Raw genomic sequence first — 57,671 nt, forward strand, 5'->3', positions numbered from 1 at the left:
ATTTTGCACTCTGACCAAGGAATGCACTATACACACCCCAAATTCCGTCTTCTCGTCCGTAAAGCAGGATTTACACAGTCCATGTCCCGTAAAGGTAACTGCTGGGATAACGCCTCCATGGAGACATTCTTCGGCCATATGAAGGATGATTTAGAGTATAGGTCATGTATGACCCTCACGGAGTTACGAGCACAAGTCGATGACTATATCACTTACTATAACTCTGAACGATATCAATGGGCATTAAAAAAGATGACTCCTGATGAATTCAGAAGTCATCTGCTCACTGCCTAAGGAAGGTCTTCTTTTTCAAACTTTCCACAAATACGGTCACAGTTCAAAATGCGAATGAACGTCGTCTTTTTTTACTTTTCAGGGCTAGTTCTCATTACCAGACTTCTATATTGTTGTCTAGTAATGAGTCAGTAGGCCCTCTAACAGGACAACGAACGATAAAATTTATCCACGACATGCTGAATGACATCTACGATATCGAGCTTGTCTGCTTTGAACAGCTGTATTTTTTGAGGTAGTAGTAATCATAAAGTACCTGCTCAATGGACATTTGATTTTGCAGCAGATACTTCATATTAATGATTTCTCGCAGAAGCAGATCATCTTGGAGAAGGATCAGCCACTCATTAATGGGATTAAAGATGCCTTTTTCTTTTCCTTCGCGATAGAAGATGAGGACCTGCTGCTCCCGTCTGCTCAGAACCGCTTTATTTCAGTCTCATTTATCATCGTGCTTCTGTTACTGCGACCAGGTAGCAACAAAGCAGCTAGAAACGAGGGCGGGGATGCGCATGACAGTGCAAAAATCAACGTTACTGAAAAAGATACATCGTTCAGTGATCTGACAACATGACGAAGCGACTTTCCCCTGAGCAGAGATTTCTGTAAAGGGGAGATCCGTTTTTTTCTTTAGAATTTTACCAATGAGTTCAAGTGAAGATGAGGCATTTTTATATGAAGACAAGCAATTAATTAGGGTTCAGGGTTCAGGTATTTCTGTATTATTGTATAATAATACCATATGTCATAAGAACAATACATAAAATGAATATTGTATACTGCTTTGATTTCTGGGGATGCGAGTAGCTTCGAAAGCAATTTACGTTGAATCTTGTGAGCAGTGATTAATTCGGCGATGGGAGGCATTATGTTGCGAAAATTACTTATTGTTTTGATATTGAATCTGATTAGTATTTTAGCTGTAGACAGAATGACTTTTAAATATAGTTCTGGGGGGAGTATTTCAGGGAATGGTAATCCAGGTGTTATCACATTGGTTGTAGGATTATTATTGTTCATCATTTTATTATTCTATGTAGGTGTTTTAATTAGGGGGTTCAATAGTAAGAGCAGAAGCAAACTCGTTAATATCACACTCCCATTAACCTCCATACTTATTTTAGGAATAATGATAATGGGAGAAACATCTGAAATTCGTTCGTTATCTAAAAATCTCAATGGATTTACTAACAATAAAGACTCTGTAGTGTATCGTTTCGGTTGGATTAACCAATATACAAATAACCTGTTTTTTAATGGGTACATTTTTTTCGCCGGTGTGGCACTAACGGTTTTCATCGTTTGGGTAGTGACTAGGGGTTTCAGTTCTAAGTTATAAAATGATGTTTAAATGCCCCATGACAATTTAAAAAGTGCCCAATAGATTAGCTAAGGAAAAGTCGCTGTATCTACTGCAAAATGTTCATAATACGATGAATTGATTTCCTTGGTCGGAAGAAGCTTTTGAAATCGCAAATGCGACAACAAACCTGTCTTCCTTTCTATTGGGGATAGCTAGTTGTTGACCCACACGTACCTGTCATTGACGGGTGTTCGTGTGAATCAGTTGTAAAGTATTTCCAGATTATAGTATGAAGCTGAAACTGCTGCGTACTTTATACATTTATACCTTTGGGAAATCTGCTGAAATACTTAAACAAGTCGGAGCGCGTACTCGTACAAAATAATATAAAAATACAAGTCGGAGCGTATGTTGGGCAGCGCTCTGGCTTGTTTTTATTTGTGAAGTTTCATCCTACTCATAAGTAAGTTGAATTCACACTTGCAATAATTCGTAATTAAAGATATATTATTAATTAAATGATCAATCATTTAATTAATTACAATTAAATCTACAGGGAGTGGGAATGAATTTGGCAAGACCAATCAATGAAGAAAAAAGACAGGAGCGGCGTAGTCGTATCCTAGAAGAAGCCGTTGTCCTGTTCGCAGAAAATGGATATTCTAATACCACAACGGCTCTCATTGCGCAGAGTGTGGGAGTGACTGCTGGAACCATTTTTCAATATTTCCCAAGTAAAGAAGCCTTATTCTACGCCGCTGTCCTTGAGCCGCTTGCTGATATTCAGGAGAAGTCGCTTGCTTGTCTAAAACAAGAGGGGACGCCGGGCGTATTAATTAAGAACATGGTAGAAGAACAATTCAATCATATCTATTGCTATACAAATGAATTGCGGCTTGTTCAATATGTCTTAGGACAACGGATAAGATTCCCTGAACTTACACAGAAGGTCCTTGAAAGTACAAAAGTAATGACAGATACTATCGAATGCGTCTATGCCAAGGGACAGTTAATGGGAGAATTCAACAAAAACTTTTCGCCAGCTATGATCTCTCGTGCCTATATCTCTTTCTTAAATGGGATAGGCTTAACTCTTGGAGAAAGTATTATTCATCACCCCGAGTGGGGAAATTTGAAGGAGCACGCCTTATATTTGTTCGCACCACAACCTAAAGAAAAAGCGAGGGAATCTGAATGAGTGAAACATCATTACAACCAAATTTGACATTAAACGTTCGTTCGAAAAAACGGAGGAGAATAATATTGATCCTAGGGATCGTGCTATTGCTTGTGGTGGGTTTAGTATTTTTTATATCCTATAAAGTAATGGATACCTTGCTGCACCATCCTAGAGACACGAATGTCAGCTACGACTTGAATATCGATAAAACTCCTTACCAAGAGGTTGAGTTCAAGAGCTTGAAAAATGATAATACGATTAGAGGTTCCTTCTTTTATGCAAATGGTCTTTCCAATAAGGCAAGTGATAAGACGATTATTGTCGTCCATGGATATACAAGCAATCGTTTAGTCAAAGGGCGGACCAATAAATTAGTAGAGCATTTCGTTCCGAAAGGCTATAATATATTGGCATTTGACCTCAGTTCGCAAGGTAAATCCGATGGTAATATGATTACACTTGGCCTCAATGAAAAATATGATCTACTTGGAGCTGTAAGCTATTTAAAATCCAGAGACCATGCTGGTGATAACATTGGAGTTATTGGCTTTTCAATGGGTGCTGCTACTTCTTTGCTAGCCGCAAGTGAAAGTGCTGACATCAAAGCTGTAGTTGCGGATAGTCCTTTTCGTAATGCTGGTCTATTTCTGAGAGAGGGTTTGCCCTTCTTTTCAGGTTTACCTGCGTTTCCATTCAGTTATACATCGACATGGATGGCAAATTGGGTCTTTGAGGTTGATCTTGATTCCATATCGCCTATGGATGCGGTAAAAAAGATGCAAGACAAGCCAGTTATGCTCATTCATGGTACTGGAGATCAGCAAATTAGTTATAAAAATACAGAAATTATTTACGAGTCCTTAAAAGATAACCCAAGTGCAGAAGTATGGTACCCGCAAAATACGGAGCACATCGATGCCATCAACCATTACCCCACTGAATATTTCCAAAGAGTAGATCGCTTTATCGATAAGTATATAGGAAAAGAGTAGAAACGACATGAAAGTCGGTGTTCCTTATAGTAGGGAAAAACCGGCTTTTCTGCTATCACTTGACAATATGATTTAGTAATTCGTTTATATTGGGTATATCTAGTTGTTGATTCACACGTACCTGTCATTGACGAGATGTTCGTGTGAATCAATAATTAGAAGTTCTCGTGGCTAATGCGTGCTGATAGAAAGGCATTGCGTAGCCGCAGTTTGAGGACCTCGTGAACATAGTGTCAGGAAGCTGGAATTATGGACGGGACTCATATCGTCATGAAACGAGATTTTTATTAAATCGTCTCTTTTACTGGGAATTTTGCCATCAACCTTGTGCCCCAGAAAATTGCAGCAGAAAAAGCTAAACTACAAGTTAGAAAGAGAGGTATAATACTTCCGCCGGAATACAACATGGTACCAATCATCGGCCCTGCCGCCATGCCAAGATAACGGATGAAATTGTACACTCCAATAGCCGTAGCCCTCTCCTCTGGAAATAGCTCCGTAAGAAGGGTGGTAGGTATAGAGCCTGTCAATCCCATAAAAAATCCAAAAAGACAAACATCTATAATAAGGAATGAAAGAGAGATGTGAGCAGTAAAAGCAAATAAAATAACGGATAATGCATGAAGTGAAAATCCGTAAATCAGGCTTTTTCGAGCGCCAAATTGATTTAACATCCACCCCCCAAGCTTAATGCTGATAATGGTAGAGAGGGACATTGCGAGCAGTATTATACCGGTCTTTGTAGGTTGAAAAGAATAAGTATTGCTCAATATTTGCGGTACAAAGGTTAAATAAATAAAATAGACCATAAATTGAAAAAATCCAAAGATTAAAATGGTTACACTCATCGGATTCTTAAAGATTAAAGAAAAATTCTGAGCGCTGTTATGTTTCGAGCCGGAGAATTCTGGTTTTGTCTCAGGCAATAGGATAAGGTTAGCTATTAGAAGTAAAATGCTGATTGCTGCCAAAAACAAAAAGGTTGCTCCATAACCTAATCGCTCCCCAATTACACCTCCAATTAATGGCCCGATCGCAGGAGCAAGCATTAATAATAATTGGTAAGTAGCCATGCCTTGTGAAAGTGCTTTTCCACGAAATATATCACCTATTATAGCAGCCGCTACAACTGGAACAGCGGCAGCACCAATTCCCTGAAGAACACGAAAGAATAGCAAAAAACCAATGGATGGCGAGTAAGCACAACCGATAGAAGAGACAATATACACAATAATGGAGGGAATGAGAACGGCTTTTCTCCCTCTTTTATCAGCCAAGGGTCCGAATACCATCTGCATGATTGCTAAGGCTAATGTAAACAAAGAAACGGATAGACTAACCAAATAGCTCGTTGTGTGCAGCTCTTCTTGAACTTGTAGAAGCAATGGATTGTATAAGTTTTGTCCCAATGAGGCAACAAAAGCGCTAAAACCTATTAAATACAAAATAACACGTAATTTCATAATAACCCTCCTTAATATATGACTGACTACAAGTCAGTAAAACGTATATTACAACATTGACTTTGAGTCAGTCAACAATTAAAATTAAATTTGAATGATGACAATAGCGAAAGAAGGATATAAATGACCAGAATATCCAAAAATCCTGAGGTGCGAAAAGCGGAAATTATGGATGCTTCTTTAGAACTGTTTGCTAATAAAGGATTTGAAGATACAGCAGTAAGTGATATCGTCAAAAAAATTGGCGTAGCGCAAGGAACATTTTATTATTATTTTAAGACTAAAGAAGAGATTATGATCGCGCTTATTGATCGTTTTATGGTCGAACATGAGGAGTATATTAAAACCATTGATGAGGATTTACATATGTCGCCTGCTGAAAAGGTAAATGCCATCTTATTTGTAAAGCCTTTTCACCAAAAAGTTTCAGATTTTCTTCACCATGAAAATAATGCTTGGATTCATCAAAAATTTCTCGTTAAAAAAATTAATGAAATAACTCCATACTTGTCCCGAATATTGGCTAAGGGAACTAAAGAAGGATTTTTTAAAGTTGAACATGCAGAAGAAACTGCTGAATTTTTACTAACCGCAGTTAATTTCATGTTAGATCCAGGTATCTTCGAGTTGGAGGATAGTAAGCTGGAAGAAAAAAAGAATGTGGCGAAAAATATAGTTAAAAATTTAGTGATAAAAGACTGATTACATCAAAGTCGGGTAAATAAACAATACAATCCGTCAAGGGATTAATACTACGGTAGTGTTTGGAGGTTCTACAGAGGAATGAATATAACTACACAATTAATTAGGCCTTTCCCTTCTTATGAAGAAGTATTTTATGATGATCTTGAAAATCACTGAAAGCATTTTTTACCTATTTGTTCAATCAATCTGTAATGTATCTATCCTGATCAGGATGAGTGGTTACATATTGTATCTGTAAATGAAATACATGAAGGGTGCGTAGGAGAGAATACTCAGCAATTCCATACATCTTTTACTAAAGAAGATATGGTAGGTTTTAATGTTATTGACTATTGCTCTATTAAACAGACATCAGGCACCTACTATAGCGAGGAAGCAAACTTCTTGATATAAAAGCAGTCACATAAATCTATACATGCTATATAGGGAGGGTTTTAAAATGAGAATTCTTATAATAGGCGCAACGGGTACAATTGGAAGTGCTGTTCGTAGTGAATTGGCATCGCGGCATGAAATTATTTCAGCAGGACGAAATGGAGCGGATATTTCTGTTGACATTACATCCTCCGAAAGCATCACAACAATGTATCAGGCAGTAGGCAAAGTGGATGCAGTTATTAGTACAACAGGGAGTGCCTACTTTGGCTCTCTTCTTGAACTGACTCCAGAAAACAATGAAATTGCTATTCAAAGCAAATTAAAAGGACAAATAAATCTCGTCTTACTTGGACTTAATCATGTAAATGATCAAGGTAGCTTTACTTTGACAACAGGGATTATTATGGATGATCCAATAGTGGGTGGGGTATCATCCGCGATGGCTGGTGGAGCTATTAGAGGTTTCGTTCAGTCGGCGGCGATTGAGATGCCTCGTGGGATACGTATAAACAATGTGAGCCCTAATGTTTTAGTGGAATCAATGAAAAAGTATGGTCCATATTTTCCTGGCTTTGAGCCTGTGCCTGCCAGCAGGGTAGCACAAGCTTTCCGAAAAAGCGTCGAAGGTGCTCAAACAGGGCAAACTTATACGGTTTATTGAGAGGTTCAGCAACACTTTTATCCTTTTGGTGTTTAGCCATTTTACTTCGTTGCACAGTTGAACTAATGGATAACAATAGTGGAGGAGCTTGCTACGCGGCAGCTCCTCTTTTGTTTCTTGAAATAACGAGCAGCGCCTAATTTTCGTATGTTCTTAAAAAAAATTATCTTTTTGCATGAACGAATAGCCCGGGTAGTCAGTTCCCTATTATACGATTTACGGTTTGAAGTTTACCTATTTAATCGAATAATAAATGAGGGATTAGTTACTTGGAAATATGTCAAAATTCTAGAAACCTGATGATAATGTTAAAACGAAACGGAGGTTTATTATGAAGATTAAACTAACTAATGTATTTGTAGAACTATACGGAGGTTCTGCGTTTTTATTATAGAAAGCGAGATGTTCGCCGGGAAATTCAAATGGTTAACAGTTGTCTCACCCGAAGGTCCGGATGATGTTGAGTTACTTCTTGAACCACACGACAACGCAGCTGCGAAGACATACCAAGAAGCGCTTTTTAAGGCAGGGACAGCTACAGCGTTATTTGCTTTTGAGATATTCAACAAGGGTACAAAAGAATGAAAGAGTTGAGTGTGCTGTTTACTATGGATCCAACAAAAGTGGGACTGGTAACCGTTGTAGTCTTTGATGATACTTGCGGTAACCTCATACAGCTCGGTTAGGTCTAATTTAATACGAATGTTAAACATTGGGCGTACACTTTTCCATTCGGATCTAGATGTTGTTCATTGGTGGCATTCGTACCCTTAAGAGACTGCCGCGTGCAGTGTATAGGTATTTGATCAGACTCTATAATGAGATTTAAAAAGGAAGAGCCATTTGATAAGGCAAATGGCATGTTTTGTTTGGAAGCACTGTATTATTGGACATTCAGGTTCAACAGATTAGCAACATTGATCTGGTTCATATCTTGGATTTTTAGGATAACGTGTGTATTATCGTTGTCCATATTAGGATTGTCAAAAAGCGGTTGACGTATTGGCGATTCGAGAGGGTCGTCTTATTTCGAGAATAGGCGCAGATGGATGGGCGACACTTTGTGCGATAGCGGCGTTGAAGGCGTGTTTACTATCCGACACAAGAATTGCTTGCCGACTTGATGGCAGTTACATGACAAGCAGCTAATGTATGTGTTGGAAGATTGTTGGAAATTACGATGGACGATGGTTCACCGCTTATAGAACGTAGTTTGAAAGGACACGTGATTAATGTAGTGATAAGAAGCTTCTGCCAGAGTATGGGGGGGAAGCTTTTTTATTTTAAAGTGCTTTAAGCAGATCGAACTATTCTTCCATTTAATAGTATAATTAATTGTATTCCTTATATTTACGAACTTCGTGAATATTACGTTATATGTAATTGCTACAATTGACATTTTGAATGGAGGAGATTTTCTGGAAGCTAAAGTAATAACACTAGCCCCTTTTCATGTTGTAGGTTACAAAATTGAAGCAGATATTAAAGAATTTGAGTCTGGTCTTGGTAAGAACATTTATCATTCGCTATTTGAAAGAAAAGACGAAATTCAAAACAAGAAAAATGAGAATGTAATCTTAATGCAGATTTATCCTATGAAGCCCGATTTTAATCCTCAGGTGGATAGGTTTACACATATTCTTTGTTATGAAGTAAGTAAACAAGGCGATGTTCCATTAAATATGATAAGTCATGCTGTCACTGAGAGTAAGTATGTTACTTACACACATAAGGGACTTGAATCGGAACTTAGTCGTTCGTATGACTATGTATATGGACAATGGATTAGAGAAACTGGAAATGAACCAAAGGATTATGATTTTGAAATTTGGGATGAAAGATATAAACCAGAAAGTCGAGACAATGAGATTGATTTGTTTGTAGCATTGAAGTAATTATTTAATCTTTTGCTTTTCAAGAGGCAAAGTTGAGTTTCTGAACAGAATATTTATCAAATTAAACGCCTAACAAGGCGTTTTTTTATTATATTTAAGCATCTCAGTAATATGTTTTTTGAATTAGAACACATATTAAAGAGTATTTCTCGTATTAATAGCTTTTTGTTACAATCAGATTGTTATCTAAAGGAGGTTATACAATGAACTATCGTAAATTAGGAGCGAGTGGCTTATATCTAAGTGAGATTGCCTATGGTAATTGGATTACACATGGTGCTCAAGTGGACAACGATACAGCCCATGCTTGTGTTCGCGCTGCTCTGGAGGTAGGAATCACTACATTTGATACTGCAGATGTGTATTCCGATACGAAAGCTGAGATGGTGCTGGGTCAAGCATTAAAAGGTGTGCACAGAGCTGATATCGAATTATGCACCAAGGTGTGCCATCCTACAGGGACTGGACGTAACGCAAGAGGTCTGTCTCGCAAGCATATTATGGAGGCGTGTCACGCTTCAATGAACAGATTACAAACCGACTATATTGATATCTATTATGCTCATCGCTTTGACGCAACAGTATCACTTGAAGAGACCTTCTTGGCTTTTTCAGATCTGGTTCGTCAAGGTAAAGTGCTCTATGTCGGGATTAGTGAATGGACGGCTGATCAGATTGCAAAAGGAGCTGTTTTGGCGAGGGAATTAAAGGTGCCATTGGCGGCTAGTCAACCTCAATATTCGATGTTATGGCGCATTATGGAGGCGGAGGTAGTACAAGCTTGTGAGCGAGAAGGGATTGGACAAGTTGTCTGGTCGCCGCTTGCTCAAGGGATTCTTTCAGGAAAATATATGCCAGGGCAACCGTTGCCAGAGGGATCTCGTGCTTCGACAGCTGCGGGCTCACCATTTATGAACAAATTGGCGGGTCAATGGCTTCGGACTGAAGTGCTTGAGGCGGTCTCGAATCTCTCTTCGATCGCAAGCGAAGTAGGGTTGACGCTTCCACAGCTGGCTATAGCATGGGTATTGCAAAATCCACAAGTCTCATCTGCAATTATTGGGGCATCCAAGCCTGAGCAAGTAATAGAAAATGCTAAAGCTGCGGGAATTCGTCTGGATAGGGAAGTGATGTTGCAAATCGATACTGTACTAGAAGGACTCGTTGAACGTGATCCTGAAAAGACGGGCTGAATATTACATTATTCACGATTAATAACTTCTGAACTCATTTGCTCTACGATCTCTAGTAACGCGGATAAGGAGGCACGATTGGAATCGGTTCTCCAAGCGACATAAAGGGGAATCGATGGTGTGCTTTCTTCAAAGGCACGAAATACGACACCTTCGCGCTGAAAAATAGCAACAGAAGAGGGCACAATGGCAACTCCAAGATTAGCAGCTACCAAGTTGACAATGGTATACATCTGAATGGCTTCCTGTACAACATTCGGATACATGTCGTGTTGGGCGCAAAAGCTCATAATGAGGTCATGAAAAGGAGCTCCTAAATGACGTGGGAACGATATAAATGGCTCTAAAGCTAAAGAGCTGATGGATAATGCCGGTAAATGAGCTAAGTGATGCTGCTCAGGCAAAACGGCAACAAGTGTTTCGTTTACTAGGGAACGATGCTCGATATGTTTGCTGGGCTCTGTATAACGAACAAATCCAATGTGAATTGTTCCTTCATGTAAAGACTGCCACTGCTGAGCAGACGTCATCTCATGTAATCTGAGTTGTACTTGTGGGTAACGATCCCGAAACATTTTTAACATATCAACCAATACTCCACCAGCTGCAGAATCTATAAATCCAATGTTCAAATGTCCGATAATCCCTTGATCGACTAATTGTGTAGTTTTGATAGAACGTTCCAGTTGAGATAGTATTGATTTAGCTTCCTCTAGAAAGACGGCCCCCGCTGGCGTGAGACGAACTTGTCTCTTGTTTCGTTCTAGTAGTTTCACACCAATCTCATTCTCCAGAGCTTGAATTTGGTGGCTTAGGGGAGGTTGTGTCATATTTAGCTTTTCTGCCGCACGGTTAAAATGCAGTTCCTCTGCTACTGCGATAAAGTATTGCAATTTTTTTATGTCCATCCTTTTCATTCTCCCTTGAAATGCTTCTCCAGGCAAGTATAAGGATCTTTGAAGAAAAATGAAAGGAGAGGCATGTCGTCCCCCCACATAAGCGTACATTCCCCATCTTACTTTTAGACAAAAAAACATTTTTGCAGTCAAAGACATGACCCGTAAAAACGCATACATTTAAATAGAACGCTAGATGATTATGGGGAGTGTAATGACGATGATAAATAGAAAGATAATGTTTATGAGTCCATTCCAAGTGGAAATGGTTGAAGAGGAGTATGTGCCTAAGACTTTAGGTGACCAAGAGGTACTCGTAAAATTGATTTATTCGCTGATTAGTCCGGGAACGGAGATGGCGATGTTATCTGGCAAAGAGGATTGGGCGAAGCTCCCACTGTGTCCAGGCTATTCAAGCGTCAACCGGATCGTAGAATGTGGCAAAGGGGTACAGGATTTTCAAGCGGATGATGTGGTTTTTCATTACGGAAATCATTGCGAATATCAAGTGGTTGAGGCTAAGGATCGCTACTGTGTTTTGAACCGGAATATTCAGGTTTTGGTTTTGTCTCGGGCAATAGGGGACAAGGTTAGCTATTAAAAGTTAAATACTGATGGCTGCCCCCAAAAAAAGGTTTATCCATAACCAAATCGCGCCCCAATTACACCTCCATTTCAATGAAAGAATACCCAGAAGGAGCGCCACATAACTATATAACCATACCCCATAAAGTTAGACACGATCGGAATGGATGTATTCAATCCCTCCTGAAGACGTTTCTTTTGGATAGAGATAGTTCCAGCATCTTGACACTTTATTTTAATTATAACAAAATTATGTTGAAATAATATTTCAGAAATGTTATTCTTCATTTAGAAAGCGATTTCATAAACGGAAAAGGATGATGATGAAAATCATGTTAGAGCATTTGACAACAGAGACTCGCAATAAGAAGACAATGAACTTGGATGAATTAACACCTCTTGAACTTCTGGAAGTGATGAATGAAGAAGATCAAAAGGTCGCACAAGCTGTTAAACAAGAAATTCCGCAAATTTCCAAAGCTGTGGAAGCGATTACAATGGCGATCAAACAAGGTGGACGCTTAATTTACATGGGGGCAGGAACGAGTGGACGTATCGGCTTGCTAGATGCTGTTGAGTGTCCACCAACATTTGGGACAGCACCTGAAGAGGTAGTTGGGCTAATTGCTGGTGGAGAGAGAGCGTTTATTAAAGCGGTCGAAGGTGCAGAGGACAATGAACAATTAGGAGTGCAAGATTTACAAGATATTAAGCTTACAGCCAAAGATATTGTCGTAGGAATTGCAGCTAGCGGACGTACGCCTTATGTCATCGGTGGATTAGAATATGCCAATTCTATTGGAACGCCTACTGTAGCCGTGAGTTGCAACAAAGATTCAGCGATTGGTAAAGTGGCAAAGATTGCGATTGAAGTCGTAAACGGACCGGAAGTGTTAACGGGGTCAACACGTTTAAAAGCTGGGACCTCTCAAAAATTAATTTGCAACATGCTTTCAACAGCTTCAATGATTGGTACGGGGAAAGTATATGGAAATTTAATGGTAGATGTACAGTTAACCAATGACAAACTTGTAGAACGTGCTAAACGAATTGTGATGGATGCGACAGATTGTGACGCTGAAACAGCAGAAGACTATTTGAAACAAGCTGATCACAAACCGAAAATTGCAATTGTGATGATTCTTGCTGGGCTTTCTAAAGAAGAAGCTGTACAACGTTTGGAAGAATCACGAGGTTTTGTACGTCAAGCGATAAAATAATATGAAAGTAAGAGAGGGGCATAAACATGAGTAAATATCATGATTTAGCGGTCCAAATATTAGAGGCTGTCGGTGGTAGCTCAAATGTATCCTCATATACCAATTGCATGACTCGTCTTCGTGTAACTGTTGTTGATCGCAGTCGAATCGCTGAAGCGGAATTGAAGAAGATTAATGGGGTTCTAGGTGTAGTGGACGCTGAAACGTATCAAATCATTCTCGGACCAGGGGTCGTGACCAAAGTAGCCGAAGAATTTGGTAAAGTGCTAAAAGGAAGTGTCTCAGAGGGTGAAAGTTCATCTTCGGCTGAACAATTACAATCAAAAGGTGCAAAAATGAAAGCGCTTTTAAAGAAAAAGAATGATACACCATTCAAAAACTTTTTGCGAAAAATAGGAAGTATTTTCATACCACTAATTCCTGCGTTCGTTGGAGCTGGTTTAATTGCAGGTATTGGCTCGATTCTAGCTAACAATATTACAGCGGGCAACTTAGACGCCGCAACTTGGCAGCAATATGTAACTATATTAAATGTTATTAAAAATGCAATTTTTACTTACTTAGTCATATATGTCGGTATTAATGCAGCTAAAGAATTTGGAGCTACTCCTGCTCTTGGTGGAGTGATCGGTGGGGTAACGATTTTAACAGGTGTTACAGCTGACCTGCCCATTTTTAATATATTTACGGGTGCGCCTTTAACGCCAGGGCAAGGTGGAGTTATTGGTGTTCTAATCGCAGTATGGATTTTATCAATCGTTGAAAAATATTTACGTAAAGTTATTCCTGATGCCGTTGATATTATCGTTACGCCTACAATAGCCTTACTTGTCGTGGGGCTGATTACGATATTTTTCATTATGCCATTCGCTGGATTTATTTCTAGTAACTTAATCGGAGCTATTAACTGGACGTTAGAAGTGGGTGGTGCATTCTCAGGTTTTGTATTAGGAGCAGCGTTTTTACCGCTTGTTATGTTAGGACTGCATCAGGTATTGACGCCGATTCACATTGAGATGATTAATAGCTCAGGTATGACGCTATTACTTCCGATGCTTGCTATGGCTGGTGCGGGTCAAGTAGGGGCATCCATTGCATTATGGATTCGTTGCAAGAAGAATAAATCATTAACGAACATGATTAAGGGTGCTCTTCCAGTGGGTATTCTGGGAATCGGCGAGCCATTGATTTATGGGGTAACCTTACCGCTAGGACGTCCGTTTATTACAGCTTGTATTGGCGGAGGCATTGGTGGTGCGGTCATTGGTTTATTTGGCAACGTTGGAGCGATTGCCATTGGACCATCTGGAGTTGCGTTAATTCCATTGATCGCGAATGGATTATGGTTGAAATATGTAATAGGGTTAGTTGCAGCTTACGCTGGTGGATTTATAATCACTTATTTCTTCGGTGTACCGAAAGATGCTATGGCAGAACAGGAATAACTGATTAGAAATACTGAGGTGATTTGATTGTTGGGAATTTCAATTTTTGTAGCGGACCGGACGTTAGAAGAAAACATGAATTATATGAAAGAAATGAAGGAAGCAGGTTGTACAGAAATATTTACATCACTTCATATGCCAGAAGATGATATAGAACTATTGAAAGAGAAATTGCTGGAAATTGCAAACGCTGCCAAACAATTAGGAATGGACTTGATGGCAGATATTTCTGGGAAAGCATTGGAGAAATTTTCTTTTCCCTTTTTATTGCAATCAGGTGTTACAGGTTTGCGGATGGATTTTGGATTTAGCGCCCATGAAATTGCTGCCTACTCGCAAAAAATGAAAATTGCTTTAAACGCCAGCACATTAACATCAGAGTTCTTAGCTACATTAATAGCTAATCATATTTGTCTTGAGAACATTGAAGCTTGGCATAATTATTATCCCCGCCCGGAAACAGGTCTTGATAAAGAAACGTTTAAAGAGAAGAACAAATGGTTGCAAGCTGAAGGAATCACGACAATGGCCTTTATTCCTGGAGACGGGCTGAAGAGAAAACCATTATTTGAAAGTTTGCCTACATTAGAGAAACATCGGAATCAATCTTCTTTTCTCGCTTATTTGGAATTAGAGAAAGATTGTGCCGTGGACAAAATTTTTGTTGGAGATTTAACACTTTCAGAATGGTCTCAGCATCAATTTCAAAGGTATGAAAAAGGAATTATTCCTTTGCGAGTAACCAAGGAACTGCCTTATGCATTATGGGATATTGTTCATCGGAATCGCCTTGACGCTGCTCGTGATGTCGTTCGCTCAGAAACTGCACGAACAGATGAAGAGCGTTTTGTAATGACAAAAAATATTGCGCCTATGCATACGACCAAGCGATCTAAAGGAACGATTACTGTTGATAATTATTTGTATGGCCGCTATGAACATGAGTTACAGATCACGTTAACGGATCTGACGGCACATGAAGGCGTTAATGTGATTGGTCATGTTATAGACGATGACATTCCTCTATTGTACTACGTTAGAAAAGGGGGAAGCCATTTTTCCTTTACAACTGCTACTTAATGATTACTCCCCTCTATTTTGTTACAATAAGGAAAATAGATTAAGTAGAGGAGATAAGGGCTTGGTAGTAGGAAATATGATTTCTCAAATTGAACTAGTATTAAATGAACTGCCAGAATCAGAAAAAAAAGTAGCAGAGTACATTCTTGCAAATGCTAAAGAAATCATGCATATGACCATACACGAGTTAGCGAAGAAAGCGGAGGCAAGTAGTGCTGCGGTTGTTCGTTTTTGCAGGTCGCTAGGAATAGATGGTTTTCCCGCTCTGAAAATTCGTTTATCAGCGGAAGTAGAAAACACGCAGTATGTTGGATACTTTGATGTTGAATCGAATGAAACGGTGCATTCTATCATTGATAAAATGTTGTCGAATACAATACTGACCTTCCAGAATACGGCCAGTCAACTGGATGCGCAATCTATTGAGCAGGCAGTGAACATGTTACAACAGGCAGAAATTATTTATATTTACGGGATAGGTGCCTCTTTTATTATTGCAGAAGATGCAGCACAAAAATGGCTTCGGCTTGGAAAAAATGTCTATGCTATTTCAGATCGTCATTTATTAGCAGCGGCAATGGCTACGAAATCAGAAAACGCCGTCTTCTGGGGAATTTCTTATAGCGGGGAAACGAGAGAAGTTATTCAATTAATAAAACGAGCTAAGGAACAGGGGATAAAAACAATTAGCCTCACTCGTCCTGGAAATAACAAGCTTTCTCAGCTTGCTGATGTTTCTTTATTTACATCACGTGCGCCGGAAGCCAAGCTTCGTAGTGCGGCAACAAGCTCTAGACTTGCTCAATTATTTGTGTTAGATATTGTCTTTAGCGCGTATGCTTCTGCTCAGTATGATTTTACTGTGGAGCAGCTAGCGAAGACAAGACAAATGATTGAAGTGTTGGATGATTAATGTTGTGAAAGATCGTATACTCAGGGGAATTTGAAGTTGGTGGAACTGGATTAAATAAAGGATATGGAAGCACTCCTCTAGGGGAAAGCTCCATATCCTTTATTTGGGTCAATCATAGTCAGCACTGATTATGAGGTTGAGCTTAAATTACATAAACGTTTCGCCATTATCGTAGTTGAACTGCCACTCAATTCCGAACTTATCAACAACACTACCGTAGAGTTTGCTCCAGAACGTTTCTTGAAGTTCCATGCTAACCTTACCGCCTTCTTTCAGCTTATCGAATAAAGATTTGACCTCATCGATATCCTTAGTAACGACTGCTAAGCTTATATTGTTACCTACAACAAAAGGCATACCAGGGAAAGTATCAGAAAACATCACGTTGCTACCAGAAAGATTAAGTCGTGCATGCATAACTAAATCTTTGGCTTCCTCTGGAAGCGGGAATGCTGGATCTGGTGGGGTGTCTCCAAAAGCCATGATATGCGGTTGTTCCGTACCAAATACCTGTGCGTAATATGTTACTGCTTCACGACAGTTCCCATTAAAATTTATGTATACATCAATTGCCATTTCTTTCACTCCTTAGTTAAAATTTGATTGTAAATCATTTACTGTTATGTCTATTCCATATTGTAACATTCAACAGAGAAGAATCAAATATTCTACCGGCAGAATTCAATAAAATATCAAAAAATTATCTTTGACTCCGTACCTAGGTACAACCTTTATAATTACAATCGAGGAGGGACTTATGGAAGGATTAACAGTGAGCAAAGTAGCTTTGAAATCCAACGTGGGTGTTGAAACAGTTAGATATTATGAGAGATGAGGACTTAAATCGAAACCTCCCCGCAGTGAATCGGGATATCGAATGTTTACGAATGAGATAGTGGCTGATGTATCAATTTGCGCTAATAAAAGTTCAAGAAATTGAAGAGAAAATAAGTAAATTACACCATTTTAAATCATTGTTGGAATTAGTAACGACCCGTCCATTATCAAAACTTCCACTTTCAAAGGATCAATGTCCTGTCATTCAAAAATGCGTAAAAGGGGAGATTTAAATATGTCTAAAAGAATCAAAGTTTTTACGGATGGCAGTCCTTTAAGTGATGATGTAGTCGAACAAGTAAAGAAACTAGCTTGCTCTAAGTGTGAATTCATCGTAAATAACTTGTCAGAACCACCTGTCGCGGCCGAATGTGAGGATAAAGTTAAAGGTTATGGCATTACATCACTTCCAGCGGTTACGATTGACGGGAAAGTAGTGGATTACAAGAAATTCAAGAAAAAATAGACCGTTTTATAAATTAGATTCATTTTATGTAGCTAAAGAGAAAGAGGTACACTGTAATATTGAAGACAAGAGATTGGACATGAGGTATGTAATAACAACTTGTAAGAATATTGATGGTTCGATTTCATGAGATGTGACAGTGATGCTCGAATGTATTGTTTATTTCGGTTGACTTTGCTAAGCTGAAATTTCTTGGTAGAGAAAGGGCTAGGCGGTAAAATACTCCACTCTTCACCACAGCAAAGAATGAACGGCTGAGATGTCGGGTTTTATCTATTATAACAGTAATGATGTTTTCTGAATTTTTATAAAACCTGCTCATTTTCATCTGAAATGGTAGTGAATAACCTGCAATTTGTATGGATTCAAATTGACCCAAGTGTGTAGAGGGAGGATTTATGTACCGGATTCTCATTGTAGAAGATGATCAGCGAATTGCCGAGCTTTTATCCAATCATTTGGACAAATACGGATATGAACCCATTGTGACACATCAGTTTGATGCCATAGATCAAGCCTTTGAACAAATCATGCCTCATCTTGTCTTGCTGGATGTGAACCTACCTAAATTTGACGGATATTATTGGTGCAAACAAATACGAAAAGTTTCATCTTGTCCAATTATTTTTATTTCTGCTCGAACAGGAGAATTGGATCAGGTGATGGCAATTGAGTATGGCGGAGATGACTTTGTAACCAAACCTTTTTACTATGATGTCATCGTTGCAAAAGTGAAAAGTCAAATCCGCCGTTCGTATGGCGAATTATCAATCGGAGCTACTGATACTGAACGAGAAGTTCATTTTTATGGAGTGACATTTTTTCCAGAACGTCCAGAACTACATTACGGACAGCAGAGATTATCGCTTATGAAAAAAGAAGCTGATCTACTCGACCTGCTCATTAACAAATATCCACGTACGGTAAAGCGGGAGAAAATATTTGAACGGATGTGGGACGAAAAAGAATTCATCAACGAGAATACGTTGAATGTAAATGTAGCTCGGTTACGCAAGAAGTTCACAGAACTCGGGATAGATAATGCCATCGAAACCGTCAAGGGCTTAGGCTACCGTCTGAACGTATCTTGGAACGAGGTAGACAAAGAATGAAATTATTTATTAAGGAGAATATTCCCTATATCGTACTTCATGTCATGCAGTTTATATTTTTATATTCGACTTTTCGCTGGTTGGATGCAAATGTTGTTGAAGGCAATATCGCGTATCTCTTTCTAGTGAGTCTTTTTATGCTGATCATTTATCTTACATTTCGTTATGTAGTTGGACGCAGCGGCTATAAATGGCTAAGCAATATTCCCGATTTGAAAGATGCAAAGGCTTTCTTGCAAATGGACGTTACTTCACCGTTGCTTCATACTTTCAAGGAAGGACTTGCAAGGCAATATCAGTTAATGCAGAGCGAAAAAGAAAGATCAATACAGGAAAAACAGGAGCAGATTGATTTTATGAACCGTTTTGTCCATTTGCTCAAAACACCGCTTTCCGCTTTGCACCTGATTGTTCAGGATCGTGAGGACTCGGATGGGTCGGAGGAAATGCAAGTTGAAATCGTCCGTATGGAGTACCAGTTGAATATGATTCTGACACTATCAAGAATGTCCTCTTTCCGACAGGATTTCTATATTCAAACTGTATCCATAGAGCCATTGGTATATGAAGTAATTAACGACTTAAAGAGCCACTTTATTCACCATCATTTATTCCCCTCAGCCGATGTACATGGGGATGCCACCGTACTTTCGGATCGTAAATGGTTGAAGTTTGTACTAATGCAGTTGCTTACCAATGCCATCCGTTATTCTGATGGTGGAAATCGACACATAAGGATATTTGCGGGTCAACAGGGAGAGTATTTTACATTGACAGTGAAAGATGAAGGTGTAGGCATTTCCCCTCAAGACCTTCCTAGAGTATTTGATTTGTATTTTACTGGTGCTAACGGACGCGAATTTGGTGAATCCACGGGCATCGGTTTATATCTCGTTCGGAAAATCTGTGATGAGTTGGGTCACAGCGTTTCGATCCAATCATCTTTAGGAGTGGGAACGGAGGTCAAAATTCGTTTTTCATGATCCTATCATCCTTAGTTGGCAAGGTGACAGATATGTAATGTTGATGTTATCTAGAACGATAGCGACATCCCTTCCTTTCTTATAACCTAAGAGTAAGGAAAGAAAGGAGCGAAATCACACATGAATATGCTGGAAATCAGTAAGGTATCAAAAATATATGATGGGAAAGTTTCTTATCAGGCATTGAGACATGTCGATTTTATCGTACCGAAAGGTCAATTTGTTGGGGTTATGGGTCCATCGGGGAGTGGAAAGACAACGCTGTTGAATGTCATCTCGACAATTGACCATCCGACCACTGGAGAGGTTGTCATCAATGGAAAAGAACCACATCAACTGCCATCGGAGCAATTGGCTGTGTTTCGACGCCGCGAACTAGGTTTTGTGTTTCAGGACTTCAATTTATTACATACGTTGACCGTACGGGAAAATATTTTCCTACCATTAGCTCTGGACGGAGTAGCTGTAAAGAAAATGAATGGACGGTTAAACTACATTGCTCCTATTCTAGGTATTACTGACATTCTCGACAAGCGTACCTATGAAATATCTGGAGGACAAGCCCAACGTGCAGCCATTGCAAGAGCCGTAATTCATGAACCGGCACTACTACTTGCGGACGAACCAACTGGAAACTTGGACACCAAATCATCTCGTGATGTAATGGAGTTGTTTCGCAATATTAATCGTGAAATTGGAGCAACGATGTTAATGGTTACCCACGACCCAACAGCTGCAAGTTATTGCGACCGAATTATTTTCATTCGAGATGGTTCTGTATATAACGAGATTTATCGTGGGGAACATCAGAACGACTTCTATGGCAACATTATGGATGTGTTGTCCTTTATGGGAGGCGATTCTCGTGACGTTTCTACAATTCGCAATTAAAAACGTGCAAAGAAATTATAAAGCATACTTGGCTTATTTTCTCAGCAGCACCTTTTCCATATTGGTCTTTTTCCTATTTGCTGTGAACCTGTTTCATCCTATGATCGGAGAGAATTTCACTTCTGGACCCGTTCATGCTGTTCTGTCTACAGGAGAAGTTGCGATATCCATATTTTCTTTGCTGTTTATCCTTTACTCAGTGGGAACTTTTTTGAAGATGCGATCAGGAGAATTTGGTTTGCTGACGATATTAGGTGCTACACGTAAGCAATTGAATCGACTGATTTTATTGGAGAATATCATCATTGGACTTGCAGCAATGGTGACGGGAATCACCACTGGACTTTTTTTATCGAAGTATTTTTTAATGTTTGCTTCGATGATTCTGGAAGTTCCAGAACTCGAATTTTACATGCCAGTGAAAGCAATTATTTTTACAATAACCTGTTTTCTAATCATATTCGTCTTGATCTCTATTCTCGCTCCGTTTGCAGTGAGATCCAAGGAGATCATTGAACTCCTGAAAGGGAATCGAAAACCGAAAGAACCACCTAAAGCATCAATATGGCTCTCAATAGCAGGATTAATATTGATGGCGGCAGGTTATATAATTGTAGTATTAGAAATGGATATCCCTTTTGGCTATGGCGTAGTCGCCATATTGGTTTCAGCAGGAACCTACCTGTTCTATTCGCAGTTTAGTGTATTTACCTTAATGCGATTGACATCCCTTCCAACATTATTTTTTAGAAAAACGAACTTGCTTTGGATTTCAGACTTGGTTTATCGTATGAAAGATAACGCTCGATTATTGTTTGTTGTCACGATTACCTGCGCGTTATCATTCACGACAATGGCAACTTTTTTTTCCGTTTATCAGACGGTAGACGAGGAATACGCGAAGAGCTACCCGATACCGTTCAATTATTCCTCCTATTCCTCAGACGTTCAGCGTGAGAATAATCTTTCTCTCATTTCTTCAAAATTAGATGAAGAAGGGCTGTCGTATAGGATAGTCTCAGTACCGTTTCTGGAGTTCGACAGCGATTTAAGTCAGAAGACCGGAGCACTATCCACTCAAGGATACAATCGTCTTGCAGAATTGTTGAACCGAGAACCATTGCAGTTAAAATCTGGAGAAGCTATTGAAGTTTCCACCTGGACAAACAAAGCTGATTCCCGTATAACAATCCAGGAGAATGAAACCGTACACTTGGGAAGCGATACACTTCGGCTTATCGGTGTCGTCCAAGACAACATATTTCCAGAGGGTTCGTTTGGAAATTTGTATGTATTGAATGATTCGGATTTCGAGAAACAGGATTCTGTATTAAACAAAGGGGTATATTATGGTTATTCAGTTCCGGATTGGACGGAGGCATCGACAGCAGCTGAAAAAATTAGTGCCCAAATTGGAAGCGATTGGGATGCGTTTAAGTATCGTTCATCACCGGACTGGTATCAGACGGATAAATTAACTTACAAATTAATTCTCTTTGTGGGGTCTTTTATCAGCATCGTGTTTTTTATAGCAGCTGGAAGCTTTATTTACTTCCGCTTTTATACCGATGTTCAGGAGGAAAAAGGGAAGTACCGTAACCTGCGGAAAATAGGTATGACTATCCGCGAGGTGAAGAAGATTATCACGGTACAGTTGGCGATCCTTTTCTTTATCCCGATCTTTCTCGCAACACTACATTCAGTATTTGCACTGCAATTGCTACAAAGACTAATATCTGTTTCCATAGGCAGTTACGCATCGATTATTTTGATTTTCTTTTTAGTAGCGTGGTTCATATACTTCCTGCTTCTTCGTCCTCGCTATTTGAGAAGTCTATTGGAAGAGACTTAATCAGGTTCAAATTGCTTTCTATTTGGGGTGATGTCAATTAAAGGGGACATACGTTTTGACTATTCAAATACCTCAGGGAAACGGATGAGGCTGTGCTAAAACACATGCATTCAACAAGCGATCAAAGAGTTCGTTCGGATTGTAATGTTGATTAAATTGGTAGAAGAACTGAAATGGAAAGGATGTTAGCTAATAGTAATCAAGCACCGTGTTGAAGTTCAACCTTAAATGGCTAAATATTAATGAGACCAACTCCTTGTCTATGATGTTGCAAATATAATAATAGAACATCACTAATAATTTAGTGGTGTTTTTTTATGGTTCTATGTAAGACCAATGTTGATAATGACTACAAATAAAGTGGACAAATATAACCCTGTCCACTTTACTATTAATTCGTATAATATGAAAAATATCATAGTTCATTCTTAGATATATTGATGTTTATTTCTTGTTACTTTTTTATTGATGGCAACAAAAGCGCATAAAACATCAGCGCTTATTGCAATCCAAATTCTGATGAAATTCAAGAAGAACTGGTCTTTAAAATCGTTCTCGATGAAAAATTTGCAAACACAGAACAGCGTGAGGTTAGAGTTCTACAGAATAAACAAATTTTGAGGGTATTATGAAAAAAATTCAAAACATGTATGGAAGGCATGATCTAGATTCTCTTCATTTATTCATACAACAGATGATACAAGTGAATTTGGGGAGCTTAATGCACATTCATTCATAGCGTACACACAAAAAGGTGCAATGCAGGTAGGTTTAACAGAGAAAGATTCATACAAAATTGAATTGGAAAATTGATTCTCAAATGATATGTAAACTAATGACTCTAAGGATGAATTAACAGGAAACTTTAGCTCAGTTAGGTATGTATTACAAAGAAAGGGCCATCCCACTAAGGATGGCCTTTTTCAGAACTTGCCGTTACAGACATCGCGGTGAACCGTACCACAAGAGGGTTATATTTTGTAGCCTAGAGGTTCAATTCAATGTCTATTAGATAGAGTTCCCACCAGCGCAAAGCGGTGCATCTATTTTCTTACGATAGCACCTCGTTTTTGACCCGTGAGAGTATCAGAACTTTGCATCAGACTGCTACAAGGCAAATGCCGTTACCGTGGCTATTGTCCCTGCATAGGAATAAGCAGATGAGATAGGATGGTGGACATGAATGGCAATAAATCGAAAAAAAGCCGCTACTCAATTGACCGGAAGAATTGTATTACCGGGCAACCCGTCATACAAGGCAGCAAGGATGGTGTACAATAGGCGGTTTTCCAAATTTCCACGGGTAATCGTCTTTTGCAGACGAACGCAGGATGTGATCAACGCTATCAAGTGGGCGCGTGAGCGGGGGATCCCGTTGCGAGCACGTAGCGGGCGACACAGCTATGAAGCCTTTTCGGCAGTGAATGGCAGTATTATTATCGATGTAAGTGAGATGAATAAAGTAAAAGTTGACCGCAAGAAGATGGTGGCACACATCCAGACAGGCAATCCACTGGAGCGGGTGTACCGTGAGTTGTGGAATAATCGAGTTTCTCTCCCTGCTGGAACTGCACCCGATGTGGGTATTGCCGGACTCACTTTGGGAGGTGGGATTGGGTTATTGTCGCGAAAGTATGGTCTTACCTGTGATAACCTGAAACAGGTCGAGATGGTAGTAGCTTCAGGACGATATGGAGCAAAGGCGATCATAGCTAACAAGAACCAGCATTCAGACCTGCTCTGGGCATCGAAAGGCGGTGGCGGAGGAAACTTTGGGATTGCTACGTCGTATAAGTTTCGGGTGCGGCCTATCTCAAACGTCTCCATCTACAGTATTATTTGGAAATGGAGTGATCTGGATAAAGTGTTCCCGACATGGCAGCGCTTTGCACCTTCCGTAACCAATCGGTTAACCTCAACGATCGAGGTATCTTCTAAGCAGGTTGGGAAGATCGAGTCTACCGGGCAATTGTTGGGGAGTGCTGAAGAGCTGCGACGATTAATCAGGCCTTTGCTGCAAGTAGGGACTCCAGTGAAAGTAATGGTAAGGACGGTACCTTTTATTGAAGCGACCCAATTTTTTGCCGCGTCTGATCTGAATCTGGAGCCCAAATTTAAGATAACCGGGTCGTACGGATATCAGCCTTTGCCACGTGAAGGGGTACGGATTATTCGAGATTTTCTTGCAAAAGCGCCAAATAAGCATTCAAGCGTGTGGTGTCAAAGCTTGGGGGGAGCAGGGACTGCGGTTAGTCGGATATCTCAGACAGCGACGGCCTATCCTCATCGGAAAGCAGAGACTATCTATGAGGTGTCTGCTCGATGGAGAAATGATAACGAGCAGCAGCGAAATGTTCATTGGGTTAAAAGGTTTCGTAGAGCGCTCCGTCCCTTTGTGATCGGGGATTATGTGAACTTTCCTGATTTGGAGATTAAGAACTGGCCAATGGCGTATTATGGTGTGAATTTTGCTAGATTGAAGCAAGTGAAGCGGAAGTACGACCCACATAATGTGTTTCATTTTGCGCAGAGTATTCCAGTGGGTAACAAGTTAGGGAAAAAGTGAAGAAGTGAAATATGATAGGGAGTGGATGGCTTGAAAAAGTCTCCGTTCCCATCTTGTGGTGGTCAATTGGCTGGTTGATTCCGTGGAATCGAAGACGTTAGTCCAAAAAGCCTTAACCCTTCTTGCAGGGCTAAGGCTTTGGCTATTCATTAAGCTAGTCTCATCTTAAAATCCTGATAGCCGAACTCACGAACGACACGACAATTGCCGTCTTTCTCCTGCACGGCGATGGCCGGCAGCGGCATACCGTTGAAGGTGTTGGTTTTGACCATGGAGTAGATCGCCATATCTTCAAACACTAATCTGTCACCGTTCTTTAATGGCTGATCGAAGGAGTAGTCTCCGATTACATCGCCCGTAAGGCAGGTCGGACCGCCAAGCCGATAGGTGTATGGCTTCTCGCCGGCTTCGCCCGAACCGACAAGCGGCGGACGATACGGCATTTCCAGAACATCGGGCATATGACACGTAGCCGACGTGTCCACGATGGCAATCTCGATGCCGTTCTTATGGATATCCAGTACGGAGGTGACCATATAGCCCGCATTGAGCGCGATGGCTTCTCCGGGTTCAACGTAGACTTCCAAGCTGTATTTATCTTGCATTCGCGAAATGCAAGCTTCGAGTCTCGGGATGTCATAGTCGTCTCTTGTGATATGGTGACCGCCACCGAAATTGATCCATTCCATTTGCGGCAACCATGGTCCGAATTTTTCTTCGACCGCATTCAGTGTGGTCTCCAAATCGTCCGAGTTCTGTTGGCAAAGGGTATGGAAGTGCAGTCCTGAAACGCCTTCAAGCAGTTCCGGCTGGAAATCCTCCCGTTTCACGCCGAATCTTGACCCCGGCGAACAGGGATCATAGATTTCATGTCCTTCTTGCGTCGAGCATTCCGGATTGATGCGAAGACCCACTTTTCTGCCAGCTGCAAGAGCCTTTGTTTTATACTTTTCCAGCTGGGAGAAAGAATTGAAGATGATATGGTCGCAAATGGATATAATTCCGTCGATTTCATCTTCGCGATAGGCAGGGGCAAAGACGTGATTTTCTTTGCCCATTTCCTCGTGACCCAGACGTGCTTCAAATAAACCGCTCGCCGTCGTGCCGTTTAAGTATCTTCCGATTAGGGGATACATGGCGGTCATGGAAAAAGCTTTTTGCGCCAGAAGAATCTTGGCTCCTGTACGCTGCATGACGCCGTTCAAGATGTTCAGGTTTTTTTCAATGCGAGCTTCATCAACTACGAAACAGGGTGTCGGCAATTCCTCGAACCGCATATTAGCGAACGAGCTCCGGCTTCTTAGCTTCCTCAGGCAATGCGTCAACAAGCACCGGATTAAAGTCTTCTACCCATGGAAGTCCCCATTTGTTCAGCTCTTCCATGAATGGATCAGGATTGAACTCTTCGATATTGAATACACCTGGTTTATTCCATTTACCAGTCATGACCATTGCTGCGCCGATCATGGCAGGAACGCCAGTTGTATAGGAGACGGCCTGGGAGCCCACTTCCTTATAGCACTCTTGGTGGTCACAAACATTGTAGATATAGTAAGTCTTGTCTTGACCGTCTTTCTTCCCTTTGAAGATACAACCGATGTTCGTCTTGCCCACCGTACGAGGACCTAGGGAAGCCGGGTCAGGGAGTATAGCCTTTAGGAATTGAAGAGGAATGATCTGTTTTCCTTCGTATTCGATCGGTTCGATGGAAGTCATTCCTACGTTTTCAAGCGCCTTTAGGTGCATGAGATAGCTTGGTCCGAAAGTCATGAAGAAACGGATACGTTTCAGTCCAGGCATGTTCTGCACAAGGGATTCGAGCTCTTCATGGTATAGTAGATACATTTCCTTTTCGCCGACTTCAGAAAAGTTATAACCGCGTTTAATTTCCATCGGTTTTGTTTCGATCCATTCTCCGTTTTCCCAGTAGCGTCCGTTAGCGGACACTTCACGGATGTTGATTTCCGGGTTGAAGTTGGTTGCGAAAGGATAGCCGTGATCCCCACCGTTGCAATCCAGAATGTCGATATATTCAATTTCGTCAAAATAGTGCTTCAGCGCATAAGCGGAGAATACGCCAGTTACACCTGGGTCAAATCCGCTGCCCAAAAGAGCCGTGATTCCGGCTTTTTCAAAGCGTTCGCGGTAATCCCATTGCCATTTGTATTCAAATTTTGCTGTATCTTCAGGTTCATAGTTTGCCGTATCCATATAGTTCGTTTTTGTGGCTAGGCAAGCATCCATGATCGTCAAATCCTGGTAAGGTAGAGCCAGGTTCATAACAATATCCGGTTTGATCTCATTAATCAGAGCGATCAGCTCATCAACGTTATCTGCATCGACCTGTGCAGTTGTAATTTTAGTTTTACCTCCATCTAATTTAGCTTTCAATGCATCACATTTAGATTTCGTACGGCTGGCGATGCAGATTTCTTCGAAAACCTCGCTGTTTTGAACGCATTTATGAATTGCTACTGATGCTACGCCTCCGGCGCCAATGATAAGTGCTTTTCCCATTGTTCGATCTCCTAACCCAAGTGAATTTTTTTAATGTAAAAACGGCAACAAAAAAAGCAAGCGAAACACGCACCATGCGCATCACACTTGCTTCGATATAGTTAAATAATAAGACAGTCCCAATAAGCATAACTGGACAAACTTCTTGCGTGCTCGTCAGTCATAAAATTCATAGTTTCATGGGGAAAGGCCCTTCATATTCAAATATATCATGTTAGGATCAGAGTCTATATAGCAAATAATTCACTTTTACCACTCTTATTGACCGTTTCACAAGTTGTGTGCAAATGCACTGGTTGTAAAGTAACCAACTTATAAAAGTTGAGCTTTTAACTCAATCAATAAGGCAACGAAAGTTGCCAATCGGCATTTGACCCGGCTGTCCGTATGGCCTTAACTTCTTAATGGAAGTGGTCAAAGTTTATCTGCTTGGAAAGATCCTAAATATATTGAACATTAGCTCTCCAAATTTATGCTTCTCTATAATAGCAGGATAGGGGTTATTGGGCAAGAAAAATTTTCGAATATTTTTTCGCGGCGTTGAAATTGGACAAACGTTCTGTGGATAATCCAGCATATCAAACGGATTGGGCTTCAAGATTTGCAGAATTAAATTTTAAATATGAGCTTGAAATCTTGAAAATATTAGAAAGAACTGATGATGATTTTATGAAAGCAGAAGTTGTTACTTTAAATAAAAAAGTTAATGAAAATAATTCTGGGGTGTTTGATTTTATCGATAAAACAACTTCGGTTACAGAGTCTAAAAAAACAGCTGATGGTTGGGAAATAAATAGTGAGAAGATTACGAAATCTGAGAGAATGACAAATTCTTAGTCCTAATTAAGACTGCGATCCACACGGCGGTATCACATAACATGACTATTGAAGGAAAGAATAATAGTTATATTGAGGGATATGGAATTAAAAAACGCACCGGTAGGTGCGTTTATACTTTCAACTCATTATGAGTAATTAATGAATTTTCAATTTGAATCGTTGTGTGTTCTATTTTTAATGTATCCCGAATGATATTGATCGCTTCCTGTAATATGGTGTGGCTGTTCTTGTCGTCTTCAATTAACATATGACAACTTAAAGAATCAAGTCCAGAGGTAATGGTCCATATATGAAGGTCATGTACATCGATAACACCATCGATTTCTTCTAGAACGGCTTTGATTTCTGTCTGATTAATGGTGAGCGGAGTGCCTTCCATCAAGATATGAACCGAATGCTTAATGACGCTCCAAGCACTTTTGAGAATCAATAATGCGACTACAACCGATATGATGGGGTCTGCTATATACCAATCAAATAAGAGCATTAATATTCCAGCTACAATTGCCCCAACAGAACCTAATGCATCCCCAAGGATATGCAGATAGGCACTCCGTAAGTTAACGTTATTCTTCACATCGCCTTTGCGCATTAAGGACCAAGCACTAATTAAATTCGCCAACAATCCAATGGATGCAATCAACATCATAGCGCCACTTGCAACAGTGGGTGGTTCTGAGAAACGACCGATGGCCTCCCACACGATAAATCCAGCGATAATGAACAAACTAATACCATTAAATAATGCAGCCAGTATTTCAAAGCGATAATAGCCATAACTTTTATTAGGTGAAGGGGGTCTTGATGCGAACCATATCGCTATTAAACTTAACAATAATGAACTCGTATCACTAAGCATATGTCCAGAATCGGATAATAAGGCTAGACTATTGGTGATTAAACCGCCAAAGAATTCTAGAAACATAATCCCCGCAGTAATAATTAGTGCGACAAGCAACCCTTTTTTATTGCCTTCTCTTGCTTCTTCAAAATGACCATGACTATGATCGTGGTGATCATGACTATGTCCGTGATGATGGTGATGTCCCATAGAAATCCTCCTTATTTACATTCAATATGTGTTAGAACTTGGTTCAAAATGGTGATAACATGTTCATCGGCATAAGAGTAATAAAAAGTATTACCTTCACGTCTATATTTAACGAGGCGTAGATTTCTTAACATACTTAGTTGGTGGGAAACAGCTGACTGTGTCATTTCTAATACTTCAGTAATGTGATTGACAGAGCATTCCTCTTGAGACAGTAAATATAATATCTTTATTCTAGTCGGGTCTGCCAATGCTTTGAAAGTTCGAGAAGCTTCATCTACGGTATCGGCCGATAAGAAGGAATGAGCGTTCTGGTTCATGAATTGGGGGCCTCCTTTGTTGTGGCTTATTATCTTGTATAAATACTTTAAATGGGTGTTTGTTTAACATCTCAATAAGTATATGAACATATGCTCATATAAAATATAATATTGAACGTTAGTATTGTCAATTCTTCTTGTTATACAAAATTAATGTTACCAAATGCTAGTCGCTATATTCACGGTCATTTTTAGAGAGAAGATAATGAGCCTAGTTCTCTATGTCCAATTGTTAGAAAAAAATAATTATTGTACAATGTGATTAGATTAAATTGAAAGAGAGTGATTTTCTATGATAGTCAGACCTGCTCATTCAACTTATAAATTAGAGGTACGGAAAACGTATTCATGAAGCAGCAGTTGGCTCAGGACGTTTGAAGCTGTACGAAAGATAAAATGTAGACTGGCTGTTGTCGCCATGGCGGTTGTAGCTCAAACAATGGAGGTTAACCATGTATTATTATCTAATCGCCTTACTTATATTTGTTATCGATCAGGTGTCCAAGTGGCTTATAGTAAGAAACTTTGACATCGGAGAATCGAAAAGTATTATTGGTGACTTTTTCCATATTACATCACAACGAAACAATGGTGCTGCCTTTTCAATTCTTGAAGGTCAACGTTGGTTCTTTCTTGTCATAACGGTCATTGTAGTAGTTGGAATCATTTATATTTTGCAAAAAATCAAGTCTTCCAGAAATCGAGTTCTTCCAATCGCTCTGAGTTTTGTGTTGGGGGGAGCCGTTGGAAACTTCCTAGATCGTGCTTTGTATGGGGAAGTGGTCGATTTCTTGAGGTTTCATTTCAGTGCAATTAATTATACCTTTGCGACCTTTAATCTTGCTGACTCCGCGATCGTATGTGGTGCGATTCTTATCATTATCGATACTTTTCGTACTGGGAGTAAGGAGAAGCAGGAATTGAAGCAAAAGGTTCAATAAAAACATTATAAGGGTATGAACACAATGGATAGAACCATCAGACAACATCTGATGATCTATCCAATTTCTCTAGTTCCCGAGTTCCAATCATTATGCTAACGCATTTACAAATCTGTAAAAGTAGATATAATGATATTTATGGAACCTTTATTGATTTATAAAGCTTTGTCTAACGAGACTCGTAGTCTAATTATGCTATGGTTAAAGAATCCAGAGGAATTCTTTGATGAGAAACCGTATTTACAACAAGGTCTCAATTTTGGAATTGGTGTATGTGTAGGAGATATTCAAGCTAAGGCGGGCCTTGCACAGTCTGTAATCTCGAGTTATTTGTTGACTATGCAAAAAGCTGGTTTGTTGGAATCTGAGCGAATTGGGAAGTGGACCTACTATCGTCGGAACGAAACGACAATCCAGGAATTTTCTGAGTACCTCAAAGAGAAACTATAAACGGAAAGGAGGTCTTTTTTTTATTTCAATATATCTAGAATTCTATATATGTAAATATAAAATTAATGGAGGCTTACAATCACAATGAAAAAGGTTAACCCGTTGCTTATCATTATTCTGGCATTAGGCGTATTCGGCATTATTACAACAGAAATGGGTATTATAGGTGTCTTACCCCAGGTAACTCAAAAATTTAATATATCGACATCACAGGCTGGATGGCTTGTTAGTATATTTTCTTTAGTCGTAGCCATTTCAGGTCCATTCCTAACATTACTCGCTTCTGGTATTAATCGTAAAGTCATTCTATTAACTGCTGTGCTTATTTTTGCGATTTCAAATATTGTTTATGCCTATACAACCCAGTTCGATGTGATGCTTGTATTCCGTATTATCCCGGCTATATTTCATCCCGTATTTTTTTCGGTCGCCCTTGTTACTGCAGCCAAACTTGTCCCTCCGGAAAAAAGCAACAACGCGGTCACAAAGGTTTTCGCAGGTATAACGGTCGGTTTTGCTTTTGGCGTGCCTTTGACTTCTTATCTCGGAGAAAATATTTCGTTAGAAGCCGCTTTTCTGTTTGGAGCTGTTGTAAGCATGATTGCCTTTGTAGGGATACTAGCTTGGCTCCCTTCCATGCCTGTTAAGGAAAAAATGTCTTATGGAAAGCAGCTTGGTATATTACGTAATCCTCAATTATGGTTAAATATCGTGATCGTTATTTTTATCTTTGCAGCAATGTTTTCTGTGTACAGCTACTTTGCTGAATATCTTGGACAAGTAACACAAATGAACGGGTCATGGATAAGTATCATGTTGATGGCCTTTGGTATAATCATGATTTTTGGCAATTTTGTATTTGGTAGCTTGTTGAATAAGAGTATTACAAAGACTGTCAGCATATTTCCTCTGCTATTTGCGGTAATTTACCTACTTGCTTATTATCTGGGTTCTTATTTCATTCCGATGGTTGTTATCGTATTCATTTGGGGGGCAGTGCATTCTGGAGGGCTTATTGTTAGTCAAACATGGTTAACGACTGAGACAAAAGAGGCTCCCGAATTCGGCAATAGTTTGTTTGTCTCATTTTCCAATCTTGGAATTACTGTAGGGGCTTCTATCGGGGGCTGGTTTATTTCTCACTTGGGAATACATCAACTCATCTGGAGCGGAATTATGTTTTCATTGCTTGCTTTCTTATTGATCATGATAAAATTAAAAATTTCCAAGTCGAGCGAGAGAGGAAGAAAAGGTGCATTAAATTAACCACTCAAATCGGTCGACTTCGCCGTTGTCCGATAAAATTGTTGCTGTAATTTTATGAATAGGATTTAAGAGATTACGAATAACGTACTCACTATGGGCTAGAATCTACAGTTGTACCTGATGTGGTTCGTCAAGCACTCCAAGCACTTCGTCCGCTTGGTCAACTAACGATTGTTGGGGTAACACCTGAGATGAATATTAATGTTTTTGATGATATAGTGGCATAAGGAAAAACAATGGTTGGAGTCAATGAGGGTGACGAAGTCCCTCATATGTTTATGATATTTGCCATAATTGAGTCTAAATCCATTGTGAATAGAACATTCGTTACATTATTTATTGAAAAATCAAAAGTTAAATACTTTATTAAAAGCGAGGTCCTTTGCGTGAACGTAAGATTAAAAGCATTAACAGATTCTACAAAACAAAAATTCGGATTGGATAACTATTATTTACATAGACACACGTTTTATCGAAAGCTAAACATCTTCAATGAAACGGAATATACGTTATGTATGGAGTGGTTCCCTACTCATATCACTGAACAAGAGGATGAAGACCTCAATCCAGAAGGAACAGCCGTGATTAACATTAATGTGAATAATGGCATGTATGAAAGTGTTATTTTTGTTGGAGGGAAGTCTTATGCAAGCGGGAATACATTTAAAGACCTAGGTAAGATTGAAATTGTAAAATGGATTGAAAATGAAACGGGACTGATATATGAAAAACAATTTCAACTGATATTAGATGAAGAAAGGGATTATCGATTTCAAGAATGTGTGGATGGCATTCCGGTCTCACCTTCAGGCAATATCGCAATAAAATTCGATGAAGAAGGTAATCTCACTGAATTTTATAAGTACGGTCATTACCCTTCTAAAGAATGGGTGACAGAAGAGAGTTATTCACTTTCTCTTGAAGATATGGAACAGTTGGTGAAGGCACAATTGAAACTTATTGAAATACCTGCTTACGATCAAGAGGTGTTAATCCTCGCATATGGGTTGGAAGAAATCTATGTGACAAATGATAGGAAATCTACCATTCCTTTTGAATTGATCGTAAATACAAGGTATATAAAAATAGACAAAATCATGGATTGGACAAGTTTGAATGTGCAGATGTTTGAAAGAACGGAGATAAGTTGGATTGAAGATGTCACAATCGAACAAGTATTTTCTAATGAACCCCACCCTGATTCGATTCCGCTTTCCAAGCTTGAGCAAGAGAAAAGTATTCATGCTGTCATAGAATTTTTACGTAATGTATATCCTAACGATTCAGCAGACTGGACTCTGAAAACCTTACATCGAGACACAGGAAATATCCATGCAATATTGAAAGTTCATAAAGAAGAGAATCGCGCATTCCAAAGAAAACTTCTGATCATCATTGATGCGCAGAGATTCCAAGCAATCAATTATATGGATAACGAGTCTTTATTAGAAACATTCCATCTATTTAAAGCACCTGATGAAATAACGATTAATAACGAAGAGGCATTTGAACAAATCAGAAAGAGAATTACTTTGGAACCATATTATGTTTTTAATTCAGAACAACAGCGATATATCCTATGTGGAAAAATAGACTGTAATTACGTTGTGAATGCATCTAATGGGGAAGCTATTTCATTAAATGACTTATAGATTTCAGCTCAGGGAATAGTACCACTAACTGGAGAAGGCGGTGGTACTATGAAGTTTTCCTTCATCCTGAATTTGTTGCATTGTTAAAGTTACAAGGTGTTCTGATGTATATCAATAGCGAAGAGCAAGGCGTGTTGGAAAGTGAACCATTTGAGAATTCGTACAATCAGTAAGGATACAAATCTATTGATGTTTCGCTAAAAGAATGGTAACAGCTCTTCCATAACTCAATTCATTTACCTGCTAAAGTCCCCGCAATTGCATTTACCCATCAATTTGCAAAATGTAATGATCTAGATGGTAACATGAATGATCATCTTGAAATTGAGTACTTGAATCAATATAAAGATGGTGTTCATTTCATGATACGGATAAATCCTATCGAACATAAGCATAAAGGGATTCCTCATAAAAAAGACATTATTACAACATATAAGCTTAAGGACGGGAAGATTAGCTTAGAATATAATGTTGAACTTTATTATTCGATGAAGCGTTTAGTATATATAATGCCTTATAAGTCCTATCGGGTTGTTAACGGGGGAGTTCAATTATGAAAAAAGTATTGTGCACGACTAGTGTTATTCTTTTCTTGCTGTTTGGATTGGTAGCATGTGGTATTGGGAAATACGACAAAGTCCCCACACCCGATGAGGTAATACGAGATGTTGAAATGATGTCCTCAAACATATTATTAGGTGAGGCAACGGAAAAAGATGAGAAATTCCCCTTGTCTCCGCTTATTATTGACGATTGGGAAGTGAAGTTTACAGAAAGTAAAGAAACATTAGATGCGGAGATCACCGCTATTGTAGGCGACAAGCTGTGGATATCTGAGGAAAGAAAGACGATTATCATTCATTATGGTTTGAATAACTCTAAGGAATGGGTAGTTCAAGGCGTAAATATTAATGACCCCGTCGTTCGTGTTAAACCACGTAAAGTACAGACGGTGGAACCAACCTGATTGTCATACGGTAGTTTTGATGTTGAGGTTAAATCTACTATTGAATGTACTTAAATGTTATGGGAGGTTAGGATGGCTAGTATAGGATTAACGTTTGTAACCGCTCTAATTTTACTAGTTACTATAATGTTTCATGCAGGCATATTAATGGACTTTATCCGACCTAGTGTTCTTCAAGTTCAACTGTTAGGTGTTCTATTATTATTGTTTGGAGTCGTTGTATTATTAGCATTTGATGGCTCTAGTGTGTTCGGATTTACTATTGGGTTAATTGGGCTATTTACAGGCATGATCGGTTCATTTAGAGATTCCAATACCGCTAAATCTACAGATCAATAAGAACGAAATTGCAACAGGCTGCTAGATTCTCGGCAGTCCTTTTTTAACTTATGAGCAGTTTAGTGAGTTTGAAATCTTCTGAAACATTGAGGTCAGCCAAATCGTCTATGAGTTGAGGTGGTGGAAAATGGTGGGTATTAAATGGACGAGTAAGCCACTATTTGTGCTTCTAATTATCCTGACAGTATCTGGCTGTGGAGAAGTAGGAGTGATTATGAAATCTCAGATTGATACGCTGAAATCAGTATTAAAGGGATCATCAGAACTATGTATGGGGGATATCGAGTGGGTCGATTTTATAATGATCAATAATATCAAGTACCTCCAGAACTTCGGGGAAACGAAGGAGGTAACTGTAACTTCGAACCAACTTGGAGATAAGGTAGGTGAAGTCTCCTATATGCTCAGTGAACATGCCTGTACAGATCATGTCGCGAAGAATGGAGATGCGGCATTCCTTCCAATTGGTACCGATATATATGCTATGGAGGGTTACAAGACAGAGTTCCGTGTTATAGCTGACAACAAGATTTATGAAGTGTCTGATAATCCAAATGCAGCAACAATAGGTGATTTATTGGATATTAACGGAAGAGTGGTGAAAGTAAGTCTAGAAAGCGGTATGGACGGCAGTCCGATCGGCGACTTTACCATGGATGCTTCATCTGAATTTATTCAAGAATTACTACCTTTATCCCATGTCAGTTTCAATGAGGTCTATGAGAAAACAAAGCATGAAAATAGCATATTTCTGCGTGTTCACCTTCAGGATAGTACATCCTTTCGTTTGGTCTATTATCCAAAAGCCAATGCCTTTACAGCAGGAGCATTTGGAACAGAAAGATTGAATGAGATCATTATGACTCAAAGGAAACAGATTAAAGCAGCGGCAGGATTGTAGAGTTAGAATAACTTCTGTTTTTTCAAAAAAAAATGAAATGTGGTGTTTATTATATGAGAAGAGTCATCAGTGTTCTAAAGATGAAATGGACGCAATAGAACATAGGATTTTTAATATTACGAGGTGGAATTATAATGTCATTATCATTGGAAACACAGTTAGACAATGTTATTTGCCCGCAGGATTTTCTTGTTGGTGGGGCTGTTACCGTAGTCAAAGATAATCAGATTGTGTATGGAAAAGGATTCGGGAGATCTCGTCTAGGTGAGAATGAACAAGATTTCACACCAGACACGATCGTGAGTATTCAAAGTATTTCAAAGAGCTTTACCGCAGCATTATTATTGCAACTAGTGGAAGATGGAAAGCTCGAACTAGATGCTCCACTTGTACAATATCTTCCTTATTTTCGGACCACGGATATTCTAGTCAGTAACACGATAACCGTTGAACAATTGCTATCACATACCGCTGGATTCTCTGGGGATATAGGGAGTGGTAATTTACTGTGTCCTAACATAAGGGAATTCAGTATGTATGATGAAATGAAAGAACAATGTATGATTTCTAATTCTATTCTTCAACGTATATCCAATAGAGAAGACGTTACTAAGTCTTTCGAATCTATTACGTTATCCCATACACCAGGCACTAATTGGAGTTATTGCACCGAAGCTTATATGATTGCTGCGGATCTGTTTGAGAAGGTTAGTGGGAAGAAATGGGATGAATGTATGGAAGATTTAATGACCAAGAGGTTACACCTGAAGAGAACTACTTTAGATGCTGAAAAAGTACAAGAAGATGAAAATTCTGCACAATACTATTGCAGTCATCATAATGTAAACGAGCATAATCTAGAAACGAATGTGTCAGAGTCTCCATTCCCTATCAATGCCTTGGGTGCTCCAATGGGGTTCATTTACTCCACTGCAAATGATCTATGTACATATCTAGCATCATATATGAATGACAATCCTTTTATGTCTCAAGCTATGATTGATCACATGTATGAGCCCGTGTGGCGCTTTGATGAGAAAGAAGGATATAGTTTAGGATGGGGAATAAGGCAGCATGAGGGTCATATCATTATCGAGCATGGAGGAGGATTCCCTGGTGTTAGTGCCTATGTCTGTATGGTTCCATCTAAGAAAATAGGTGTAGTCGTTGTATCGAACCATGACGAGACGCCTTCTCAAAATATATGCTATGCGGTTCTAGACTCGTTACTTCAGAAATATTCCGATTAGGAAAAATAATCTATATCGTTAGTTGTTTTACATAAATTCGGACTCATTTGGGATACTTTACATAACATTTCCGAAGGAGTCACTCATATATGAAAAAAAGATGGGTTGCTATATTTCTGGTTATTGTATTGATCGTTCCGTGGGCAAAACCTTGTAGCGCTGAAATGAAGCCTAGACCAGAGGAATCGAAAGAACTCATGTTTCAAGACATGCTGATGCTCTTTCTGTTACCACATATTGATAAGAAGATTGGTGAGATCTATTCGAATATTCTTACGTACCCACCAATGGTGTATCCTTATTATGTTGATGTAACAAATGTTGAGCGAGTGAATGGCTTTAGAGGATTTCATTTCTTGATTACACTTGAAGTAGTTCCTACAACGGGTCCACACATTGTGGTGGGAAAGGATAGTATCACAATGGATATATCCCCGACTAACCCTGATAATGTTAAGATCGTAGGGTGGAAGCATCTGGAGGATCCGCAGGAGACGAATTTCCCACCTAATTATAAGGATATTTTAAAAAAATAAAATGAACGGACTGCCCCATGTAAAAGGCAGTCCGTTCATTTGTGACGTTATTTATTCAATTCAATAAGTATGTCTTGTAATGCAAAACTTTCTTGTCCTTCACCGGATTTCTTTGGTATAGGAATTTTCTTCGATTCACCATCTCTTGACATTAATATCGACCCATAATTTTCAGAAGTGTGACTTCTTAAAGTGATATGCGGGGTTACTATGAGCTTCGTTGCTAGTGGATCTAGTTTCTGAAATGCTTTACTCCAACTCATATTATAAGAGTCTGTACCTGTTCCGCCATTGCCTTCACCTGAGTAACTATTCCCTAAATCATCTTTGATCTCTAAATCGACATCAACGGCATGCCATTTGGTTCTTACTGTTTCGGAAACCTCTTGATCATAGTGAATGACAAAAGGACATCGGGGTGATGGCAATTTTCTCTATATTTACTGTTACAGCATCTTCTTCTTGTCGATGTAATCGTCGTATGAAATTTGTTTCATTAGATTTCATGGATGGGTTCCCCTTATATTTTATGTAAAAGCGCTTTTACACTTTATACAACGTATCGAACAAGATTATCTCTCACATTTTAATAATAAATTGTGGGATAACAAATTCTAGCAAGCAGTGCGATCTATCTGATCACGATTGAACAACACAAAAAACTGTCGGAATTGCTTCCGACAGTTGTATTGTTCAATCGTCGTTTATGATGCACTAGCCTGGAACAACTCAGAATAGCGACCCAAGCGATTCATCAGTTCCGAGTGTGTTCCACAATCCATGATTGAACCGTTCGACATGACATATATGAGATCTGCATTCTCAATCGTAGACAAGCGGTGAGCAATGATCAACGATGTCATTCCTCTCCTATTTGTATCAAGGTTGCGGTGTATTTTACGTTCGGTCTCCGGATCGAGCGCGGAAGTGGCTTCGTCCAGAATAAGTAACTCAGGATGTCCTATAATGGCCTTAGCGATAGCTATACGCTGGCGTTGTCCACCAGATAAGGTAATTCCACGTTCGCCAAGTATGGTGTTATAACCTTGTGGAAGTTCCATAATATAGTCGTGGATTTCTGCAAGTTGGCATGCTTCAACCATTTCGGCATCACTATAGGCTCTTCCAATAAGAAGATTGTTGCGGATAGAGTCGGGGAATTGGTAGGGGTCCTGGAATACCACCGCTATCTTCCTCGCCCAGCTTTCTCGGCTTATGTCTTCTAAGTTAGTATCACCGATGTGAATACTTCCTTGTTCAGGCTCATGAAATCGGACTAGCAGTTGTGCAATCGTCGATTTACCAGAACCGCTATCACCAACGAGTGCTACCTTTTTGCCAGCGGGTATCGTAAAAGATAACTTGTTGAGAATGGGAAATTGTCTTTCAGAAGTATAAGTAAACGTAACGTCATGAAAGTGTATATCATCGATCTTGATAACAAGAGGAGACTCCGTATCCCTGATCCGTTCTCCTTCAATAAGGCATTTGGCTTTATGAAGACCGCCATAAGATGAAGAGAAATCGAGAAAGGACTGATATACGCCATGGATAGAATCGATCATTTGGATAGCATATTGATAAAAAACTACAAATAATCCAATCGAAATTTCTCCACGGATCACCTCATAACCGCCGAATCCAAGAATCGTAAGATTGGCTGCCCACCGCATCGGTTCTGCAATTGCAAGCTGAGTACGCTCCAATCGGCCTGCTTTCCAAATGCTCATTAGGTAGCGATTAAATGTGTTCTTTATCTTATTCTTCTCCCAATCTGCTTGATGAAATGCGATGACCTCCCGTGTGGAGGCGATTCCCTCTTCAATGGCAATTTGATGCACAGCCATCGCTTCATTTTTGTCTACTGATATAGGATTCATTCTTCTGGCAAAATATCTGCCTTGGATAATATATAGTACACTGAGCGGGAAAATAATGAGTAGAAACTTGGGCATGACCCATCCTACGATACCAAGCAATAGGAGAAGGTTTAATGATTTCTCAAAAAGCGCCGGTAGATTCCATATGTAAGCATTCTTAGAATTGATAAATTCATTCAAATAGGACACTAAGCTCCCGGTTCTTTCCTTCTGAAAGTTCTTCATCGGCATCTTGTATAGATAGGTCATGTAATCGCGACGCATTAACAGTCTAATCTTGTCGGATGCGCGTTCAAATAGGATATCTTTGAAACACCAAGATGCAATGTAGGTACACACAATGACAGCAAAGAAGAGGATCAAGGAAGGAAATAGATCATATCGATGGCCGATAAATATCTTATCAATAATCAACTTCTGAGCATAAATAATAGATAAATTAGTTACAACTGAAATGATAAGCAATAGGAGTGCAGCAAGATACAACCCCTTAACCTTGCGAATATAGTTAAAAGTCCACAGCCACGTTGTCATGAAGTATCTCCTCCTCCTGTGCCAATCGGTAAAATGCACCTGCTTGCACCATAAGTTCGTCATAAGTGCCAGATTCAATAATCCGTCCGTGTTCCAGTACATAGATATTATCGTAATTGCGAATTGTAGAGAATCGATGAGCCACTGCAATCGTGGTCTGATGGGTGAATAATCGGTCGATGGATCGCTTTACTTCTGCTTCCGTTAGATTGTCCAGTGCGGACGTTGCTTCATCTAGAATGAGTACAGAAGGTTTACGAAGGACCATACGTGCGATCGAAATTCGTTGTTTTTGTCCACCAGAGAGTTTGTTACCCCGTTCACCGAGGATGGTATCATAACCTTGAGGGAGTTGTGTGATGAATTCATGTGCCGCTGCTGATTGTGCCGCATGAATGACTGCTTCTTCTGACGCATCTGGTCTACCAAAACGAATATTATCTCTAATAGATGCTCCGAATAAATAGGTTTCTTGAAATACATATCCAATATGCTCACGGAGTTGAGAAAAGGAAAGTTGCCGCAAGGGAACACCGTCCAATAGAATATCACCTTCGGTTGGATCGTAAAACCGTCCAAGGAGTTTGATCAGTGTTGATTTTCCATGGCCACTTGTTCCAACGAACGCGACCTTTTCGCCGGGACGGATGGTTAATGATATGTCTTTGAGGACGATCGGGCTATCTGGGTATCCAAAGCTCACATTTCGAAGTTCGAGGAGTCCGTGGACGTATGGCAAAGATATAGGCAGGATAGGTTCCGCAACGTCAGGTTTCAAAGACATAAATCGGAACAATCGAACCGTTTGTAAGAGAAGTACTTTCTGCTCAGTAATGTTCGTAATTAGAATGGTCAAATCAAACATGACTTTGTAATACATCATCATAAAGGCAACAAATTCACCAACGGTAAGCATGCTGTGGCTGTTCATCCAATAGCCAACAAGAAACATCAATATTCCGCTGAAATAGACTGCAACTCGTCGAAATGCACCTCGATAATTGATTAGCTTGAAATACATCACATTTATTGTAGCCGTCTGTTGATCTTCTGATAAAAGGCGTTCCAAATCCCAATGTTCTCTTCCATAAGCTCGAAGCTCCGTGACGGAGGAAATGCTGTCGTATTGCCTTTTGTTCAAAGAGGTATGGCGTTTAGACAGTTGCTCAGCGTATTCAGCTGATTTTCGCTCGAAATATGGACCGATAAGGTAATAGAGCATAATACCTGGGATGAACACAAGCGATAGTTGCCAAGACATTGTTAACATAAAAGCGAATGTGACAATGAAAGTAACGGAATTTTGCAAAATATTCGGAAAATACTGCTTATGTATTCGCTGGAGGGAGTCAAGCTCATGGTGGAATAACGATAAAATATCGCCAATGGGATGACGTTCAAAGAAAACATACCCCTGCAATCGTAGTTGTTCAAAGACGGCTAACTGCATATCACCGCTGACGTGATTTTGGTAATGTTGATCAAGCCATTTCTTAACGATTGTCGAAAGGATGAGGATAACTGCTCCTGCTGCCATCCACCATAGTAGATTAAAGAATCGAGGTATATCATTCGCTGGAAGAACATCGTCGACTATGATTTGTATAAATTTAGGGATGAGTAATTGGATTCCGGATATTAGTAATCCGAACATAAGGCAGGCAAATATATGGAATCGATAGGGTCTTAGAAACGATAACACCCAACTATAAATGCTTCTGAATGCTACTTCTGACCCTACGGGTGACTGCATTTCTTTCATTGATCGTACTCCTTTTCTCAGATATTAGATTTACAATATACTGGAAGTGGTGTTTATTGTAAATACCTACAGTGGGTGAGATTTGGATTAATGGATGACAATGATACAAAACACAGACTTTTTCTATATTGGGGATGGTTACCTGTATTCCGGAAATAAATGAAATTATTATGTATTGAAACATCTAGGAAGATTGATATAATACAGAGGGTTGCAAACGAAAAGATAAAAGGTAGGAGAATATATGCAAGAAATTGCTGGCTATAAAGCTATTGCTTTAGATATTGCTCATAGGATTGTTAGTGGTGAATTTACTGTGAATACTACAATCTCAGGACGCTCTCTATTAGCAAGCCATTATCATGTATCACCCGAGACGATCAGGAAAGCAGTAGCTCTTCTAAATGATGAGAATATTGTATCTGTATCTCAGGGCAAGGGAGTTACCGTTACATCTGATATGCACGCACATGACTATATTACTAAAAATAATTATATGAAATCAGTGTACTCACTGAAGCAGGATCTAGAATTGTTACTTCAAGAGAAGAAGTCTATTGATCATAAATTCGAGGTAGTACTTAAGGAGATTATTGATTTTTCTGACAGGTTGCAGAATTTAAAGGCGTATCATCCAGTTGAGATAAAGGTGAATGGAAGTTCTCATGCTGTAGGTCAGAGTATCTCTAAACTTCAATTTTGGCAGAAGACAGGTGGAACCATTGTTGCACTAAGGAGGGGGACGCAAGTCACTATTTCTCCAGGTCCGCACGTTATTCTTCAAGAGAATGATGTTATCGTCGTGGTTGGCGATGGACAAGTATTTCAGAGAACCGTGGATTTCGTGAACAGTGAATCAAAGAAATAATAACAACGAACAAGTGAATATTATGACAATAAAACCGTCCATTTATTGGACGGTTTTTTGTTGTGGTTTTTACCATTTATTGTACGAAATACACACGGAAAAAGTCGTAACTGACAACTTCATATTATGATATGAGTTGTCAGTTGGCATTTCTTTTGTTATAGTGAGGTATACCATATGAAGAAGTTGAGTCCGATTCGTATGCAATAACCAATCGGATAACGGCAGAACGCATTGAAATAAAGTTCTGTACTCTTAGGGCTCAGACATCATAAATGTCTGAGTCTACTTCTTACGCAGCGTGAAGTGTTAAAGCTATTGATAGCAACAATCAGCAGCAAGATTATCTATGAAATTGGGGGGCTACTATGCTTAAATTCGAAAATGTTAGCAAGACTTATCCAAATGGTTACCAAGCTGTGAAGAACGTTAGCTTTGAGATTGAAGAAGGAGAATTTATCGTACTTATTGGTCCAAGTGGTTGTGGTAAGACGACTACAATGAAGATGATTAACCGCTTAATGCCACATACAGAAGGTACAATCACCATCCGTGGCAAAGACATTACGAAAGAAGATCCTGTTGAATTAAGACGTAATATTGGCTATGTCATCCAACAGGTGGGACTATTTCCTCACTATACGATTGAACAGAATATTGCACTTATTCCTCATCTTAAACGTTGGGATACAGCCAAGATCAAAGCTCGTGTATATGAATTGTTAGAGATGGTCGGACTTGATCCAATCGAATACGCTTCTCGGTATCCTCGTCAACTATCAGGTGGACAACAACAACGAGTAGGTGTGGCTCGAGCATTAGCAGCAGACCCTGAGATCGTGCTGATGGATGAACCTTTCGGCGCATTAGATCCAATCACAAGAGAGCAATTACAAGACGAATTACTTAGACTTCAAAAAACAGTGAAAAAAACGATTATATTCGTAACGCATGACATGGATGAAGCTTTGAAATTAGGAGATAGGATTGCAGTCTTGAAAGACGGTGCTTTACTACAGTTAGATACACCCGAGAAACTCCTGAAGGAACCCTCACATGGGTTCGTAGAAGAATTCATAGGGAAGAATCGTATTTATCAGAACCCTGCATTTATATCGGTTAAGGATATTATGCGTGACAATCCTGCGATCGCCCTTCCAAGCATTTCCCCCGTTCGCGCTTTAGCTTCTATGAGAAAAAGCCGTACAGATACGTTGATTTTAAGTGATGACAAGGGTCAATTGACCGGTATCGTTTCTATATATGATCTACAATCGAAGTTGGAAGAAATACAGACGATTCAAGAGATTAGTGTACCTGCTGTTCCTTATTTAAATGAGAATGCAACGGCTCAAGACGCACTTATTGCTATTGGGGATGCTAAGTTTGGTATTATTCCCATTATTGGAAAAGGCGAAAAAGTAGTGGGCGTGGTAACAAGATCAACCTTACTCACGACATTCGCAGATCATTGGGCGGGGAAGAGGGAGATCGAATGAATGATACACTGTGGCAACAATTTATAAAACAACTGTCCATGCGTGGAGGAGATTTACTAACAGCGACAGGTCAGCATATGCAGCTTGTCCTGATATCGATGGCGATAGCGATCGTTGTGGGTGTTCCATTAGGTATTATTGTCTCACGGTATCCAGTCCTGAAGACATTCATTCTAGGTGGAGCAGGGATTCTGCAAACGATACCAAGTCTCGCCTTGTTGGGATTTATGATTCCGATATTTGGGATAGGTCTTAACACCGCAATAGCTGCACTTTTCCTATATTCTTTATTACCTATTATTAGAAATACATTTGCGGGTATTCAAGATGTCGATCGAGCCATGATAGAAGCGGCAAGAGGAATGGGAATGACCAATATGCAGATTTTATTCAAAATAGAAATACCGTTATCTTTGTCTGTCATTATGGCGGGTATTCGGACAGCTACCGTAATCAATGTAGGTACAGCCACTTTAGCAGCATTTATAGGTGCAGGTGGTCTCGGTGACTTTATCTTCTTAGGTATACAACGAAATATTGATGCTTTAATTCTGATGGGTGCTATACCTGCAGCTGTCCTTGCGTTGATACTTGACTTTTTACTTGGACGTATGGAGAAGTTGACGACACCAAAAGGTTTGAAACAATAACATATTAATGGAGGAATTATATGAATTATAAAAAATGGATCGTTATCGGTTTGGTTGCATGTATGTCCATGGCATTAGTCGCATGTGGTTCAGATAAGAAGAAGGAAAGCATTACAGTTGGATCTAAGAACTTTACGGAGAATATACTTTTAGCGCATATGATGGCTGATATCATTGAGAATAATACGGATCTGAAAGTAGTGCGTAAAGTAAATTTGGGTGGATCGAATGTAGCATGGAAAGCATTGTTAAACAATGATATTCAGCTATATCCGGACTACACAGGAACGATAGTATCTAACTATTATCAGGAAGAAACAGGAACTTCAGAAGAAACATTAGCTAGAACCCAAGAGTTACTCAAAAAAGATAAACTTGTTTTTCCGAATCAGATGGGTTTCAATAATACGTATACTTTAGCGGTCACGCAAGAAACTGCGGAGAAATACAAACTAACCACGTTTAGTGATCTAGCTAAAGTATCTAAGGACCTATTGCTAGGAAGTGAGTTCGAATTTAAGGATCGTCCTGATGGTTATCCTGGATTGAGTAAAGAATACGGCATGGTCTTTAAAGAAGTGAAGGGTATGGATCATGGTATTATGTATCGTTCAGTAGTAGATAAGAATGTTGATGTGATTGACGCGTTTGCTACAGATGGTCAGATTAAGGTTAACAACTTAGTTATTTTAGAGGATGACAGAGCATTCTTCCCTCCATATGATGCGGGTCCACTGGTACGTCAGGATGTACTGACGAAATATCCAGAAGTAGCAGAGGCACTGAATAAACTTCAAGGTGTTCTGGATGAAACGACAATGCAAGAATTGAATTCAAAAGTCGATTCAGAAGGATTGAAAGAAGAAACAGTAGCTCTAGATTTCCTGAAAGAAAAGGGTTTAATTAAATAGAATCATCAGTGAAGAAAGTGGCTACCGCTAACAATGGGTAGCCATTTCCTATGTATATATTGTTCCTGTGCCATATAGATCTGTTTGCCGCTTTCGTTATAATGCTCTATGCTTATATGGAAGTAATTAATGATACGAGGTGGAATTATTTGTAGCGCATTATTAAAAATAGAACGTCGTGATATTCCGAAAGCTGCAAGTGTATTGGCGCAAGCGTTCGCGAAGGAAGATCCATTGTATCAACATATTTTACCTGATGAGACCACGAGGCTACGCGTCATGAATATATTCTTTCATCGGTATGTTGAAATGCTGTATCCATATTGTGATTTGCTGACGACGTCAGACAACTATGAGGCCGTTGCGTTGGTGTTTCATTCGGAACGTGAAGCGGGAACATTACGTTCGAAAATCAAATATATGAAGCAAATTGCATATGCCATAATCACATCATTACCGATCTGTCGAATCATTGGGATACGCGGATTTGTGCGGGGAATATCTATCTTACTTAACATGAGTTCATCGTGGTTATCGATGTTAGGCGATAAGCAATATATGCACCTTGATATGCTTGTTGTACAGGAACAATATCGCGGACAAGGTTACGTTACGAAGGTCATTAAGCCTCTACTATCCGAATGCCGGTCGAAGAATATCGCTTGTACGCTTGAGACACAGACGATAAGCAATTTACCTATCTATGAACATTATCAGTTCCGTACGGTGAAAGTCATCGCTTTGCCAAACAGTTCACTTGAGCAGTATTGTATGGTGTACGCGCCACCTGACGCTGATTAGTATATAAATAACCCCTGATTAAACTAACTGTTATTTCCAACAGTTAGTTTAATCAGGGGTTATTTTGATGATGTGAGATTAGATATTTTTAGTCGTGTGATATAACGTTTCTGCTGAGGCTGCAACTTTATCTGTCGATGAGCCAATCTCCTCAATTACGCCAACTAAGGATCTGATCTCATCCTCCATACTGTTAATTTCATTCATATTACTTTCCATAGACTCAATAATATGATCAAATACAGCTTTGGTTTCATTGGATTCATTCTGACCGGCTGCAACTTGAATATTTACTTCTTTAATCGAATTAACAACCTCAGTCGTATATTCTCTCGATTGTTGGATGAGATCAGTAATTTTGCTTACACTATCACGTGTATCACCTGATAATCTCTGAACTTCTTGAGCAACAACACTAAATCCTCTTCCATGCTCCCCAGCTCTTGCCGATTCTATAGCTGCATTTAAAGATAACATTTTCGTCTGTTTCGCAATATCTTGAACGATATTGATGATATTGGTTATTTGTTCAAACGAATCGTTAAAATTCATAACATTATTTCTCATGACTTGTGTACTTTCACTTATTAACATAATTCTTTCTGATAGTTGTTGAAGTTTATCTTTGCCTTCACTTGCTAAAGACTGTGTTTCGTTTACCTTTTCAATAGAATGCATAAATGAGCTATTAACCTGATTACTGCTAGCGACCAGTTCTAGCACAGATGAACTTGTTTGCTCCGTTAACGATGCTAGTTCTTCAGTAGCTTCAGTGATTTTACCTTTAAGGTTGTCTTTTACATTAGAATAGACTTGTTCTCTATGTAGCATATTTTCTCTTTCATACGCTTCTAGCACCAATTGCTGTTCGAAATTAAGTAGTTTGCTTATGACTTTACTAATTCGAAGGCTTTCTTTGTGGTTGTTTATATTCCGATCGACTACATCAAAAAGCGCATTTTGTAGATTCTGAAATGCACCCATGTACCATTTGGGTTCCAAACCTATCGCTTGGTGAACTTTCGCAATCTTCAATCGCTTGTCGATAAATTCAGAATCAATATTACCACTGAACATTTCAATCAAATGGTTTCTGAGCGTCATCTTTAATCTATCAACCGTACTATTATTCTTAATTATTTGTTCGAGGACTTTAACGTCAAGCACGGTCTGATAAAAAGATGACGTTATTTCATCGATATGTTGTGTAATTAAAGGTTGGATCGCTTTCAATAACTTAACATCTTCTTCTTGTAAATTAATCATGGACATTTGCCTAGCAGTATCACTATTAGCATCGATGTCTATATTTACGTGTTCGATCGTTGCCTTCTCTAGCCACTCGGATTTAGGAGTAGAGGAACCGAATTTTTTTGCTAATCCCGAAAAAGGACATTTGTCCAATGAAATCACATCCTTAGTGTTATATAAGCTATTTGTCTGTACGAGAAGTCTTTTATAATAGAAATAGCAGAATATTGTTTAACAAAAAAGGATACATTATATTTGACTTAATACGTTATTCTAACATACGTTCGGCATCTTTCCACATCATTCTACAATATTTTTTTGTTCTTAAATAACAGTATATTTTGGACTTTTTCTTATGGATATTGATAGAATAATGTTAGTTTCTGAGGGTAGTTTATATGATCGCTTGTTAACAGAAATTAATGTGAAGATAAGTGCATGCTTTTCCACAAAATCGTATTGTCGAGAGATATGTACAAAGGGTGAATATATAATATTAAGATGAGGAGAGTGACATGAGATGTTTTTCATGATATAATATCTTTAAATTAAGATTTAATGTTTAAAGGTAATTGAATTGAAACCAAATAACATTAATAAAAATAGATGTGGAGGAATTAATAATGAATGAAATAAAAGGTATACACCACGTAACAGCCATTACAAGTAGTGCAGAAAAGAACTATGAGTTCTTCACATATGTGTTAGGTATGCGTCTAGTAAAGAAAACGGTGAACCAAGATGACATTCAGACGTATCACTTATTTTTTGCAGATGACGCAGGTAGTGCGGGTACAGATATGACGTTCTTTGATTTCCCTGGCATTGCCAAAGGTGTACATGGTACAAATGAAATTTCTAAAACATCTTTCCGTGTACCAAGTGATGCAGCGTTAGATTACTGGGTGAAACGTTTGGACCGACTAGAAGTGAAACATACAGGCATTAAAGAACAATTTGGTAAAAAGAATCTTTCTTTTGTTGACTTTGATGATCAACAATATCAATTGATCTCAGATGAGGTTAATGAAGGTGTTGCTGCGGGGACACCATGGCAAAAAGGACCGGTTCCCTTAGAATATGCTATTACAGGTCTAGGTCCAATTCATGTTCGTGTTGCTCATTTCGATCATTTTAAAGAGATATTAGAAAAAGTTCTTTTATTTAAAGAAATTGATAAGGCAGGTTCAAACCATTTATTCGAAGTGGGTGAAGGTGGGAATGGTGCACAAATCATTGTTGAGCATAATGTGATTCTTCCACAAGCAAGACAAGGATACGGCACTGTCCATCATGCGGCATTCCGTGTTGAGGATCGTTCAGTGTTAGAACATTGGATCGCACGTCTACAAGATTTCGGACTTCAATCGTCGGGCTATGTGGATCGCCACTTTTTCGAGTCATTGTACGCAAGAGTTGCACCACAGATTCTATTTGAGTTCGCAACCGATGGTCCAGGATTTATGGGAGATGAACCTTATGAAACCCTTGGAGAGAAATTATCTTTACCTCCATTCCTAGAACCTAGACGTGAACAGATTGAAAAATTAGTGCGTCCGATTGATACCGTACGAAGCACGATAGAATTTAACAAAGAAGTGTAAATAATAGCATTCGTAAGAATGATATAGCATTCAAATGACAAAACCACGAGGTACAGTTGACCTGTACTTCGTGGTTCTTTTGCGTCTGTATATCAATCGTTCATTCACAATCTAATGTTCATATTTAGGAGAAGGACGTTATATCATGCGCTTATTGCAGTAACCATAATGCAGGGACATTCGTTGGTTCCCAACCGGCTAATGATGTGTGGGGTTGACGACATGAATACACAGAACCATTGTAGGATACTAACGTTCCTAATGTATAAGCTGTGTTTATTGCCCAAGCTGGTGTTGTTGGCGCAACAGCAGTGGTGCCATTTACCGTACTTACTGTTGATTGATTGGCCGCGGCATCGATTGCATACACATTGAAAGTATATGCAGTGGCTGGGCTAAGTCCTGTTACGGTATAATCCGTCGTTGATCCAGGAACGGATGCGACGAATACGGTTCCATTAAATATGCGATAACCAGTCACACTAACATTGTCAGATGAAGCGTTCCACATTAACTGAATGCTAGTGGATGTAGGGGTTCCCATGACATGCAAGTTACCGGGTGCTGTTGGTGCTTGTGTATCGACAGGATCAGGAACATTGGTAGTCACGCTTACAGCATTACTTCCATTGGAGACGTTCCCAGCAGCGTCTATCGCCTTGACACTAAAAGTATAGGCCGTATTCACGGTCAGTCCAGTTGCAGAGTAACTTAATGTTGTGCCAGATACGGTAGCAGCTAAGTTTGATCCTTTAAATATTTGATAGCCGGTTACGCCAACATTATCTGTTGATGCATTCCAAGCTAACGAAACGCTGGTGGATGTTGTACCAGTTGATGTCAGAGCTGATGGAGCAGAAGGAGCTTGTGTATCGACAGGATTGCTACCGTTAAAGTTGACATCAATAACATTGTAGAAGGCATTTGCAGTATCAGAAATTTCCCAGACAGCCAAGATCACTTGGTATCCAGTGCGAGCGGGGACATTACAAGTATCTGTGTAGGTGAATGGTGGTTGTTTACCCCCATAGTTCACAGAGCAGAAAGGTGTCAAGTCAAATGAATTACGAGTAAGAACAGCATTAGGATTCCAGTCAGCCTTTGTAATATAATACTTCCAGCTTGTTGTCGCATGAGCGGCAGAAATTTTCCAATTAAATGTATTTGTTCCAGCAGTTATGTTGACTTTAGACCACCGAGTTGCTGTTTGTTCATCCAGATTTGGAAAGGCGCCATTGGCACTAGCAATCTTTCCATCAGCGGGCCCGGCAGTAGGGAATCCCTTAGGTGCTTCCAGACTTTGTGGTTCATAAATGATCGATCCACAATTCGTGTTCTGCCCAGATTTACAGAGCGCTGCTCGACTAGCAGGTCCATCAATATATCCGTGTGCAAATGAATTACCTGCGAATAACAAAGTACTCATTGAAGCCAATAAGGCGATACATCCGTACACTAGAAATTTTGCCAAAGATGAATTAGAAAGTCGTAAACATGACATGTTTAATAACTCCTCCTTTATTTGGGACGAAGGTTTAACAACAAATGATTTTGATTAAACCTCAATTTGATATCTCAAATTACACCTCCTTTTTGTTGTTGAAACGAATTTATATACATTCACTGGTGAGTGACTGTATTCGGCACTTGATAATAATTCATATAACTTAGGATTATGATTATTACTAAATTATGGTAAAATAAATTAAAAATGTTTAATTTATCCATCTGTATATGCAGAGGAAGAGAGAAATAGAATTAAATTGTAGATATATAGCTTCACGTTCAAGTGGGTTCTCAACTGCCGACAATCATGTGACAAAATCCTCGACATGTCGAATCACACGCATATTTTTGCGGAATGAGAGCGTTGAATGGGCTAGCTGTTCTGCTAGCTTCCCCACTGAGCGTTTCGGCTGCAGAAGTCAATAGTAAAGTTGTTAGTGAGAAGAAGGTTGTAAGCTCGGCGACCCTCACTTCCTCAATAAGTGTAAACGGTTACAAGGGGAGTGCACTTGCTGTTGGCGTGAACTTGCTGCATTTCTAGCAAACCTTGCGCATGAGACCGGCGGAGGTTGGGCAACCGCACCAGGTGGGGAGTTGAAATGGGGACTGTTCTGGAATGAGAATATTGCAGGTCGAACAGGCGTGAATAAAGATGCCTTCGTCGATCCAGCAACGAGTGAGCTCTATCCAGGCGTGAAGGATAAGTGGTACTATGGATGGGGACCCATCATGATGAGTTGGAACTTCAACTATGGATTATTTAGTTCTATCATTTATGGGGACAAGAATGTACTGCTTAGTAAGCCGGAGATCATATCAGCAGATGGAAAAATAGGGTTCATGACCGCTATTCTATTGGAGACGAATCTAGGAGAGACAGAAGGAAGTTCTGTCAAACGTCGTGACGGGCACTATCGCGATTTTACGAGCAAAATGGGTGTAGATATCACAGGTGAGAAATTAGACACGTTAGGCATGAAGCCGTTTTAACCAAGGATAGCTAAGAATAGGTGGATCAGGATGTATTTACTGATTCACCTTTTTTGTTGTTGGTACGAGAGAGACGAATAAATACTGATTGCAAAGATCGTATTGAACTTTTGAATATAACTATAATAATTTCTATTGGAATGATCGGATATTATACAGTAAATTTAGGGAATATTAAATAGTAGAGGAGTTAATAAACGATGAGTAAGCCCTTACTGGTTATTGTTGGAGCAGGAAATGGCGTGAGCGCGGGCGTGGCAAGGAAATTTGGTGCAAACGGGTTTCGAGTAGTACTTGTAGCCAGAAATCAACAATCTCTAAATCAATATACGAGTGAACTGGCTGAACATAATGTGGAAGCGTATAGCATAACCGCAGATGCATCAGATTGTCATTCGATAACGAATGCTTTCGATCAGATCACACAGAAATTTGGGACTCCAGAAGTGTTAGTATACAATGCAGCAGCCATAAGTCAAAGTGATCCACTGACATTGACTGAGACAGAATTACAAGAAGATTTCAAAGTGAATGTGTCAGGTGCACTTACGAGTGCTCAGCAAGTGATTCCAGCGTTCATAGAACAGAATAAGGGTACGTTATTATTTACGGGCGGGGGATTTGCAGTGGCACCTTCGGCTAAATACACTTCTCTTTCGATCGGTAAAGCGGGGATTCGGGCATTGGCATTTGCTTTGGCAGAGGAGTTGAATCCGCATGGGATTCATGTGGGTACAGTGACAATAGCTGGGAATGTATCTCCGGGTACATTCTTTGATCCGGATCTCATTGCCGAACGATATTGGGAATTACACACGAATAAGGATCTGACGGAAATCGTATACGCTCAATAACATCAGAACATGAACATGATGTTGTATCAATAGTAAAAAAGCATGATGTCACCTGGTAGAGGGTAACATCATGCTTTTTTCACTAATCTAAGATTGCTTTAATAACCACAAAGCAGGAACGATAGGTGGCTCCCACCCAGTAAGTGTGGTATGAGCTTGACGACAAGAATAGGTGGATCCGTTATAAGTAACTATCGCACCAACTGCGTAAAATGTATTAGGTTTCCAAGCAGATTCTGTAGGAGTTGTAGGAGCAGTAGCAGTTGTGCCATTTACCGTACTTGCAATGGATTGATTGCCTGCTGCGTCCACTGCATTCACACTGAATGTATACTTTGTATTGGCACTGAGTCCTGTTACAGTGTAATCCGTCAATGCACCTGAAACAGTACTTAGGAATGTCTTTCCATTATATATCTGGTAACCTTTGACTCCGACATCGTCTGTTGATTTGTTCCACATTAACTGTATGCTGGACGAACTGGGTGTCCCCATGATGTGCAAGCCACCGGGTGCGGTCGGTGCTTGTGTATCGATAGCTGGTGGAGCATCTGTGGTTACACTTACAGAATTACTAGCCACGGAGACATTCCCAGCAGCGTCAACTGCCTTAATATTAAAATTATATGCGGTATTCGGGGTTAATCCAGTTACAGTAGTACTGAGTGTTGTACCAGATACATTAGCAACCAAAGAAGAGCCATTAAAAATTTGATAGTTGGTTACGCCAACATTATCGGAAGATGCCTTCCAGATTAATGATACGCTGTTTGTAGTTTTAGACGTAGCAGTCAATATCGATGGTGTAGTTGGTGCTTGTGTATCAACAGGGTTGCTTCCACTGAAGTTCACGTCGATCACGTTGTAGAAAGCATTGGCAGTATCAGCAATTTCCCATACAGCCAAGATCACTTGGTATCCGTTTCGTTCAGGAACATAACAAGTATCGGTGTAGGAGAATGGCGGTTGAACCCCATTGTAGTTGACTGAACAGAATGAGGACAGATCGAAGGAGTCCCGCGTAAGTGGTGCATTAGGATTCCAGTTAGGTTTCGTAATTTAGTACTTCCAGCTTGTCGTAGCATGTGCGGCAGAAATCTTCCAGGTAAATGTATTTCTTCTGGAGGATAAGTTAACCTTGGACCAACGCGTAGCAGATTGCTCATCAAGTTTAGAGAAAGCTCCGTTTGCACTCGCGATTTTACCGTCGACAGGTCCCTTCTCAGGGAATCCCGTTGGGGCTTCAAGGCTTTGTGGTTCGTAGATAATGGATCCGCAATCGTTGTTCTGACCAGATTTACATAGTGCAGCACGGCTAGCAGGGCCTTCGACGTAACCATGGCCGAATGCTGTATTGGGTAATAGAAGCAAAATGCCGGTAGCAATCAATAGAATACTGCAAAAAATGATTAGTTTGGATACAGACAAGTGTGTTAAACGAATAGATGTCATTATATTAGGTCTCCTTTGAATGAGTGATGTGGGACTCGTTCAGATTTGAGCATTTCGTGCAACGCAGTTGCGAATATCTAGTGCTCTTTGTCTAAAGAGTAAATATGTGGTTTGGGTTATCTCCTCCTTCATAATGAATATATTATTAATATTGTTATGAGAATTGTACGATACTTGGATAACTTTTATGAGAGACTAAGGGATCAATTTCATAAATTAGTTGTCGTATATATAGCAATATTGGAAGAATAGATTGAAAAAACACGAAAACCTATATATTCTGCGGTCTATAATTCTATTTCATTAATGTGGGATAAAAGAATGCATGAATTCAAAGGTCGGATCATGTTGAAAAGAGGCTGGGGCTTATGGTTTACCTAACCAAGTAATGATGAATCAATAGAGTACGAGGAATCAAGTTTGCATCAAGTTAGGATATTTATTGCTTTATAGAGAACCATTCTTGTCTACACATAGGCTATTTGGCATGTCATATTGAGAAAATGATAGATGCTATCTTCACTTGGGGATTTTGCACCATATCGGCGTGATTGTCTCTCTTGAAGTAATGTGAATGATTAATTCAATCAGGCTGTTCAGATGGATATTCTTGGTGTACCATAGAGGTGCACTTTCCTTTATGTGCAGGTTAGATCGACATATTTATAAACTTTATAACTCAAGGAGGAATATGAAATGAAGTACCGGAGATTAGGTGGAAGTGGGCTTAAGGTTAGCGAAATCAGTCTAGGAAGCTGGCTTACATATGGAGGTTATGTTGAACGTGAGAATGCCGTAAATGCTATTAAGACGGCATATGATCTAGGTATTAACTTCTTTGATACAGCTAACGTGTATGAGAAGGGTGCAGCTGAGGAATTGGTAGGTAAAGCACTGAAGGCATACCCACGCGAGTCTTACGTATTGGCTACCAAAGCTTTCTGGCCAATGGGAGAAGGCCCGAATGATCGTGGTTTATCACGTAAGCATATTATAGAACAGGCGAATGCGAGCTTAAAGCGTCTTGGGCATGAGTATGTTGATATTTTCTACTGTCACCGCCATGATCCAGAGACACCTATTCAAGAAACACTGCGCGCATTGGATGACCTCGTTCGTCAAGGCAAAGTATTATATGTCGGTGTGAGTGAATGGCAGGCTTCCCAAATCGCAGAAGCACTGGGTGTTGCCGACCGCTATTTGCTTGACCGTATCGTTGTAAATCAGCCTATATACAATATGTTTGAGCGTTATATTGAGAAGGAAATTATGCCGCTCAGCGAACGATCGGGCATCGGACAGGTCGTATTCTCTCCGCTTGCGCAGGGTCTGTTGACAGGTAAGTATACATCGGCTTCTGATATTCCGACAGACAGCCGTGCTGCCAAAATCGAATGGGTTCGTAAAGGCATCACGGATGAGAGAATCAAGCAGGTACAGCAGCTTGAGATTATTGCAGATGAGCTTGGGATCTCCGTAGGAAACCTCGCACTTGCATGGATTCTACGTAACTCCAATGTAGCTAGCGCATTAGTTGGTGCAAGTCGCCCAGAGCAAGTAACGGAGAATGCTAAGGCTTCCGGTATTCAGCTGAGTGAAGATATTCTTAAACAGATTGAAGATGTTCTGAAGTAAATAAGGTCAGGTAGCCTCTGAGAAGAATCCATACGCTCTAATAAATAGACGGATAATATAAGCAGGTCAAGATGATATATTCTTGACCTGTTTTTTCGTATTTTTCTGATCTATGGAATGACGTTTGGGACAGCATTTATTGGTATATTTTATACGAATAGGTTGATATTCACTGGGCATAAATTCCGTATGTAAAATCAAACGTTTACCTTTGTATAGATTGTGTAAAATCGTATACTTGTTAGTTTCTCCTTTGATATAGTTACTCGTGTTGAGGTACCGAATGACTAACAAGAGTAATTACACCAATCTATGAAAAGGCGGTAGAGACAACATGTTATCTAAAAAATGGTCAAGAATAATACTTACGATTCCCTTATCTTAGTCCTGTTGTATCTATCACAAATACGTCAGGTCGAGTTACTTCTAAGCCTATGAATATGACGCTGCATTATGATGCCAAGCAGCTCACCAATGGGCAGAAGCCAGCGGTATATTACTACAATACTGATCGTCAAAGCTGGGTGTATCTAGGTGGGAAGATCAACTCGGATGGCACGGTAAGCGTTGAGACTAAGCATTTCGATACCTATGCCGTGTTCGGAAATGAACCCGTTGTATTCTCAGATATGGACGGACATTGGGGAAGTTCTTCCATAGAACGCCTAGCTGGAATGAATGTCATTCGTGGATATGACGATTCCTTATTCCATCCAAACGCTCAGGTTACAAGAGTACAGTTCGCAAGCATGCTAGCGAAGTCGATGGGACTTGACACTAGTAATGAAGTACAGAAATTTACTGATGCTAGTCAAATTCCGACATGGGCGCAAGCGGATGTAGCTGCTTTGGTACAAGCTGGATTTATTAATGGCTATAGTGGAATAGACGGTATCACCTTCAAGCCGAATCAAGTGATTACTAGAGCTGAAATGGCTACCATGCTAGGTAAAGTATTGAAGGCGCCATCGATTTCAGAACCAACCCCTACGTCTGTGAATACATTCCAAGATGCGTCCAGTATTCCTGATTGGGCTGGAGCTGAGGTTAACTCACTCGTAGAATCAGGCATTATTCAGGGATATGGGGATCAGACCTTCCGTTCTAATATGCATGCTACAAGAGCGGAAGCTGCGACCATGCTGTATAAGCTACTCGATGCGTTGAATATTTAATAGTCATGTGAATGATCTTGAATGATCCATTGATTTGAAATAGATTTACCAAAGTGCTGCTCCATCACAACGTGATTAGGGGCAGCTCTTTGGTGTGTATATAAGCCGTAAACTCCGTTATTTATTTAAGATCAAGAGCATTACCCGAAGTGAACTTGTACCCGTAAAAGGAGAGTATAATTATATGATTGTTGAGATATCAAAAGTTCGCCAAAGAGTGTTGGTTACAGCTCTCCGGCGTTTTTTTGTGGAATAAAATAATGCTACATGTATGAATACGAAGAGGAAAATGAAGAAGGGTGTCTATTAATATGATATGTAATATAACAAAAGAATGTCATTCTCCAATACTCTGGAGA

Annotated in this window: 54 protein-coding genes and 2 pseudogenes; 42 read left to right on the plus strand and 14 right to left on the minus strand. The window is 39.6% G+C overall.

Annotated elements, in window-relative coordinates:
- From BW961_RS08455 to BW961_RS08475, 5 genes are all read left to right on the plus strand, one after another.
- A partial coding sequence (locus BW961_RS08455; RefSeq protein ID WP_139331567.1) for an IS3 family transposase occupies positions 1 to 294 on the plus strand: 294 nt, incomplete at its 5' end.
- 277 nt (positions 295 to 571) lie between these two features.
- Positions 572 to 868: a hypothetical protein gene (locus BW961_RS08460; RefSeq protein WP_076576746.1), complete on the plus strand. Its 297-nt coding sequence runs from the start codon at positions 572 to 574 to the stop codon at positions 866 to 868.
- Between the two features lie 294 nt (positions 869 to 1,162).
- On the plus strand, positions 1,163 to 1,633 hold the full coding sequence (locus tag BW961_RS08465) for a hypothetical protein (protein ID WP_139331568.1): 471 nt from the start codon (positions 1,163 to 1,165) through the stop codon (positions 1,631 to 1,633).
- Positions 1,634 to 2,162: 529 nt separating this feature from the next.
- Positions 2,163 to 2,795 (plus strand): TetR/AcrR family transcriptional regulator, encoded by a 633-nt coding sequence (locus BW961_RS08470; protein WP_244555902.1) that lies wholly within the window; start codon positions 2,163 to 2,165, stop codon positions 2,793 to 2,795.
- Positions 2,796 to 2,860: 65 nt separating this feature from the next.
- Positions 2,861 to 3,769 (plus strand): alpha/beta hydrolase, encoded by a 909-nt coding sequence (locus BW961_RS08475; protein ID WP_244555903.1) that lies wholly within the window; start codon positions 2,861 to 2,863, stop codon positions 3,767 to 3,769.
- Between the two features lie 287 nt (positions 3,770 to 4,056).
- On the opposite strand, the gene BW961_RS08480 is transcribed toward BW961_RS08475, so the two are convergent.
- Entirely contained in the window at positions 4,057 to 5,232 is a 1,176-nt protein-coding gene (locus BW961_RS08480; protein WP_068586001.1) for an MFS transporter, read from the minus strand.
- A gap of 123 nt (positions 5,233 to 5,355) precedes the next feature.
- Here BW961_RS08480 and BW961_RS08485 point away from each other — a divergent pair, with 123 nt between their 5' ends.
- From BW961_RS08485 to BW961_RS08510, 6 genes are all read left to right on the plus strand, one after another.
- Complete coding sequence (locus tag BW961_RS08485) at positions 5,356 to 5,934, plus strand: TetR/AcrR family transcriptional regulator (RefSeq protein WP_068585999.1); 579 nt, start codon at positions 5,356 to 5,358, stop codon at positions 5,932 to 5,934.
- A 442-nt stretch (positions 5,935 to 6,376) separates the two neighbouring features.
- On the plus strand, positions 6,377 to 6,976 hold the full coding sequence (locus BW961_RS08495; protein ID WP_068585996.1) for a short chain dehydrogenase: 600 nt from the start codon (positions 6,377 to 6,379) through the stop codon (positions 6,974 to 6,976).
- Between the two features lie 402 nt (positions 6,977 to 7,378).
- Positions 7,379 to 7,561, plus strand: coding sequence for a VOC family protein (locus tag BW961_RS31125; protein ID WP_244555904.1), 183 nt, complete (start codon positions 7,379 to 7,381; stop codon positions 7,559 to 7,561).
- 417 nt (positions 7,562 to 7,978) lie between these two features.
- The gene (locus BW961_RS30395; RefSeq protein ID WP_156510137.1) at positions 7,979 to 8,125 is read left to right on the plus strand and encodes a hypothetical protein; all 147 of its coding nucleotides are present in this window, start codon (positions 7,979 to 7,981) and stop codon (positions 8,123 to 8,125) included.
- Positions 8,126 to 8,337: 212 nt separating this feature from the next.
- The gene (locus tag BW961_RS08505; protein WP_244555905.1) at positions 8,338 to 8,871 is read left to right on the plus strand and encodes a GyrI-like domain-containing protein; all 534 of its coding nucleotides are present in this window, start codon (positions 8,338 to 8,340) and stop codon (positions 8,869 to 8,871) included.
- 203 nt (positions 8,872 to 9,074) lie between these two features.
- Positions 9,075 to 10,064, plus strand: a complete 990-nt coding sequence (locus BW961_RS08510) for an aldo/keto reductase family protein (protein ID WP_068585993.1) — start codon at positions 9,075 to 9,077, stop codon at positions 10,062 to 10,064.
- A gap of 8 nt (positions 10,065 to 10,072) precedes the next feature.
- Here the strand turns inward: BW961_RS08510 and BW961_RS08515 are convergent, their stop codons facing one another.
- Positions 10,073 to 10,972, minus strand: coding sequence for a LysR family transcriptional regulator (locus tag BW961_RS08515; RefSeq protein ID WP_068585990.1), 900 nt, complete (start codon positions 10,970 to 10,972; stop codon positions 10,073 to 10,075).
- 208 nt (positions 10,973 to 11,180) lie between these two features.
- On the opposite strand from BW961_RS08515, the gene BW961_RS08520 reads away from it, so the two are divergent.
- The 5 genes from BW961_RS08520 to BW961_RS08540 all read left to right on the plus strand — a co-directional run bounded on the left by BW961_RS08520 (position 11,181) and on the right by BW961_RS08540 (position 16,203).
- The gene (locus BW961_RS08520; protein ID WP_068585988.1) at positions 11,181 to 11,561 is read left to right on the plus strand and encodes an alcohol dehydrogenase catalytic domain-containing protein; all 381 of its coding nucleotides are present in this window, start codon (positions 11,181 to 11,183) and stop codon (positions 11,559 to 11,561) included.
- Positions 11,562 to 11,877: 316 nt separating this feature from the next.
- The gene (gene murQ / locus BW961_RS08525; protein ID WP_068585985.1) at positions 11,878 to 12,765 is read left to right on the plus strand and encodes an N-acetylmuramic acid 6-phosphate etherase; all 888 of its coding nucleotides are present in this window, start codon (positions 11,878 to 11,880) and stop codon (positions 12,763 to 12,765) included.
- A gap of 26 nt (positions 12,766 to 12,791) precedes the next feature.
- Positions 12,792 to 14,210 carry a PTS transporter subunit EIIC gene (locus BW961_RS08530; RefSeq protein WP_068585982.1) on the plus strand — a complete coding sequence of 473 codons (1,419 nt, stop codon included), beginning with the start codon at positions 12,792 to 12,794 and terminating at the stop codon, positions 14,208 to 14,210.
- Between the two features lie 30 nt (positions 14,211 to 14,240).
- Positions 14,241 to 15,290 carry a DUF871 domain-containing protein gene (locus BW961_RS08535; protein WP_326111069.1) on the plus strand — a complete coding sequence of 350 codons (1,050 nt, stop codon included), beginning with the start codon at positions 14,241 to 14,243 and terminating at the stop codon, positions 15,288 to 15,290.
- A gap of 76 nt (positions 15,291 to 15,366) precedes the next feature.
- Positions 15,367 to 16,203 carry a MurR/RpiR family transcriptional regulator gene (locus tag BW961_RS08540; RefSeq protein ID WP_068586114.1) on the plus strand — a complete coding sequence of 279 codons (837 nt, stop codon included), beginning with the start codon at positions 15,367 to 15,369 and terminating at the stop codon, positions 16,201 to 16,203.
- A 147-nt stretch (positions 16,204 to 16,350) separates the two neighbouring features.
- On the opposite strand, the gene BW961_RS08545 is transcribed toward BW961_RS08540, so the two are convergent.
- Positions 16,351 to 16,779 carry a VOC family protein gene (locus BW961_RS08545; protein WP_068585976.1) on the minus strand — a complete coding sequence of 143 codons (429 nt, stop codon included), beginning with the start codon at positions 16,777 to 16,779 and terminating at the stop codon, positions 16,351 to 16,353.
- Between the two features lie 496 nt (positions 16,780 to 17,275).
- Between BW961_RS08545 and BW961_RS08550 the strand changes: the two genes are divergently transcribed.
- The 6 genes from BW961_RS08550 (at position 17,276) to BW961_RS08575 (ending at position 24,910) form a co-directional block, all read left to right on the plus strand.
- Positions 17,276 to 17,506, plus strand: a complete 231-nt coding sequence (locus BW961_RS08550) for a thioredoxin domain-containing protein (RefSeq protein WP_068585973.1) — start codon at positions 17,276 to 17,278, stop codon at positions 17,504 to 17,506.
- 398 nt (positions 17,507 to 17,904) lie between these two features.
- Positions 17,905 to 18,618, plus strand: a complete 714-nt coding sequence (locus BW961_RS08555; RefSeq protein WP_068585970.1) for a response regulator transcription factor — start codon at positions 17,905 to 17,907, stop codon at positions 18,616 to 18,618.
- Complete coding sequence (locus tag BW961_RS08560; protein ID WP_068585968.1) at positions 18,615 to 19,601, plus strand: sensor histidine kinase; 987 nt, start codon at positions 18,615 to 18,617, stop codon at positions 19,599 to 19,601. The genes BW961_RS08555 and BW961_RS08560 overlap by 4 nt, the downstream gene beginning before the upstream one ends.
- A gap of 120 nt (positions 19,602 to 19,721) precedes the next feature.
- Complete coding sequence (locus BW961_RS08565) at positions 19,722 to 20,492, plus strand: ABC transporter ATP-binding protein (RefSeq protein WP_156510136.1); 771 nt, start codon at positions 19,722 to 19,724, stop codon at positions 20,490 to 20,492.
- Complete coding sequence (locus BW961_RS08570) at positions 20,467 to 22,344, plus strand: FtsX-like permease family protein (RefSeq protein ID WP_068585964.1); 1,878 nt, start codon at positions 20,467 to 20,469, stop codon at positions 22,342 to 22,344. The genes BW961_RS08565 and BW961_RS08570 overlap by 26 nt, the downstream gene beginning before the upstream one ends.
- Before the next feature lie 1,183 nt (positions 22,345 to 23,527).
- The gene (locus tag BW961_RS08575) at positions 23,528 to 24,910 is read left to right on the plus strand and encodes an FAD-binding oxidoreductase (RefSeq protein ID WP_068585961.1); all 1,383 of its coding nucleotides are present in this window, start codon (positions 23,528 to 23,530) and stop codon (positions 24,908 to 24,910) included.
- Positions 24,911 to 25,059: 149 nt separating this feature from the next.
- Here the strand turns inward: BW961_RS08575 and nspC are convergent, their stop codons facing one another.
- Positions 25,060 to 26,187, minus strand: a complete 1,128-nt coding sequence (nspC, locus tag BW961_RS08580) for a carboxynorspermidine decarboxylase (RefSeq protein ID WP_068585958.1) — start codon at positions 26,185 to 26,187, stop codon at positions 25,060 to 25,062.
- A 1-nt stretch (position 26,188) separates the two neighbouring features.
- A complete protein-coding gene (locus tag BW961_RS08585) occupies positions 26,189 to 27,427 on the minus strand; it encodes a saccharopine dehydrogenase family protein (protein WP_068585955.1) in 1,239 nt (412 codons plus the stop codon).
- 561 nt (positions 27,428 to 27,988) lie between these two features.
- Here BW961_RS08585 and BW961_RS08590 point away from each other — a divergent pair.
- A complete protein-coding gene (locus BW961_RS08590) occupies positions 27,989 to 28,264 on the plus strand; it encodes a hypothetical protein (protein WP_076576749.1) in 276 nt (91 codons plus the stop codon).
- 112 nt (positions 28,265 to 28,376) lie between these two features.
- On the opposite strand, the gene BW961_RS08595 is transcribed toward BW961_RS08590, so the two are convergent.
- Positions 28,377 to 29,318 (minus strand): cation diffusion facilitator family transporter, encoded by a 942-nt coding sequence (locus tag BW961_RS08595; RefSeq protein WP_068585950.1) that lies wholly within the window; start codon positions 29,316 to 29,318, stop codon positions 28,377 to 28,379.
- A gap of 11 nt (positions 29,319 to 29,329) precedes the next feature.
- Complete coding sequence (locus tag BW961_RS08600; protein ID WP_068585946.1) at positions 29,330 to 29,638, minus strand: ArsR/SmtB family transcription factor; 309 nt, start codon at positions 29,636 to 29,638, stop codon at positions 29,330 to 29,332.
- 452 nt (positions 29,639 to 30,090) lie between these two features.
- Between BW961_RS08600 and lspA the strand changes: the two genes are divergently transcribed.
- The 9 genes from lspA to BW961_RS08650 all read left to right on the plus strand — a co-directional run bounded on the left by lspA (position 30,091) and on the right by BW961_RS08650 (position 37,940).
- A complete protein-coding gene (lspA, locus tag BW961_RS08605; RefSeq protein WP_068585944.1) occupies positions 30,091 to 30,579 on the plus strand; it encodes a signal peptidase II in 489 nt (162 codons plus the stop codon).
- Between the two features lie 138 nt (positions 30,580 to 30,717).
- Entirely contained in the window at positions 30,718 to 31,029 is a 312-nt protein-coding gene (locus BW961_RS08610; RefSeq protein ID WP_068586108.1) for an ArsR/SmtB family transcription factor, read from the plus strand.
- An 84-nt stretch (positions 31,030 to 31,113) separates the two neighbouring features.
- On the plus strand, positions 31,114 to 32,295 hold the full coding sequence (locus BW961_RS08615) for an MFS transporter (protein ID WP_068585941.1): 1,182 nt from the start codon (positions 31,114 to 31,116) through the stop codon (positions 32,293 to 32,295).
- A gap of 386 nt (positions 32,296 to 32,681) precedes the next feature.
- The gene (locus BW961_RS08620) at positions 32,682 to 33,947 is read left to right on the plus strand and encodes a hypothetical protein (RefSeq protein WP_068586106.1); all 1,266 of its coding nucleotides are present in this window, start codon (positions 32,682 to 32,684) and stop codon (positions 33,945 to 33,947) included.
- Positions 33,948 to 34,500: 553 nt separating this feature from the next.
- Complete coding sequence (locus tag BW961_RS08630) at positions 34,501 to 34,914, plus strand: hypothetical protein (protein WP_068585935.1); 414 nt, start codon at positions 34,501 to 34,503, stop codon at positions 34,912 to 34,914.
- 72 nt (positions 34,915 to 34,986) lie between these two features.
- Positions 34,987 to 35,253, plus strand: a complete 267-nt coding sequence (locus BW961_RS08635) for a hypothetical protein (RefSeq protein ID WP_068585933.1) — start codon at positions 34,987 to 34,989, stop codon at positions 35,251 to 35,253.
- Positions 35,254 to 35,380: 127 nt separating this feature from the next.
- Positions 35,381 to 36,154 (plus strand): hypothetical protein, encoded by a 774-nt coding sequence (locus BW961_RS08640; RefSeq protein ID WP_068585930.1) that lies wholly within the window; start codon positions 35,381 to 35,383, stop codon positions 36,152 to 36,154.
- 134 nt (positions 36,155 to 36,288) lie between these two features.
- Positions 36,289 to 37,404 (plus strand): serine hydrolase domain-containing protein, encoded by a 1,116-nt coding sequence (locus BW961_RS08645; RefSeq protein ID WP_068585927.1) that lies wholly within the window; start codon positions 36,289 to 36,291, stop codon positions 37,402 to 37,404.
- An 89-nt stretch (positions 37,405 to 37,493) separates the two neighbouring features.
- The gene (locus tag BW961_RS08650; protein WP_068585923.1) at positions 37,494 to 37,940 is read left to right on the plus strand and encodes a DUF3888 domain-containing protein; all 447 of its coding nucleotides are present in this window, start codon (positions 37,494 to 37,496) and stop codon (positions 37,938 to 37,940) included.
- A 47-nt stretch (positions 37,941 to 37,987) separates the two neighbouring features.
- On the opposite strand, the gene BW961_RS08655 is transcribed toward BW961_RS08650, so the two are convergent.
- The 3 genes from BW961_RS08655 to BW961_RS08665 all read right to left on the minus strand — a co-directional run bounded on the left by BW961_RS08655 (position 37,988) and on the right by BW961_RS08665 (position 42,116).
- Positions 37,988 to 38,368 carry a DUF5643 domain-containing protein gene (locus BW961_RS08655; RefSeq protein ID WP_068585920.1) on the minus strand — a complete coding sequence of 127 codons (381 nt, stop codon included), beginning with the start codon at positions 38,366 to 38,368 and terminating at the stop codon, positions 37,988 to 37,990.
- Positions 38,369 to 38,644: 276 nt separating this feature from the next.
- On the minus strand, positions 38,645 to 40,354 hold the full coding sequence (locus BW961_RS08660; RefSeq protein WP_068585917.1) for an ABC transporter ATP-binding protein: 1,710 nt from the start codon (positions 40,352 to 40,354) through the stop codon (positions 38,645 to 38,647).
- On the minus strand, positions 40,329 to 42,116 hold the full coding sequence (locus BW961_RS08665) for an ABC transporter ATP-binding protein (RefSeq protein ID WP_068585915.1): 1,788 nt from the start codon (positions 42,114 to 42,116) through the stop codon (positions 40,329 to 40,331). The genes BW961_RS08660 and BW961_RS08665 overlap by 26 nt, the downstream gene beginning before the upstream one ends.
- 244 nt (positions 42,117 to 42,360) lie before the next feature.
- Here BW961_RS08665 and BW961_RS08670 point away from each other — a divergent pair, with 244 nt between their 5' ends.
- The 5 genes from BW961_RS08670 to BW961_RS08690 all read left to right on the plus strand — a co-directional run bounded on the left by BW961_RS08670 (position 42,361) and on the right by BW961_RS08690 (position 46,845).
- Positions 42,361 to 42,984: a TrkA C-terminal domain-containing protein gene (locus tag BW961_RS08670; RefSeq protein WP_068585912.1), complete on the plus strand. Its 624-nt coding sequence runs from the start codon at positions 42,361 to 42,363 to the stop codon at positions 42,982 to 42,984.
- 368 nt (positions 42,985 to 43,352) lie between these two features.
- Positions 43,353 to 44,483: an ABC transporter ATP-binding protein gene (locus BW961_RS08675; protein ID WP_068585909.1), complete on the plus strand. Its 1,131-nt coding sequence runs from the start codon at positions 43,353 to 43,355 to the stop codon at positions 44,481 to 44,483.
- The gene (locus tag BW961_RS08680; protein ID WP_068585906.1) at positions 44,480 to 45,133 is read left to right on the plus strand and encodes an ABC transporter permease; all 654 of its coding nucleotides are present in this window, start codon (positions 44,480 to 44,482) and stop codon (positions 45,131 to 45,133) included. The genes BW961_RS08675 and BW961_RS08680 overlap by 4 nt, the downstream gene beginning before the upstream one ends.
- Before the next feature lie 20 nt (positions 45,134 to 45,153).
- Positions 45,154 to 46,044: a glycine betaine ABC transporter substrate-binding protein gene (locus tag BW961_RS08685; RefSeq protein WP_068585903.1), complete on the plus strand. Its 891-nt coding sequence runs from the start codon at positions 45,154 to 45,156 to the stop codon at positions 46,042 to 46,044.
- Positions 46,045 to 46,173: 129 nt separating this feature from the next.
- Positions 46,174 to 46,845, plus strand: coding sequence for a GNAT family N-acetyltransferase (locus tag BW961_RS08690; protein WP_082867485.1), 672 nt, complete (start codon positions 46,174 to 46,176; stop codon positions 46,843 to 46,845).
- Positions 46,846 to 46,923: 78 nt separating this feature from the next.
- On the opposite strand, the gene BW961_RS08695 is transcribed toward BW961_RS08690, so the two are convergent.
- Positions 46,924 to 48,249: a globin-coupled sensor protein gene (locus BW961_RS08695; protein ID WP_068585900.1), complete on the minus strand. Its 1,326-nt coding sequence runs from the start codon at positions 48,247 to 48,249 to the stop codon at positions 46,924 to 46,926.
- A 470-nt stretch (positions 48,250 to 48,719) separates the two neighbouring features.
- On the opposite strand from BW961_RS08695, the gene BW961_RS08700 reads away from it, so the two are divergent.
- The gene (locus BW961_RS08700; RefSeq protein WP_068585897.1) at positions 48,720 to 49,700 is read left to right on the plus strand and encodes a ring-cleaving dioxygenase; all 981 of its coding nucleotides are present in this window, start codon (positions 48,720 to 48,722) and stop codon (positions 49,698 to 49,700) included.
- Between the two features lie 151 nt (positions 49,701 to 49,851).
- On the opposite strand, the gene BW961_RS08705 is transcribed toward BW961_RS08700, so the two are convergent.
- On the minus strand, positions 49,852 to 51,201 hold the full coding sequence (locus BW961_RS08705; RefSeq protein ID WP_068585894.1) for a lytic polysaccharide monooxygenase: 1,350 nt from the start codon (positions 51,199 to 51,201) through the stop codon (positions 49,852 to 49,854).
- 515 nt (positions 51,202 to 51,716) lie between these two features.
- Between BW961_RS08705 and BW961_RS08710 the strand changes: the two are divergent.
- Positions 51,717 to 52,196: pseudogene (locus tag BW961_RS08710) on the plus strand (chitinase); the annotation flags it as partial.
- A gap of 200 nt (positions 52,197 to 52,396) precedes the next feature.
- Positions 52,397 to 53,050 (plus strand): SDR family NAD(P)-dependent oxidoreductase, encoded by a 654-nt coding sequence (locus tag BW961_RS08715; protein WP_068585888.1) that lies wholly within the window; start codon positions 52,397 to 52,399, stop codon positions 53,048 to 53,050.
- 87 nt (positions 53,051 to 53,137) lie between these two features.
- Here the strand turns inward: BW961_RS08715 and BW961_RS31710 are convergent, their stop codons facing one another.
- Together BW961_RS31710 and BW961_RS31715 are read right to left on the minus strand one after the other, a co-directional pair.
- A complete protein-coding gene (locus tag BW961_RS31710) occupies positions 53,138 to 53,911 on the minus strand; it encodes a fibronectin type III domain-containing protein (RefSeq protein WP_342190353.1) in 774 nt (257 codons plus the stop codon).
- Positions 53,912 to 54,502, minus strand: a pseudogene (locus BW961_RS31715) (lytic polysaccharide monooxygenase); the annotation flags it as partial.
- A 696-nt stretch (positions 54,503 to 55,198) separates the two neighbouring features.
- Between BW961_RS31715 and BW961_RS08725 the strand changes: the two are divergent.
- Together BW961_RS08725 and BW961_RS08730 are read left to right on the plus strand one after the other, a co-directional pair.
- Positions 55,199 to 56,137, plus strand: a complete 939-nt coding sequence (locus tag BW961_RS08725) for an aldo/keto reductase family protein (protein WP_068585883.1) — start codon at positions 55,199 to 55,201, stop codon at positions 56,135 to 56,137.
- 434 nt (positions 56,138 to 56,571) lie between these two features.
- A complete protein-coding gene (locus tag BW961_RS08730) occupies positions 56,572 to 57,312 on the plus strand; it encodes an S-layer homology domain-containing protein (protein ID WP_068585880.1) in 741 nt (246 codons plus the stop codon).
- Positions 57,313 to 57,671: the final 359 nt, after the last annotated feature.

Source organism: Paenibacillus macquariensis (genome assembly GCF_900156375.1).
GTDB classification, from domain to species: Bacteria; Bacillota; Bacilli; order Paenibacillales; family Paenibacillaceae; genus Paenibacillus_AQ; species Paenibacillus_AQ macquariensis.

What these genes read in the sequence shown, in the direction of transcription:
- BW961_RS08465 (WP_139331568.1), top strand. Translation starts at nt 1,163, where the DNA reads ATGTTGCGAAAATTACTTATTGTTTTGATATTGAATCTGATTAGTATT.
- BW961_RS08470 (WP_244555902.1), top strand. Translation starts at nt 2,163, where the DNA reads ATGAATTTGGCAAGACCAATCAATGAAGAAAAAAGACAGGAGCGGCGT.
- BW961_RS08480 (WP_068586001.1), bottom strand. Translation starts at nt 5,232, where the DNA reads ATGAAATTACGTGTTATTTTGTATTTAATAGGTTTTAGCGCTTTTGTT.
- BW961_RS08485 (WP_068585999.1), top strand. Translation starts at nt 5,356, where the DNA reads ATGACCAGAATATCCAAAAATCCTGAGGTGCGAAAAGCGGAAATTATG.
- BW961_RS08495 (WP_068585996.1), top strand. Translation starts at nt 6,377, where the DNA reads ATGAGAATTCTTATAATAGGCGCAACGGGTACAATTGGAAGTGCTGTT.
- BW961_RS31125 (WP_244555904.1), top strand. Translation starts at nt 7,379, where the DNA reads ATGTTCGCCGGGAAATTCAAATGGTTAACAGTTGTCTCACCCGAAGGT.
- BW961_RS08510 (WP_068585993.1), top strand. Translation starts at nt 9,075, where the DNA reads ATGAACTATCGTAAATTAGGAGCGAGTGGCTTATATCTAAGTGAGATT.
- BW961_RS08515 (WP_068585990.1), bottom strand. Translation starts at nt 10,972, where the DNA reads ATGGACATAAAAAAATTGCAATACTTTATCGCAGTAGCAGAGGAACTG.
- BW961_RS08520 (WP_068585988.1), top strand. Translation starts at nt 11,181, where the DNA reads ATGATAAATAGAAAGATAATGTTTATGAGTCCATTCCAAGTGGAAATG.
- murQ (WP_068585985.1), top strand. Translation starts at nt 11,878, where the DNA reads ATGTTAGAGCATTTGACAACAGAGACTCGCAATAAGAAGACAATGAAC.
- BW961_RS08530 (WP_068585982.1), top strand. Translation starts at nt 12,792, where the DNA reads ATGAGTAAATATCATGATTTAGCGGTCCAAATATTAGAGGCTGTCGGT.
- BW961_RS08540 (WP_068586114.1), top strand. Translation starts at nt 15,367, where the DNA reads ATGATTTCTCAAATTGAACTAGTATTAAATGAACTGCCAGAATCAGAA.
- BW961_RS08545 (WP_068585976.1), bottom strand. Translation starts at nt 16,779, where the DNA reads ATGGCAATTGATGTATACATAAATTTTAATGGGAACTGTCGTGAAGCA.
- BW961_RS08550 (WP_068585973.1), top strand. Translation starts at nt 17,276, where the DNA reads ATGTCTAAAAGAATCAAAGTTTTTACGGATGGCAGTCCTTTAAGTGAT.
- BW961_RS08555 (WP_068585970.1), top strand. Translation starts at nt 17,905, where the DNA reads ATGTACCGGATTCTCATTGTAGAAGATGATCAGCGAATTGCCGAGCTT.
- BW961_RS08560 (WP_068585968.1), top strand. Translation starts at nt 18,615, where the DNA reads ATGAAATTATTTATTAAGGAGAATATTCCCTATATCGTACTTCATGTC.
- BW961_RS08565 (WP_156510136.1), top strand. Translation starts at nt 19,722, where the DNA reads ATGAATATGCTGGAAATCAGTAAGGTATCAAAAATATATGATGGGAAA.
- BW961_RS08575 (WP_068585961.1), top strand. Translation starts at nt 23,528, where the DNA reads ATGGCAATAAATCGAAAAAAAGCCGCTACTCAATTGACCGGAAGAATT.
- nspC (WP_068585958.1), bottom strand. Translation starts at nt 26,187, where the DNA reads ATGCGGTTCGAGGAATTGCCGACACCCTGTTTCGTAGTTGATGAAGCT.
- BW961_RS08585 (WP_068585955.1), bottom strand. Translation starts at nt 27,427, where the DNA reads ATGGGAAAAGCACTTATCATTGGCGCCGGAGGCGTAGCATCAGTAGCA.
- BW961_RS08595 (WP_068585950.1), bottom strand. Translation starts at nt 29,318, where the DNA reads ATGGGACATCACCATCATCACGGACATAGTCATGATCACCACGATCAT.
- BW961_RS08600 (WP_068585946.1), bottom strand. Translation starts at nt 29,638, where the DNA reads ATGAACCAGAACGCTCATTCCTTCTTATCGGCCGATACCGTAGATGAA.
- lspA (WP_068585944.1), top strand. Translation starts at nt 30,091, where the DNA reads ATGTATTATTATCTAATCGCCTTACTTATATTTGTTATCGATCAGGTG.
- BW961_RS08610 (WP_068586108.1), top strand. Translation starts at nt 30,718, where the DNA reads ATGGAACCTTTATTGATTTATAAAGCTTTGTCTAACGAGACTCGTAGT.
- BW961_RS08615 (WP_068585941.1), top strand. Translation starts at nt 31,114, where the DNA reads ATGAAAAAGGTTAACCCGTTGCTTATCATTATTCTGGCATTAGGCGTA.
- BW961_RS08630 (WP_068585935.1), top strand. Translation starts at nt 34,501, where the DNA reads ATGAAAAAAGTATTGTGCACGACTAGTGTTATTCTTTTCTTGCTGTTT.
- BW961_RS08635 (WP_068585933.1), top strand. Translation starts at nt 34,987, where the DNA reads ATGGCTAGTATAGGATTAACGTTTGTAACCGCTCTAATTTTACTAGTT.
- BW961_RS08640 (WP_068585930.1), top strand. Translation starts at nt 35,381, where the DNA reads ATGGTGGGTATTAAATGGACGAGTAAGCCACTATTTGTGCTTCTAATT.
- BW961_RS08645 (WP_068585927.1), top strand. Translation starts at nt 36,289, where the DNA reads ATGTCATTATCATTGGAAACACAGTTAGACAATGTTATTTGCCCGCAG.
- BW961_RS08650 (WP_068585923.1), top strand. Translation starts at nt 37,494, where the DNA reads ATGAAAAAAAGATGGGTTGCTATATTTCTGGTTATTGTATTGATCGTT.
- BW961_RS08660 (WP_068585917.1), bottom strand. Translation starts at nt 40,354, where the DNA reads ATGACAACGTGGCTGTGGACTTTTAACTATATTCGCAAGGTTAAGGGG.
- BW961_RS08665 (WP_068585915.1), bottom strand. Translation starts at nt 42,116, where the DNA reads ATGAAAGAAATGCAGTCACCCGTAGGGTCAGAAGTAGCATTCAGAAGC.
- BW961_RS08670 (WP_068585912.1), top strand. Translation starts at nt 42,361, where the DNA reads ATGCAAGAAATTGCTGGCTATAAAGCTATTGCTTTAGATATTGCTCAT.
- BW961_RS08675 (WP_068585909.1), top strand. Translation starts at nt 43,353, where the DNA reads ATGCTTAAATTCGAAAATGTTAGCAAGACTTATCCAAATGGTTACCAA.
- BW961_RS08680 (WP_068585906.1), top strand. Translation starts at nt 44,480, where the DNA reads ATGAATGATACACTGTGGCAACAATTTATAAAACAACTGTCCATGCGT.
- BW961_RS08685 (WP_068585903.1), top strand. Translation starts at nt 45,154, where the DNA reads ATGAATTATAAAAAATGGATCGTTATCGGTTTGGTTGCATGTATGTCC.
- BW961_RS08690 (WP_082867485.1), top strand. Translation starts at nt 46,174, where the DNA reads ATGATACGAGGTGGAATTATTTGTAGCGCATTATTAAAAATAGAACGT.
- BW961_RS08700 (WP_068585897.1), top strand. Translation starts at nt 48,720, where the DNA reads ATGAATGAAATAAAAGGTATACACCACGTAACAGCCATTACAAGTAGT.
- BW961_RS08705 (WP_068585894.1), bottom strand. Translation starts at nt 51,201, where the DNA reads ATGTCATGTTTACGACTTTCTAATTCATCTTTGGCAAAATTTCTAGTG.
- BW961_RS08715 (WP_068585888.1), top strand. Translation starts at nt 52,397, where the DNA reads ATGAGTAAGCCCTTACTGGTTATTGTTGGAGCAGGAAATGGCGTGAGC.
- BW961_RS08725 (WP_068585883.1), top strand. Translation starts at nt 55,199, where the DNA reads ATGAAGTACCGGAGATTAGGTGGAAGTGGGCTTAAGGTTAGCGAAATC.
- BW961_RS08730 (WP_068585880.1), top strand. Translation starts at nt 56,572, where the DNA reads ATGAATATGACGCTGCATTATGATGCCAAGCAGCTCACCAATGGGCAG.